Below are 56,679 nucleotides of genomic sequence, written 5' to 3'. Positions count from 1 at the left end.
AGAACTCGGTCGCCAGACGCGCAGCGCCTTCCTGTGGGTGACGCATCACAATCGCGTCCACATAAGTGCTGATAACGGAGATGGTATCCGCCAGCGTCTCGCCTTTTTTGCCCAGCGACGTGTTAGCGCTGTCGGAGAAGCCCACCACGCTGGCGCCGAGGCGGTGCATCGAGGTTTCAAACGACAGGCGGGTGCGTGTGGATGCCTCGAAGAAGCAGCTGGCGATCACTTTATGCTTCAGTAGCTCCGGCTGTGGATTGGCTTTTAATTTCGCCGCCGTCGCCAGGACCAGATTGAGGTCATCGCGGCTGAGGTCGTTTATGGAAATGATGTGTTTTTGGTATAGCGGGTTAGCCATGTTTATCTCCTGACGCCTGGGCAAAAAAAAAGCCCCTCAATGAGGGGCCTGGAATAGGTGAGCAACGGGAAGAAAAACGGCAGTCCAGCGTCTGTTTTCAGACGCGGTAAGACAGAATGTCGTACACACTGAACCATACTTCCTCCCGGCAAATTGTCCGCGATTATACTCAGCTATGTTATGGGATCAAGCGATTAATGCACATTTTATTCATCGCAAACGGTTCTCATGAATAAGAATTCATTTTTAATAAATAATTAATTTGCTTGTGAACAAGCCCGGTGCGCTGTACGACCCGTGGCGCGACCCAGACGATACTGCTGCCCGCGATCACACCTAAAATTTCCGGCAGGGCGTGATAATCCAGGATTCTGGCAACGGCGCGGCCATAACCGGCCACCGTGTGGATAAGGATAAATTCGCTATTGTGTTCCACGCTGACCACCATCTCGGATATCGATCGCGCAGCGTCAGGAGCGGGGCGCAATTGCGGATTTACGGAATAAATTTTTTGTCCCTTTGTATTTCTTATTTTTATGACGCCGAGCAGTTTCAACAGACGTGAAACGGTCGACTGGCTGATGCCTTCGAAGCCGTGGTTTTGCAGATCGCGACGTATTTCCTCCTGGGATAAGTAACTTTTTTCTGTAATCAGGCGCTGACATACCGCCAGTTGCTGCTGTTCTTTGGCGGAGCAATCATTGTATTCCTTCATATATGCACCTTGCTTTGTCATTGATATCAATGGACTAGCGAAATTCATCCTGTTTGTCACATTGATAACGAATCAACCGGTCGGTTTTGCAGGAAAGTGAGAAGCCAGTCAAAAAAGAAAGCGTATTGGCTGCGTTCGTTTGCCGGATGGCGGCGCTAAAGCGCCTTATCCGGCCTACAAAATGCGCAACCTGTTGGCCTGTGCCGGATGGCGGCGCTAAAGCGTCTTATCCGGCCTACGGAATACGCAACCTGTTGGCCTGTGTCGGATGGCGGCGCTAAAGCGTCTTAATCCGGCCTACGGAATACGCAACCTGTTGGCCTGTGCCGGATGGCGGCGCTAAAGCGTCTTATCCGGCCTACGAAATGCGTAACTTGTAGGCCGGATAAGCGAAGCGCCATCCGGCGGGAGTTACAGCATTGCGCCAACGCTCAAAACAGCCATATTCAGTAGCGTCAGGATCAGCAGCAGCGGCGCGACCCACTTCAGATACCGCACATACGGCACGCGCGCAATCGCCAGACCTCCCATTACGACCGCCGACGTCGGCGTAATCAGGTTCACAATCCCGGACGCCGATTGATACGCCGTCACCACCAGATCCCGTTGCACATGGGCGAAGTCCGCTAACGGCGCCATGATCGGCATGGTCAACACCGCCAGACCAGAGGAAGAGGGCACCAGGAATGAGAGCAATACTTCCAGCCAGTAAGTGACATTGATAAAAATGGTGGTGGACAAGCCAGATACCAGATTTTCCGCGCTGTGCAAAATGGTATGCGTAATCATGCCATTATCCATCACCACCACAATGCCGCGTGCAATACCGATAATCAGCGCTACGCCAAGCAGATCCCGCGCGCCGTCGATAAACGTACTGGTGAACGCCTCTTCGCTCATCCGGGCGATAACGCCGACGATAATCGCGGACGCCAGGAAAACGCCGGAAATTTCCGCCATCCACCAGCCGAGAACCGCGACGCCGTAAATCATCACGGCAAAGGCGGCGGCGAAAATCAGCAAGATCCATTTACGGGTTGCGGTGAACTCCAGCAGCGTGCTGGAACGGTTGCCAAGAAAGTGAGCGCGGTTCTCCTCCATCTTATCCGCCACGATAGATAACTCCGGGTTGCTGCGCACTTTGCGGGCATAGCGCATCACCCAGACCACGCAAATAACATAGCCAACGACCAGCAGAATGATGCGTAACAGCATACCCTGAGTGAACGGGATTCCGGCAGCGTTGGCGGCAATCACCGTGGCAAAAGGGTTGATGGTCGAACCGAGTGTGCCAATACCTGCGCCGAGCAGCACGGTGGCGGCCGCGACCAGCGGATCGAATCGAGCGGCCATCATCACCGGAACCAGCAGCGTGTAGAAGGGGAGTGACTCTTCCGCCATCCCGTAAATCGTCCCGCCTGCGGCAAAGAGTCCCATCAGTATGGGGATCATCCACTCCTCTTTGCCGTTGAGCCGTACCGTGACGCGTTCAATACCCGCATCAATTGCACCGGTTTTGTTCACCACGCCGAGAAAGCCGCCGATGATTAGTACAAACAGCGCCACATCGATTGCGCCTGCGGTATAGGTTTCGTGGTTGTAGAGGCCGTCAATGGGAGCCAACAGTACGGCGGTAATCCCTTGCGGATGCGACTCGGCAGGAGCATAGGTGCCCGCGACCGGAACCTCTTTACCCAACGTGGGGTTCATCGCCATCTGGTATTTGCCCGCCGGGACAATCCAGGTCATCACAGCGACCAGTGCGATAAGAATAAACAGGATGGTATACGCGCTGGGAAATTTAAATTTGCCCATGGTGTTCTCTCCAGATAACACGGGCATGCGTCGTCAGGCGGCACATGCCCGGAGGGGTTAGTCGCCGAGCGTCGCCACCATGACCGCTTTAATGGTGTGCATACGGTTTTCTGCTTCGTCAAACACGATGGAGTGGGCTGACTCGAACACCTCTTCCGTCACCTCCAGTCCTTTCAGGCCATAGGCGGCCTCGATTTCGCGGCCCACTTTGGTGTGCTCGTTGTGGAAGGCGGGCAGGCAGTGCATAAACTTCACGTTGGGGTTGCCGGTGGCGTTGATGACCTGCTGGTTGATCTGGTATGGCTTCATCAGGCTGACGCGCTCCGCCCACGCCTCTTTTGGTTCGCCCATCGACACCCAGACATCGGTATAGAGGAAATCCACGTCATAAACGCCTTCCTCCACGTCCTCGGTTAGCGTAATGCGCGCGCCGGTGACGCTGGCGATGTCACGGCACTGCGTCACCAGTGCGTCGTCCGGCCAGAAGGATTTCGGCGCGACCAGGCGGATGTCCATCCCCATTTTTGCCGCGCCGACCATCAGCGAATTGCCCATGTTATTGCGGGCGTCGCCGAGGTAAGCGAAGCTGAGTTCAGGCAGCGTTTTGCCCGGCGCATGTTCCAGCATGGTCATCAGGTCGGCGAGGATCTGCGTAGGGTGAAATTCATCGGTCAGGCCGTTCCACACCGGTACGCCCGCGTACTGCCCCAGTTCTTCAACGATCTGCTGACCAAAACCGCGATACTCAATGCCGTCATACATCCGGCCCAGCACGCGGGCGGTATCTTTCATGGATTCTTTATGCCCAATCTGCGAGCCGCTTGGCCCGAGATAGGTCACCTGTGCGCCCTGATCGAATGCGCCGACCTCAAACGCGCAGCGGGTGCGGGTGGAGGTTTTTTCGAAAATTAGCGCGATGTTTTTACCGACCAGCGTTTGCTTCTCGCGCCCGGCTTTTTTTGCCGCTTTCAGCTCGATGGCCAGATCGATCAGGTACTGGATCTCCGTCGGAGTGAAGTCGAGTAGTTTAAGAAAGTTGCGATTTTTCAGTGAAGTAGCCATTACAGTGTCCTTGTTAAAATGAATTACCTGATGGCGCTGCGCTTATCAGGCCTACGGTTATGCGCGTGCTGTAGGCCGGATAAGGCACCGCCGCCATCCGGCAGAAATCGCCTTATGCGTCGTAATCGACGGTTTCGGGTCGAATCAGGGTGCCTTTGTCACCGCTGAGAATGGCCGGGCCGTCGGCCAGTGAACCGATGCCGGCAATCCCCTGGCAGTGGCTGACAAACTCGGCGCAGGCGGTGACTTTCGGCCCCATCGAACCGGCATCGAACTGCATTTCGCTGAGCAGTTCCGGCGTTACCTGAGCCAGCGGGCGTTGGGTTGGCTTGCCCCAGTCGAGGTACACCGCGTCGGCATCGGTCAGGATCAGCAGCGCGTCCGCGTGGATTTGACTGGCGAGCAGAGCGGCAGAGAGGTCTTTGTCGATCACCGCTTCAATGCCATGAAAACCATCGGCTTTTTCCACTACCGGCACGCCGCCGCCGCCGTTGCAGATCACGAGATGGTCGCGGGCGATCAGGGCGCGGATCGCGTCGCTCTCAACGATGCGTTTGGGCTGTGGCGAAGGCACTACGCGGCGAAACGCTTTTCCGTCGGCTTTGAAAATCCAGCCTTTTTCCGCCTGTAGCACGTTGGCCTGGTCGCCGTCATAAACCGGGCCGATATATTTGGTTGGGTTGCGGAATGCCGGATCGTCGGCGTCCACCTCCACCTGAGTGAGCAGGACGCTGATTTCACGCTGCGGAAGCTGGTTTTTCAGCGACTGTTGCAGCATGTAGCCGATCATCCCCTGGCTTTCCGCGCCGAGAATATCGAGCGGGTAGGGGGTGACGCGGTCATAGGCGCTGTTCTGTAACGCCAGCAGGCCAACCTGCGGGCCGTTGCCGTGTACTAGCACCACGCGCCACTGTTGCGTCAGTTGGGCGATGGTTTTTGCCGCCAGATCGATGTTTTTGCGCTGGATATCCGCTTCCAGCGGTTCGCCGCGTTTGAGCAGCGCATTGCCGCCCAGTGCGACAACCAGAGTGGGTTTGTTGTCCATAATCGCTTCCTTAAATGCCGTCGCGTTCCAGCGGGCAGCTCATGCAGCGCGCGCCGCCGCGTCCGCGTCCCAGTTCATCGCCAGGAATGGGCAGAACGGTGATGCCCGCTTTGTCGTATTTTTCGTTGGTCCAGATGTTGCGTTCGTAGCCGACCACCACACCGGGGCGCAGGGTGAGAACGTTATTGGCGTCATTCCACTGCTCACGTTCGGCTTCGAAGGCATCGCCGCCAGTGGTGATCAAACGCACCTGATCAATGCCGAGGGCTTTTTCGATGGCGTGTACCAGCGTGCTTTCCTGGGTACGCTTCAGCCCGCCGCGCCCGTCCGGTGTTAAGGTCCAGCACTGGACGTCCGGGCGAACCACTTCCGGGTAGACGGAGAAGGTGTCGATGTCGATATGGGTCATGACGGTATCGAGGTGCATGCAGGAACGGTGTTTTGGCAACTCAACGGCGATGACGCGCTCGGCCTGGCGATATTTAAACAGCGACTGGGCGAGGAACTCGATCCCCTGCGGGGTGGTGCGTTCAGACATGCCAATCAGCACGGCGCCGCGACCAATAACCAGCACGTCCCCGCCTTCTAACGTGGCATGGTCGTAATTAATGTTTTCGTCGCCGAAATATTTAATAAATTCGCCATCTGCAAATTGTGGATGCCAGCGATAAATCGCCCGCAGATTATTGGTTTCACGCTGGCGCGCTGTTTTTGCCATTGGGTTGATCGACACGCCGTTATATATCCAGCATGAGGTGTCGCGGGTAAATAAGTGATTGGGTAATGGCTTCATAATAAAGTCATTAATATCGTGTGTATCAACCACCATATTTTTAATCGAGGCGGGGATTTCGCCATATGTCAGCCCACCGCTTAAATGGCGCGCTAATTCCCGGTGCGGCATATCCGCCAGCCAGGCGCGAATATCCGCCGCGAACGTCGGGCCCAGGCGATAGTCGGAGATTTGTGTTTCCAGCAGCCAGGTCTTGGCTTCGATAACATCCAGTGTTTGCGTCAGCAGGTCGGTTAGCAGCAACACCTCTATGCCTTGTTGGCGTAACGTATTAGCGAAAATATCGTGCTCTTCGCCTGCGCGTTCCACCGACAGAACGTCATCAAAAAGCAGCTCCTGGCAATTTGACGGCGTCAGTCTTTTCAGACTGAGATTAGGGCGGTGCAACATCACACTACGTAATTGACCGATTTCAGAACCGACATAATGTTTTTCCATCACGATACCTTTTACTCAATTTTCAGGAATAAAGAAGTGGTGGCTGCAAATAATTAAATTGTTTGCAGTCATTACTGTTCAGCTAATTTTCGGAAATCATCATTGATTCTAATTCGGTCTGATAATGTGATGTGTTTCACATCGGAAGGGATATTTAATTTTTCTTATTTAATATATGAGCGAGGTCAGAGAAATTGAAAAATAAAGAGAGTAATAACTGAATTACTACGCAATAAAATGTCTTGTTATTCTTTCTTGTTAATTATTTGTAGATAATCTAAATTTATTATTTAATTCTATCATGTTGATTTTATAGTGTTTTATTTTTGTCTGTGCATAGGTATGCGGGAGGGTTATTTTATTATTTTTACCTTAACGTAAATCATAAAATAACTATGGTGATAAATGCAGGTTATGCAGGGAAAAGGAAGTGTGATCAACAAGGTGTTTTTCTAATAAACCCTTTTATAACAGCATATTACGGTTTTTACTGTAACGTGGAGGGGGAAAGTTATGCAAAGGATATGCATAATCTTCGATGACGATTAACAGTCGGACAACATCTTCAGCGATAAACATGCGCTGACGCAAAACATCGTGAAATAGAAGTGGTATGGCAGCGGTTTTTTTCGTATAACCATAAAAATGAAACGTTGTTTTATTTAAGGAGTCTATGATGATCGTTGGCAATATCCACAATCTGCAACCCTGGCTGCCGGACGCGCTGCGTCAGGCCATTGAACATATTAAAGCGCATGTGACGGATGAAACGGCAAAGGGCAAGCATGATATCGACGGCAATCGCCTGTTTTATCTGGTTTCGGAAGACATGACCGAGCCGTTTGAAAAGCGTCGTGCGGAGTATCACGCGCGCTATCTCGATATTCAGATCGTATTAAAGGGGCAGGAAGGAATGACCTTCAGCACCCAGCCTGCGGGCGCGCCGGAAACTGACTGGCTGGCGGATAAAGACATCGCGTTTTTGCCTGAAGGGGCAGAGGAGAAAACGGTGATCCTTAATGAAGGCGATTTCGTGGTCTTTTACCCGGGGGAAGTCCATAAGCCGCTGTGCGCCGTAGGGGCGCCAGCTCAGGTACGCAAAGCGGTCGTTAAGCTGCTGGTCGAGTAAGTTGTATTGCCGGGTGGCGACGCAAAACGTCTTACCCGGCCTACGGGAGCACGATCTGTAGGCCGGATAAGACGTAATCGTTATTTCGCCAGCGTTGCTACCATCACCGCTTTGATGGTGTGCATCCGGTTTTCCGCCTGATCAAACACGATGCTGGCCGGAGATTCAAACACCGCATCGGTCACTTCCATCCCGCCGTGCAAACCGAACTCTTCGGCCATTTTCTTGCCAAGCGTGGTCTGATCATCGTGGAATGCGGGCAGGCAGTGCAGAAACTTCACCTGAGGATTACCGGTCTGCGCCATCATCGCGCTGTTTACCTGATACTGACGCAGCAGTGCGATACGCTCCGCCCATTTCTCTTTTGCTTCACCCATCGACACCCATACGTCGGTATAGATAAAGTCCGCGCCTTTCACGCCCGCTGCGATATCTTCAGTCAGCGTAATGTCGCCGCCGTTCTTTTGCGCCAGCGCTTTGCACTCTGCGACCAGGCTCGCTTCCGGCCAGCAGGCCTGCGGAGCCACCAGACGTAAATCCAGCCCTGTCAGCGCGGCGGCTTCCAGCATGGAATTTCCCATGTTGTTACGCGCATCGCCAGCGTAAACCAGGGTCATCTCATTGAAGGCTTTGCCCGGCAGATGTTCCTGCATGGTCAGCAAATCCGCCAGCAGCTGCGTGGGGTGAAACTCGTTGGTCAACCCGTTCCACACGGGAACGCCTGCATATTCCGCCAGCGTTTCGACCACTTCCTGGCCGTGGCCGCGGTACTGAATACCGTCATACATGCGTCCCAGCACGCGGGCGGTGTCTTTAATTGACTCTTTATGCCCAATCTGGCTGCCGCTTGACCCAAGGTACGTTACGCGAGCGCCCTGATCGTATGCGGCAACTTCGAAAGAGCATCGGGTACGGGTCGAGTCTTTTTCGAAGATGAGCGCGATGTTTTTGCCGGTCAGTCTGGCGACTTCTACGCCGTTTTTCTTGTCGGCTTTCAGTTTGGCGGCGAGTTGCAGCAGAGCGGTGAGTTCAGCGGAGGTGAAATCGAGTAATTTCAAAAAATGTTTCTGATAAAACGTAGACATGGTTCCCTCACATGGCAAAGGCCATTTGTTGAATTAAAATTCAATTTATATGGATGATTATGCATTTGCAACCCCATTTAACAAATCTTTCCTGGAAAGGTGGAGGCAATGACAGCGGTGTGTGACAATAAGAGTATCGGCAGGACATTTATGAGGAACGAACCATGGCAAACCCGGAACTACTGGAAGAACAGCGTGAAGAGACGCGTCTGATTATTGAAGAATTACTTGAAGATGGCAGCGATCCAGATGCGCTGTACACTATCGAGCATCACTTTTCCGCTGACGACTTCGAAACGCTGGAAAAAGCAGCCGTAGAAGCGTTCAAACTCGGTTATGAAGTGACCGAGCCGGAAGAGCTGGAAGTGGAAGAAGGCGATACGGTGATTTGTTGCGATATCCTCAGCGAATGTGCGCTGAATGCCGATCTGATTGATGCTCAGGTTGAACAACTGATGAACCTGGCTGAGAAATTTGACGTGGAATATGACGGCTGGGGTACGTACTTCGAAGATCCGAACGGCGAAGAGGGTGAAGACGGCGACGATGAAGATTACGTCGACGAAGACGATGACGGCGTACGCCACTAACTCAGAAGCAGAATGTTTGCATAAATTGCCGGATATGGCGTCGCCTTATCCGGCCAGTGGGTGACTTACAGCGTTTTCAGCATGCGGACTTCGCAGTCAACATGCCCGGTGCAGCCCAGCGGTTCGCTGATATGCTCAAATCCCAGATGTTCATACAGGCCAATCGCTTCGCGTAAGGATGCGGTGGTTTCCAGGTAGCAGCGTTTAAATCCCTGCTCACGCGCGTGCTCCAGCGCCATCAGCGCCAGTTTCTTCGCCAGCCCCTGGCCGCGTACCGTCGGCAAAAAGTACATTTTTTGCAGTTCACAGATATCCGGTTCGCTACAGCCTAACGGCGCCACGCCGCCGCCGCCCACCACCTGACCGTTCTGCTCGACGACCCAATAGGCCGCGCCTGGCTGACTGTAAACCTGGAACAATTCATCCAGATTAGGATCGGCAACCGTATAGCCTTTATCAGCGGTCAGGCCGTATTCAGCGGAAACCTGGCGGATGACGCGGGCGATAGCGGCGTTATCGTCAGCGGTAAGACGACGCAACGCTGCCGGGACAGAGGTAATGACACTCATAGCGAACTCATGACAGAAACGTGGAACATATGCAGTTAATAACACTGCGGGGAGGGGGAGTGCAAGCGAGGATAATTCAATAAAAAGCCTCTTAGCGAGTGCGTCAGAGGCTTTTATCGTCCGTGGTGCCGGATGCGCTGAAGATGCCTGTAGGCCGGATAAGCGTAGCGCCATCCGGCAAACAGTCAGGTACGATCTTTACAGCGCGGCGATAACTGCCTGCTGCTCAATCAGCTTCGCTTTCGCTTCCGCGTAGTTTTCCAGCTTCTCACGCTCTTTGGCGATCACCGCTTCCGGTGCGCGGGCGACAAAACCTTCGTTCGCCAGCTTGCCTTCAATGCGGCCAATTTCAGCTTCGACCTTCGCCACTTCTTTCGCCAGACGCGCCAGCTCGGCTTCTTTGTCAATCAGCCCCGCCATCGGAATCAGCAGCTCGGCGCCATCGATAATCTTCGTCACGGAAACCGGACCTTTGTCATCGGCTGGCAGCACGGTGATGCTTTCCAGACGCGCCAGGTTCAGCAGGAAGCTGCGGTTGTCGTTCACGCGGCGAATCGCTTCTTCGCTGCAACCACGCAGCAGCAGTTCCAGTGGTTTGCCCGGCGCGATGTTCATTTCCGCACGGATGTTACGTACAGCAACGATCGCCTGCTTCAGCCATTCGGTATCGGCCAGCGCGGCTTCATCCACCTGGGAGGCATCGTACTGCGGGAACGGTTGCAGCATGATGGTGTCGGCGGTAATGCCGGAAATCACTTTCACACGCTGCCAGATGGTCTCGGTGATGAACGGGATGATCGGATGCGCCAGGCGCAGCAGACCTTCCAGCACGGTGACCAGTGTGTTGCGGGTGCCGCGCAGTTCTGCTTCAGAGCCGCCGTTCATGACCGGCTTGGTCAGCTCCAGATACCAGTCGCAGAACTGGTTCCAGGTGAACTCGTACAGAATGCCCGCTGCGATATCGAAGCGGAAGCTGTCCAGCGCTTCGCGGTACGCTTTGATGGTCTGATTGAATTCCGCCAGGATCCAGCGGTCTGCCAGTGACAGGGTCATCTCGCCGCCGTTGAAGCCGCAATCCTGATCTTCGGTATTCATCAGCACAAAGCGGCTGGCGTTCCACAGCTTGTTACAGAAGTTACGGTAGCCTTCCAGACGCTTCATATCCCAGTTGATGTCGCGGCCGGTAGAGGCCAGCGCCGCCAGGGTGAAACGCAGGGCGTCAGTACCGTGCGGCTCAATGCCGTCCGGGAATTGTTTCTCGGTACGTTTGGCGATCTTCTCAGCCAACTGCGGCTGCATCATGTTGCCGGTACGTTTTTCCAGCAGATCCGGCAGGGAAATGCCGTCAACCATATCCAGCGGGTCGATAACGTTACCCTTGGATTTGGACATCTTCTGGCCTTCGTCATCGCGAATCAGACCGGTCATGTAGACGGTCTTGAACGGTACCTGCGGCTTGCCGTTTTCATCTTTGATGAAGTGCATGGTCATCATGATCATGCGGGCAATCCAGAAGAAGATGATGTCGAAACCGGAGACCATCACGCTGGTCGGGTGGAACTGACGCAGCGCGTCGGTGTTTTCCGGCCAGCCGAGAGTAGAGAAAGTCCACAGTGCGGAAGAGAACCAGGTGTCCAGTACGTCGTCGTCCTGACGCAGCGCAACGTCGGCGCTCAGGTTGTTTTCCTGACGCACTTCGTCTTCGCTACGGCCAACGTAGACGTTGCCCGCGTCGTCGTACCATGCCGGGATGCGGTGGCCCCACCACAGCTGACGGGAGATACACCAGTCCTGAATGTCACGCATCCAGGAGAAGTACATGTTTTCGTACTGTTTTGGCACGAACTGGATATCGCCGTTTTCTACCGCTTCCACCGCCGGTTTTGCCAGCACATCAGCGCGTACGTACCACTGGTCGGTCAGCATTGGTTCGATAACCACGCCACCACGGTCGCCGTAAGGAACGGTCAGGTCGTGCGGTTTAATCTCTTCCAGCAGGCCGAGGGCATCGATAGCGGCAACCACCGCTTTACGTGCGGCAAAGCGCTCCAGCTTCTGGAACTCAGCCGGGATTTCGTTGGAGTAAACGTCGGACTCTTCGCCTTTGGTGTCATACACTTCCGCGCTTTCACGGATATCGCCGTCAAAGGTCAGAATATTGATCATCGGAAGCTGATGACGACGGCCCACCTCATAGTCGTTAAAGTCGTGCGCCGGGGTGATCTTCACGCAGCCGGTGCCTTTTTCCATGTCGGCATGCTCGTCGCCCACGATCGGAATACGACGATTCACCAGCGGCAGCACCACGAATTTGCCAATCAGATCTTTATAACGCGGATCTTCCGGGTTGACGGCTACGCCGGTATCGCCCAGCAGGGTTTCCGGGCGGGTGGTGGCGACCACCAGGTAATCTTTACCGTCTGCGGTTTTCGCACCGTCAGCCAGCGGATAGCGGATGTGCCACATAGAGCCTTTGGACTCGCGGTTTTCCACTTCCAGGTCAGAGATAGCGGTGCGCAGTTTCGGGTCCCAGTTGACCAGGCGCTTGCCACGGTAAATCAGATCTTCTTTGTACAGGCGGACAAACACTTCTTTCACGGCATTGGAAAGACCTTCGTCCATGGTGAAGCGTTCGCGCTCCCAGTCCACGGAGTTGCCCAGACGGCGCATCTGACGGGTAATGGTGCCGCCGGATTCCGCTTTCCACTGCCAGATTTTGTCGATGAAGGCATCGCGGCCATAGTCGTGGCGGGTTTTACCCTCTTCTGCGGCAATCTTGCGCTCAACCACCATCTGGGTAGCGATCCCTGCGTGGTCAGTACCGACCTGCCACAGGGTGTTTTTACCCTGCATGCGCTGATAGCGGATCAGGGTATCCATGATGGTTTGCTGGAAGGCGTGACCCATATGCAAACTGCCGGTGACGTTTGGCGGCGGGATCATGATGCAGAAGCTTTCCTGGCTTTCATCGCCATTCGGCTTAAAGTAGCCCTGCTGCTCCCAGTGCTCGTAAAGCGGCTGTTCGATATCTTGTGGGTTATATGTCTTTTCCATTATTTCCAGGTTGCCGTATTCAGGTTAAAACCAGCCACGCGGTAGGCTTTGTAGCGTTCGCGCGCCAGTTGTTTCAAAGTTTCTTCGTAAGGGACAAAGTCTATCACTTCTGTGAAAGCGGTGGCAAAATCTGCAAAGCCAGTACGCAGGCTGATCAGAATATCACGCGGGCTGCTGTTGCGTTTTTGCGGCCAGGCGATTTCCACCGGCGCGCCGCCGCGTGGACCTTCTCCCGCCAGATTATGCGGGACAAAACTCTCCGGCGGTCTTGCCCACAGCGCTTCATCCAGACGGATGGCCTGTTTTTCGTCTTCACAGGCAATCAGCACGCGTTTACCACTGCGCCAACGTTCTGCGGCAATGTCGCACACCAGTTGTTCAACGGCGCTCAGGCCATCAACGGTGGTGTCATTGTCCAGAATATAGAACGTTGCATTCTTCATATATGGGGCTTCTTGTGGTGAATTTAAATGCGAAGCCGGATGGCGCTACGCTTATCCGGCCTACGGTTAAATACTCCATGTAGGCCGGATAAGGCGCATATGCGTCGCCATCCGGCAATCATGCAAACTTACTCTTCGCCGTTAAAACCCGCGCGATTGAGCAGGAACTGCGACAGCAACGCCACCGGACGACCGGTTGCGCCTTTCGCTTTACCGGAACGCCATGCGGTGCCGGCGATGTCCAGGTGCGCCCAGTTGTACTTACGGGTAAAGCGCGACAGGAAGCAACCGGCGGTGATAGCACCACCAGGACGGCCGCCGATGTTCGCCATATCCGCAAAGTTAGACTCCAGCTGTTCCTGGAACTCATCGCCCAACGGCAAGCGCCATGCGCGGTCGCCCGCCTGTTCGGACGCACTAATCAGTTCATGCGCCAGCGGATTGTGGTTCGACATCAGACCGGTGATGTGATGGCCCAGCGCAATCACGCAGGCGCCCGTCAGGGTCGCGACGTCAATCACCGCTTCCGGCTCAAAACGCTCAACGTAGGTTAACACGTCGCACAGTACCAGGCGGCCTTCGGCATCGGTGTTCAGCACTTCGACCGTCTGGCCGGACATGGTGGTCAGCACGTCGCCCGGACGATACGCTCGCCCGCCAGGCATGTTTTCGCAGCCTGCCAGCACGCCGATGACGTTAATCGGCAACTGAAGTTCCGCGACCATGCGCATCACGCCGTACACTGCCGCCGCGCCGCACATATCGTACTTCATCTCGTCCATGCCTTCGGCAGGCTTGATGGAGATGCCGCCGGAGTCAAAGGTCAGCCCTTTGCCGACCAGCACAACCGGACGCGCGTCTTCGGACGGGTTGCCTTTGTATTCGATAACCGACATCAGCGATTCGTTCTGCGAACCGTGACCGACCGCCAGATAAGAGTGCATACCCAGCTCTTTCATCTGCTGTTCGCCGATGACGCGGGTGATGACGTTCTTGCTGTAGCTGTCGGCCAACTGGCGCGCCTGAGAGGCCAGGTAGGCGGCATTACAGATATTCGGCGGCATATTGCCGAGATCTTTCGCTGCTTTAATCCCGGCGGCAATCGCCAGACCGTGCTGGATCGCACGCTCGCCGCTGGTCAGCTCACGGCGGGTCGGCACGTTGAAGACCATTTTACGCAGCGGGCGACGCGGCTCGCTCTTGTTGGTCTTCAGTTGATCAAAGCTGTACAGCGTCTCTTTGGCCGTTTCGACAGCCTGACGCACTTTCCAGTAGTTGTTGCGGCCTTTGACGTGCAGTTCGGTCAGGAAGCAGACCGCTTCCATTGAGCCGGTGTCATTCAGCGTATTGATGGTTTTCTGAATGACCTGCTTGTACTGGCGCTCATCGAGCTCGCGCTCTTTACCACAACCAATGAGGAGGATTCGCTCGGAAAGAACGTTAGGAACATGGTGCAGCAACAGGGTCTGCCCCGGTTTTCCTTCCAGTTCACCACGACGCAGCAGGGCGCTGATGTACCCGTCGCTGATTTTATCGAGCTGTTCTGCAATCGGAGAAAGGCGGCGTGGTTCAAAGACGCCCACGACGATGCAGGCACTCCGCTGTTTCTCCGGGCTACCGCTTTTTACACTGAACTCCATGCACTACGCTCCTGAATCTTAAAGACAACGGCGGCGGCTACAGTTAGAATTGCAAGCTTTCGTAACTCATGTCCGCAGTTGCGGTGACTTCGTGTTAATCTTAACGTTATTACGGCATTGGCACGTCAGAACGCGTTCTGAGTGGCGAATCCGCTGAGTATAATAATTTTAGCGACGATTTCGACGACTCAAGAGAATAAATGACGTTTAAGCCATGAAACAAGCTAAATTCCTGCAAAAGACGAGTTTTTACGGGCGTATTTAAAGTGATAATCATAAGATATCTGGTGCGGGAGACGCTCAAAAGCCAACTGGCGATTCTTTTCATCCTGCTTTTGATCTTCTTTTGTCAAAAGCTAGTGAGGATCCTCGGGGCGGCGGTTGACGGTGACATTCCGGCAAATCTGGTGCTCTCGCTACTGGGGCTGGGCGTGCCGGAAATGGCGCAGCTCATCCTGCCATTAAGCCTGTTCCTCGGGCTGTTGATGACGCTGGGCAAACTGTATACCGAAAGTGAAATAACGGTCATGCACGCCTGTGGTCTGAGCCGGGCTGTGCTGGTGAAAGCCGCGATGGTGCTGGCGCTGTTTACCGGCGTTGTCGCCGCTGTCAACGTCATGTGGGCGGGGCCCTGGTCATCCAGACACCAAGATGAGGTACTGGCGGAAGCAAAAGCCAATCCCGGCATGGCCGCGCTGGCGCAAGGGCAGTTCCAGCAGGCGACCAATGGCAGCGCCGTGCTGTTTATTGAAAGCGTTGACGGCAGCGATTTTAAAGATGTGTTCCTTGCGCAAATCCGCCCGAAAGGCAACGCCCGTCCTTCTGTGGTGGTGGCCGATTCTGGACATCTGACGCAATTGCGCGACGGCTCCCAGGTTGTGACGTTGAACAAAGGGACGCGCTTTGAAGGTACTGCCCTGCTGCGTGACTTCCGCATCACCGATTTCCAGAACTATCAGGCGATTATTGGTCATCAGGCCGTTGCGCTGGACCCGAACGATACCGATCAGATGGATATGCGCACGCTGTGGCAGACCGATACCAATCGCGCCCGTGCGGAACTGCACTGGCGTATTACGCTGGTATTCACCGTATTTATGATGGCGCTGATGGTTGTACCGCTGAGCGTGGTTAACCCGCGACAGGGGCGCGTGCTGTCGATGCTGCCGGCTATGCTGCTGTATCTGCTGTTCTTCCTCCTGCAAACCTCCCTGAAATCAAACGGCGGTAAGGGCAAACTGGACCCGGTTATCTGGATGTGGGCGGTCAACCTGATCTATCTGGCGTTGGCGGTTGGTCTGAACCTTTGGGATACGGTGCCGGTACGCCGCCTGCGCGCCCGTCTTCTGCGTAAAGGAGCGGTATAATGCAGCCGTTTGGTGTACTTGACCGCTATATCGGTAAAACCATTTTCACCACCATCATGATGACGTTGTTCATGCTGGTGTCGCTCTCCGGCATCATCAAGTTTGTTGACCAGCTTAAAAAAGCCGGGCAGGGGAGCTACGATGCGCTGGGCGCGGGGATGTATACCCTGCTCAGCGTGCCGAAAGATGTGCAGATTTTCTTCCCGATGGCGGCGTTGCTTGGCGCGCTGCTGGGGCTGGGGATGCTGGCGCAGCGCAGTGAACTGGTGGTGATGCAGGCTTCGGGTTTCACCCGGATGCAGGTGGCGCTGTCGGTGATGAAAACCGCCATTCCACTGGTGCTGTTGACAATGGCCATCGGGGAATGGGTCGCTCCACAGGGCGAGCAGATGGCGCGTAACTACCGTGCGCAGGCAATGTACGGCGGTTCGTTGCTCTCTACTCAGCAAGGCCTGTGGGCGAAAGATGGCAACAATTTCGTCTATATCGAGCGGGTGAAGGGCGACGAAGAGCTGGCGGGCATTAGCATCTACGCCTTTAACGATCAGCGTCGCTTACAGTCAGTGCGTTATGCCGCGTCTGCGAAGTTCGACGCAGACAACAAGGTCTGGCGTCTGTCGCAGGTGGACGAGTCTGACCTGAAAGACCCGAAACAGATCACCGGTTCGCAGACCGTGAGCGGCACCTGGAAAACCAACCTCACGCCGGACAAACTGGGCGTGGTGGCGCTGGACCCGGATGCGCTCTCCATCAGCGGCTTGCATAACTATGTGAAGTATCTGAAGTCGAGCGGCCAGGACGCCGGACGTTATCAGCTCAATATGTGGAGTAAAATCTTCCAGCCGCTTTCCGTGGCGGTAATGATGTTGATGGCGCTGTCGTTCATTTTTGGCCCGCTGCGTAGCGTGCCAATGGGTGTGCGTGTGGTGACCGGGATCAGCTTTGGTTTCGTCTTCTACGTTCTGGACCAGATTTTCGGCCCGCTGACGCTGGTTTATGGCATTCCGCCGATTATCGGCGCGCTGCTGCCAAGCGCCTCGTTCTTCCTGATTAGCCTCTGGCTGATGATGCGTAAGTCGTAAAATCGATCTCTCTCATTGTTGGCCAGATACAGCGCAGCGCCATCAGGCGCTGCGCTTAGCAAACCAGGATTCCTTCTGCTAGCGTTTTCTACCGCCCATCAGGCTACCTAACATCCCCCGGATAATTTGGTTCGTTACCTGACGCGCTGCGCTTTTGGCGACGCTCTGCACCACGCCATCACGTTTGCCGCCGCGTGGCCCGGTGCTGCCAAACAATATCTCTTTCAGCCCGCCAAGAATTCCGTCATCAACGGCGACTTCTTTGCCTTTTGCTGGCGGATTGTTTTGCTGCTCGGTGGTGGCCTGAACGCCTTTTTGTAGCATTTCATACGCCGATTCGCGATCGACTTCGTCTTCATATTTGCCGTACAGCGAGGAGTGATTGATAAGCCCGTTACGCTCATCGTCCGTCACCGGCCCCATGCGTGAGCACGGCGCGATGACCATCGCTCGTTCAACCACTGACGGGCTGCCTTTGGCATCCAGGAAGGAGATTAGCGCCTCGCCGGTGCCCAGTTCCTGAATCGCTTTCTCGGTATCAAACGCCGGATTCGCCCGCATGGTTTGCGCGGCGGCTTTCACCGCTTTCTGATCTTTGGGGGTGAAAGCGCGCAGGGCGTGCTGTACGCGGTTGCCTAACTGACCGAGCACGTTGTCCGGGATATCGGAAGGGTTCTGTGAGACGAACCAGACGCTCACGCCTTTGGAGCGAATCAGGCGGATAACCTGTTCGATTTTATCCAGCAGCACCTGCGGAGCGTCATTGAACAACAGGTGAGCTTCGTCGAAGAAGAACACCAGCTTCGGTTTTTCCAGATCGCCCGCTTCCGGCAGTTGCTCATACAGTTCGGAGAGCATCCACAGCAGGCTGGCGGCATACAGTTTGGGCATCTGGTAGAGTTTTTCGGCGCTGAGGATGTTGATAATGCCTTTGCCGTTGGCATCGGTACGCATCCAGTCTTTGATGTCCAGCATCGGTTCGCCGAAGAAGTGCGCCGCGCCTTGCTGTTCCAGCGACAGCAACCCGCGCTGGATCGCCCCGACCGATGCGCTGCTGATATTGCCATACTGGTTCTGGAAGGATTTGGCATTATCACCGATATACTGCGTGATCGCCCGCAGATCTTTAAAGTCCAGCAGCAACAACCCCTGGTCATCGGCGATGCGGAAGATAATATCCAGCACGCCGGACTGCACATCGTTCAGGTTCAGCAGGCGAGCCAGCAATAGCGGCCCAAGATCGGAGACGGTCGCCCGTAGTGGATGACCTTTTTCGCCAAAAATATCCCACAGCACCACCGGATTCGCGTGCGGTTGCCAGTCGGTGATGCCGATATTTTTCAGCCGTGCGAGCAGTTTTTCAGAAGGTTCGCCTTCCTGCGCGACGCCGGTTAAGTCACCTTTCACATCCGCCATAAATACCGGAACGCCGATGTCTGATAGGGACTCAGCCAGTTTTTGCAGGGTAACCGTTTTGCCGGTTCCGGTTGCGCCGGTAATCAGCCCGTGACGGTTGGTCATGCCCGGCAACAGGAACAGTTCGCTTTCCAGCGTGCGGGCAATTAACAGGGGTGCACTCATGAGATTTTCTCCATTTATCCTGCCTGGAGTATAGGCAACTGCGGCGTACTCTTCACCGCTAAATTGCGGAGATTGCGAGAAGAATTCCAAAAGGGGGAACAAAACCGGGCAGCGAATGCCGCCCGGTGAAGGCAATCAAAAGTCGGCTTGCAGTACCACACGGTAGCGAGCTTTACCGTCACGAACGTGCTGGATGGCCTCGTTGATTTGCGACATCGGGAACAGCTCGGTCGTCGGCGAGACCTTGCTGCGCCCGGCAAATTTCATCAACTTGCGCAGTTCATACGGCGTACCGGTTGCCGAACCGGAGATGCTGCGATCGCCTGCAATCAGGGTAAACGCCGGAACCGGTAGCGGCTTCAGCACCGCGCCAACGGTGTGGAAGTTGCCGCCATAGGCCAGCGCTTCGAAGTAAGGCTGCCAGTCGAGATCGACATTGACGGTGTTGATGATGAGATCAAATTGACCTGCCAGCGCTTTCAACGCCTCTGGATCGCGGCTGTTGACCACTTTATCGGCGCCCATCGCCAGCACTTCCTGTTCTTTGGCCGGGCTGGAGCTGAATGCGGTAACCTCGCAGCCCATCGCGTGCAGCAGCTTAATGGCGATATGGCCGAGGCCGCCGATACCGATCACCCCAACGCGACTGGTGGCGGTAACGTGGTGCATCAGCAGCGGTTTGAAGACGGTGATGCCGCCGCACAGCAGAGGGCCTGCGGATTCAATATCGATGCTTTCTGGAAGCGGGATCACCCATTGCCAGTCTGCTCGCAGCTTCTCGGCAAAGCCGCCGCGATTGAGGATGGTTGGCACCGATCCTTCCAGACAGTTAATCTGATTGCCGCTGATACAGGCATCGCAGTGCCCGCAGCTGCGCGCCGTCCAGCCAATCCCGACGCGTTGACCTACCTTCAGACCTTTATCCTGCGCGGCGCTGCCGAGTGCCACGACGCGGCCAATCACCTCATGCCCGGCAACCAGCGGATATTGAGAGAAGCCCCATTCGTTGTCGATCATCGACAGATCGGAGTGGCAGATACCGCAGTAATCTACCTGTACCTCAACATCTTCCGGCTTGAGTTCACCCGCATCATATTCATAGAGTTCAAGTTCGCTGCCCGCCTTTTTTGCGGCATAGCTTTTTATAATAGACATCGTGTTTCCCTCAGTGTGGTGTTGAACTGGAAGTGTAGAGCATGGGAAACGGAGTCGCTTCGCAGAAGGAGGGGTTAAGGAGGTGCCCGCCGTAGGGTTGTGCTGATTTTTTCAACACTTAGCGAGCCGGGCATATGCTACCGCTTGCATGGTGGCGTGTGACAGGTATAATCCACAACGTTTTCCGCATACCTCTTCAGTGCCGAAGTGGCGAAATCGGTAGACGCAGTTGATTCAAAATCAACCGTAGAAATACGTGCCGGTTCGAGTCCGGCCTTCGGCACCAAGTCACTAAATTCCTTACAATACAGCTAGTTAGACAATAAAATCTGTCTCTTTTGCCTGTAAGAAATGCTCTGTTATGTCCCTTGAAAAAGCCGCTGTGGTTGATAGTGGTAATTGGGATGTTAACTCATAGCGGCGTGTAGTTCCAAGCGTCAAACACGTACTGACTCAACTTGAAAGCTATGACGTAGCCACCGTCTCTAAACAATCCCAAAAACTTTTAGTGAAGCGCATTTTAGCCCGATGCCCCCGTTCTGTCGCCGTCGCGAGACGCCGCAGGGGATAAACAGGTTTATGGTGGTCACGGTACTTGCAGACCATATGCAAGCTCTGCCAGCGGTTCGGCCTCGCTCCCTTTGGGTACATGGTCATCCTGATAAGCCTCACTAACTGACATAACCCTGATGAAGTCGCCAGAGGCTCCGCTTGTTGTCTTACCACCAACGGGGCTAATGGTTGCTGCTGCGCCTATGTCACTAAGCTATTTACACGGCCAAGCCTTATGCACTGCTTTCGCTATGAGAGTTATAGCTGGTTTCTGTCGGGCTTCCGGGTGAACATCTAAGTAATTGAATACAACATCATACACTTGCCCCATCTTTACACCCTCTGGCAAACAGAACGGAGCAAGGTCATTTACGGCCATAATATAGCCTGAGTACATCCCGGCCTCTGTACCACTTATCGCGTTTGCTTCTTGATTTTGCTTAAAAATAGAGTTGTACGCTTTCCCGTGCTCGTAAAGGTCATTGCCAGTAGTAAGTGCACATGTGCTGAAAGTAATGCTACTAAGTAACGCAGCGAGAATTAATCTGCCCATAAAATGTATCGCCTCCGGTTTGGTTCAATCCCGCTCTATTTCAAATAATTACTAGCGCTGCGGTGTCCTCTTGTTAATGTAACATGAGGGATTTTCTTTAAGGATTGATTTTAGGGTATGCCCGGCTTGAAAAATTGCACGCTTATGGTTGCCCCTCCCTCAACGATTAAGGCTTCAACTTCCCCCGTGCGCCTCTCCCAGCCGAAGGCTGGGCGGGCTGTATATCGATTTGCCTTCCTCTGTGGCGTTTATGACCCTGTTTCGCGTTCTGACCGTGAGGCTGTGGGTTAGGGTTACTCTTCTCTTTAAACGCTAAATCACTCCTGAATCTCCACTGTTAAAGCACTTTGCGTTGATGCTTGGCGCTTCTCTTGGCTGTCGTTATTGTTTTGGCTTTGGTGTCATCAATCGTTCGATTCTTGCTACCTGTCTGAGTGATTACCATCTGGTGTCATCAATTTAGGGTTTGACTAAATGCAACCACCAATGCAATGATGCTACCGTTTTGTGATACCAGACGGGTGAGGTGAACCATGAGGACTTTTATCTACTGCCGCGTTTCAACATGCGAGCAGGATACGCAGAATCAGGTGCTGGCTATTGAGCGTGCCGGGTACAAGGTGCCTGAGAGCAGGGTAATCAGCGAGGACATTTCCGGCAGCGTTCAGGCTATGCAGCGCCCTAAGTTTCGGGCGATGGTTGAGCACAAGCTGGAAGCGGGAGATCAGCTTGTCGTGCTGAAACTGGACAGGCTGGGGCGTGACAACATCGACGTACAGCAGACCATCGACATGCTGTTAGAACGCGGCGTGAAGGTGGTGTCCCTTGACCTGCCAGCGCGTGATCTGACTTCATCTGAGGGCAAGTTAATCCGCCAGATGTTTGGAGCCTTTGCTGAGTTCGAGCGAAACCGTATCCGTGAGAGGACGCTGGACGGGCTGGAGAAGGCGAAAGCCAATGGCGTTAAGCTGGGGCGCAAGGAAGCCACCGACACCACTCAAAAGGTGCAGGAGCTGCGGAGTGAGGGGCTGTCTCAATCGAAGGTAGCGAAGCGTCTCGGAGTTAGTGTGAGCACCGTTAAACGCCACTGGAACAAGGGCGAGGGGTGATGACCTACAAGCGAATGAGGTGCCAGCACTGGCCGTTACTAGGCTGTGGGTGATGGATGACCTACAGCTTTTGTATTGATTTCAGAGAGTTGTGTTATCCTTAATGTCGTAATGCTATGATTTATAATGTATTTTCGTATTACTTGCGGCTCTCGATGTGAAGAGGTGGCGGGGCTTTAGCCGTGCCAGACGATGAACATCGAGATCAGATTGTGAAAGTGATTTTCACTGAACAATTCAAGGGATGGGGCAGGGGAAGGGATCAAAGGCTGCTTTGTCCAATCACTAAGCTAGATTAGAAGATGGTCAACACGTAAGTAGTATCTTTAAAGTTGCATTTTAAATACATGTACAAAAAAGGGTTCTTCCCCTACATCCCCATCTCCTAATCAGTGTATCGCTTCACGCTCACCACTGGCTACGCTTCTCGCGTCCGCTAGTCCGCTTTCATTCGCCTTCGGCTCATTCATCGGCCTGCGTCCGCTGCTGATGCTCGGCCCTCCACGCAACCGTGCTTGCCGGGCGGTCAACGCGGCGGGGTTGTGTAGTGGGACGGTACTCTGTATCGGTATTATTTCTGTATTCAATCTTATCCTGATATCGGTACGGTATTCTTCATAACATCTTCAATTCATTTCTGTAGCATTCAATCATCTTCCTTGTTCGTTTCCTTTCAGGTCTTAGCCGTTGGTCATTGGTCTTACTGCCTGCTGTGCTACTGCCAGCTATGGCACGCCGTCACGGTCTACTGTCTGTTACCTGTCCTACTGCGTTCACTGTCTGCCGCCTGTCATCCTGTCGGATTCCATCCGTTGACGTTCCGCGCTCGCTTGTTTCGGCTGCGCCGCGCTCGCTCTGCGTATCTAGCGATACTTATCACTATAGTCACTTTCATAATTATCTATTGATATCAGTAACTTATGTTTTCTGTTTTAAAAGCTACTAATAAGGAGATATAGAGCATTACTTACCCGCTTTTGACCGACAAAAATCGCGTTGTTAAGTATTGCCAGCCCAGGCTCAATAAGGCTTAGCGAGGTGGTGGCTAAAAAATGAGCTAATGAAGGTATCTACTAAGGAGAAAGAATAACTCCCGAAGCGCGACAAACTCTCCGATTTTGAAAGTGACTATTAAGGCAGATAAAGATACTGACACTGTTGCCGACATGAAAACCTCTATAAGGGCAGAGAGTCTGCCGCACCTGTACCACCGCCCCAACCTGAGCTAATACCTACCCCTATTTTCTGGAGATTTCACCATGCCAACAAACCTACGCCGCCTGCTTGCGCAGGCTGCCGACGCTGACCCGCTCAATACTGCGGACGCAGATGTACAGCAAATGATCGCTGACGGGGTTGTTATTCGACGTTCCAAGATATGCCCCGTAAAGCGTAAGCCCGTTAAGGCGGCATACAACACAAAGACCGAAGAGTTTTATTACAATGCAGATGGCTCCGCGATGACCTTGCGGGAGTGGCGAACGCTGCACGGTGTTCAACCGAAGAAACAAAAACAGCGCTCTGACGCTGGGTTGCGGCAAGTCATCCAGCCCGGCGACGCGATTCACTGCCGACGCGCTGAGATTGAGCAATGGCTAAATAAAAAGCCTGCTCGTTATGTTGAACCACTGCCGCCAGATTTCCCCGGCGTTCGCGTAGACGATGCCGCATTGAAACCGCGCGAGCACGCCGTGCCGGAATCAACAACCGGACAGAATGCTTTTCTCAAAGCCTGCCGCGAGTTCCTGATTTGCGATGAGAAGACCATGCGCCGCATTAACAGGGGCATGAGTAAACTGGAAGCGATGCGTAACGCAGATTTTAAACGCTACGGAGACTCAGGGGAGTTTCGTCAATTTTGGTGTGGAGAGTCGAAGCCTACCGAAGATAGATTTAATAGTACAAATCATCATTGTGACCCGAACGGCTTGGCTGCTTCGCCGTCTGTGCCGCCACTGAATACTACGCCGTATGAGTTCCGCCCGCTGGCTCGCTGTGACCGAAACGCACGCGTTAGCCTGCTGCCACCTGATGGGCTGGAGTGGAGGCCGGGGCAATTGTCTGTTGCTGATGCGATCTTTTCCCGTGGCAGTGATGTGCTTGCCGTTCTGCCTACTGGGTATGGCAAAAGCGCTGCCTTCACTTACCCATTGATTTATGAATCCCGCGCTGGCGTTGGCCTGTCTGTTATCGTTGTTCCTACTAATACCCTTAAGCGTCAGATTCTCCGCCAGTTGCGGGAGGCTGGCGTTCACGCTGTGGCATTTGGTGACAAGCTACCGAGGCACCGCAATGCGCAACAACTGGCGGGGCTGGCTGCCGGGGCGTTCCGGGTTGCAGTCGTTTCGCCTGAACATCTGGTTCCGTCGAGTCAGGTTCTCGCGGCGCTGATGGCTTATGGCGTTGATCGTTTTATTATCGATGAGGCACACACGGTCAAAGACTGGGATTTCCGCCCAGCTTACGACGCAATGCAGCACACACTACTGAATGCCTTTCCTTCGGCTCAACGCTGCGTGTTTACGGCTACGCTGCTACGCGAAAATGAGCGCAGTTTAATGGAGTCGCTTGGCTGCCGTGGCGATTACGTAACATTCCGCGCTGATGTTGCTCGCGAGAATATCCAGTTGACGCCAGTCAGACAGTGCCGCGAACGTTTCCGAGCGGCTATTGGTCTGGTCGAGGCTCTGCCGAAAGAAGAGAAGACGCTTATTCTCGTCAATGACCTTAAAACGTTGCGGGCGTACCTGAAACTCTTGGGCGACCGGGCGCGGCCATATCACTCGAAGACGATGCACCTGAGCAACGAGGAACGCCACGCAAACGCTGAGTGGTTTGCCTCTACGCCGGGCGCGATTCTAATTGCTACTAAAGCCTTCGGGCTGGGTGCTGATGTTCCTGATATCCGTAACGTTGTCGTGACATACGTCCCCGATGATTTGCCTGATCTCGTTCAGATGATTGGACGAGCCGGGCGCGATGGGGAACCTGCCCGCGCTTTTCTGCTGTGGTCATCGCTGGCGCTGGATGTTGCGCCTGATGAGCTTGCTTACTTCTACCGCCCTGAAAACTGCAACTGGCAGTACATCGCTAAATACCTCTGAGTCGAAAGGCTCTCCCTGATTCTCTGGAGTTAATCATATGCCTGTTACCGAACATGCGCAGCGTCGTGCTGCGCGTGCGGATGCGCTCATCACCGCACAACTAGCTTTCGCCCTGAATGGGTACAACTGGGATGAACTGGCCGAACCTCATCGCAAGACCCTTAATCGTGAGGCCATCATTCGCGAGGTATCTACACCGCTGGAGCGATATTGCCTGCTGAATGATTGCGAGCCGTGGGAGTGTCTGGCCGCTGTACTGAACCGCATGAAAAGGCCGGATGGCTCGCGTCGCTGGAAAGCCGTCCGGTTGTCCGACCGGATTTTCAATGGCCGGGTGCATCCGGTACGCAAGACTCCTGATGAAGTTTACGCCGCCATTGCCCGCCGTTTGTTTCTGCCGAAGCCCGTGCATCAAGAAGTGATTCAGCACATCCGTGCGCTAGGCCTGTTACCAGTTGGAGATAACTACCAATGACGAAATCTGAATTTGAAGCCGGAGCATGGGAACTAAAAACCCTGCTGCTGGGTGCGTTGACGCGCAGGCTTAAGGAGGACGAGGCGGGAGAGTCACGCATGGCTGCTGCCGAGTTGTCATCCTGCGTGAACTTCCTCAAGCAGAACGCCGCCGACTCGCCTGATACAACCTTTAACAACGTGTTCCCGGAGGATGACGACCAATGACCCCTGAACAGTTCCGGCAATGGTTCGCCACGCTGCCGGAGAAATATCAACGTGTAGTCCGCTTCATGTACGACAACGCCCGCAAGTCGGGCACACACACCGCGTCAAGCCTTGCGCTGATTCACACGTTGGTTACTGACCAGATCAAATTTGATTCGGAGTTTAATTTATGACTTTGAGTATTACCGATATCCAGCGCATTAACGCGCTGGCTCATAAGCACCTAAAGAACAATGAAGAGATTGCAGCGGAGACAGGTCATACCCTGACCGATATTGATGCAGTAATCCGTGGCGTCTATGTCGATGACTTGGCCGAACATTGGAAAGACGATGCTGATATTAATCTGGCGGAGTACAACGCCATCCGCAGCCGCTATAAGCCCGGCAAGCTGCACCGCGATACAGAGTTTATGATTGCCCGCGATATGCTGATTCGCCCTGAGACGGTGCTGGCTATCGCCCATTCCCGCTTTAGCAACGCCCACACGCACCCGGTACAGAAACCCTTGAAGGTGAAGCCAGCGAAGCCGAAAGTAGTGCGCAAGTTAGTGCCTACTGATTTAGATGAAATCCACAAGTTAGAGCGCTTCGGTTGGCCTGCTGCGGAGATCGCCGGGAAGCTGGGCGTCCCTGTTGAGGTCGTCGCGCATGTGCAACGCTGCCTGAGAAATCGTTGGTCGTACCCGGATACTCTGGAGTCTGTTAACTCCAAATTCAGCGAGGCTGAATGATGGCAGAGAACGAACCGCTGCACCCCGCCGTTAACCCTGATCTCTACGTGAACCTTGACGAACAACGCGAAGGATACGCTCCGATTGAATCACGGGGTTGGGATGTGCTGACGCAGAACCTGACCGGGAAAGGTCGAACTGACCCCAGCCAAACACTTAACCAGAATCCGAAACAACGCCCGCGCGGCTCCGTTGGTGAGCGTCGTTGGCTTCGTAAACGTGGATTACTTTAACGAGGAATTACCATGAGCAAAACTATCGTATTGCTGCCGCCCCGCAAGAATACAGACTGGGCTGCACAATTAAAGCTGATTTCTGAATCGCTTGAGGTGAGTCAGGCAGACCTCGCCCACGCCTATCAGGTTGATCGTCGGGATATGGGTAAAGCGTATCACGGTGTGCGCAAACTGCCGGAACGTTGTGTGCCTGTTCATATGCTGTTGTTAGCGCAGGTACACGACCTTAGAGCATTATCAGGAGAGTAATTTATGTCTGACCAGAATGTTAATCCGTACCTTTCCGGTGCTGATGCTGCATCGCAGCAATCGCCATACATGGCTGCACCTGTTGGAGCTGACAATGGCGCATCCCGCTTTAGTTCTGCGCCTGCTGATGCTGATTTCCTCCGTACCCAGCCCGTTAACGGCAATGATGGTGGTCAATGGCATAATGGCAATATCGCAAATCAGCAAGACCAGAACGCTGACAGCTCTGGGGCGCAAGTGGGCGACACACTGCAATTACAGGATGGCACCACTGTTGAGTTGACTCCTGAACTTCATGGGCTGATGGGGCAGTTTCACCAGTCTGTCGAAAGCCAGCTAGGTCAGGGTACAGTTGGCGCGATGTTGCAGTACGCTGGCAAGCTCGACGCCGGGACGCAATCAACCCTTGAACGGATGGTCATGTCTGGCGATCCCGCGCAGATGTCGCGTGCGGTTCAGTATCTGCAAGAGCGTATGGCTGGCGGTTCCATTACCGGTTACGTCCCGAACGGCCAGACTGCCGCGCAACCTGTCGGAATGTCACATGCTGAGTTTATAGCAGCGTATGACCAGCTTTCGCAGTGGGCGCAGCAATCAGGGTATGGCCCCGGCCATCGCCAGTACGATGAACAATACCGTGCTCTGGTTGCGCAGCGCTCCGCTGGCAAACGCGCTGGCCGCTAACGCCCAACGGTGGAATGCGCCCTGCAATACTGAGTGCGCACCAACCCGGTACTACCACACCAATCTATGCGCATGAGTCCCCGCAAGCCGCATTCTGCGCGGCATCTGAAAGCCTATTTTTAATTAACCGAGGTTCGTAATGAGCACCTGTAATTTCCATGCCGTGGAGCGTGTCGCTGACGTGCGCCCAGTTTTCGCCTTGCCGCTGGGTAGATGCGACCACATTTACCCTGAGCGTGTGCAGCACGTTTTCAATCCAGACGAAGCGGTTTATATCGTTGCCCGGTCTGCCACATCCGGCACCCGCACATCTGGCGTTAGCCGTGGGCTTTCCCCTGTGCTGCCGCCGAAGATGGCCGAGCGGATGCGCGAACGTAAACGGCACGAGAAGAACCGAGCCAGACCCCGCAAGGTGATCACTGAGGCGATACGCGCTGACATTATCGATCGCTCTGCAAAAGGCCAAAAGAATCGTTACATTGCAAGCAAGGTTGGCGTGTCTGAAACCTCTGTGCGGAAGGTGTTGAACATGGCGCGTATGAGTGCGCACTAATGCAAGGTAGTACGTTCGCCTTACTTCACGCGCACTAACCCCTGAGAACCGCGCCAGCTCTGGCCTCACAACGCCCATTTCGGGGCACCTCATCCCTTTAATCGATACCGTTCTGAATCCTGCCTCGGCGGGAGGATTCCGCACGTCTGTGCCATGACGATGGCGCGGGCTTCATCAACCTACGTAGGAGTTTTGTTATGGCTGATACTTCGTACAGTCCCGATCTGTTTCGCCCACATTATGGCGGGGTGGAATCCGACAATGATATTCACATCGAGGCTTATGACCGGGATGTCCAGACCCGTTTAGAGTCCAAATCCGTATTTCTGGCCGAGGGACTGTCTACATACAGGCCGCTGAAAGCCAGCAACCAATACCGCATTGATCGCCTGAGTGGTGATCTTGAGGTGAAGGGCAGAACCGCAGGGCAATCGCTGGAGCCTACCGCCGTTAAGTCGGACAAGTTGGTTATCTCTGTGGATACGCTGAGCTATATCCGCATCCCGATTGACTATCAGGACGACTGGACAGCTCCCGCATTTCGCGCAGAGCTGAGCCGCAATATGGGTACTGCTCACGCTAAATTCTACGACGAAGCGCACACCATCCAGCTAATCAAAGCGACTGACTTTGTACCACCGCCGACACTGCAACCAACGTTTAACCCGCTTACGGATAATATTGTCTCGCTCGACCTGACCACGGGGAGCGAAGAGGATGCAGCTAACGAACTGGTTCACGCTATCAAAGCTGCTGTTAATCGATTCCTGACTGAGAAAGATATTCCGGTGGCGGAGCTGTGCCTTCTCATCGACCCGGCTTGGTTCAGCATCCTGATGGAACATAAGAAGCTGATGAACGTCCGTTACAGCCGGGATAGTGGCAACGATTACGCATGGCGTCGAGTTGGCTATGTCGCTGGGGTACGAGTCATTGAGCTGAACAGTTACCCGCAGGAAGCCATTACTGGGCATGAGCTGGGCGCTGATTATGACGTTACCGCAGAGGAAGCGCTGACGAGGGCTACGCTGTTCCGACCTGCGTCTGTACTTGTGACAGTCGAAGCGCAGAGCGTTATCAATCGCCAGTGGGATGATGAACGCGAAATGACAATGGTGATGGACTCATATCGCCTGTTCAATGTTGGGCTGCGCCGCCCGGACTGCGTTATCAATTTCCGACAAGCTGCATAACTGGAGGGGCTGAGTCATGGTTAGTGATGCTTACGCCCCTGAGCTGTTGCGATCCCTTTTCCTGTATGACCCGGTTACAGGTCGCTTGTGCCATAAAGCTAACCGACGCCGGGTTAAGGCTGGCTCCTATGCTGACTCCACCCGGCGAGCTGATGGCTATCATCAAGTTGCCCTGCGGCTCGATGGTAAACAGTATCAGCTTAAAGCCCATCGCGTGGCGTGGATTCTTGCGCATGGCGCTATTCCTCACGGTAAGCAGATCGATCACATCAACGGTATCCGTGACGACAACCGCCTATGCAATCTGCGTTTGGTTACGCAGCGGGAAAACGACCAGAACCGACGCAAGACAAGGGGATATAGCTGGAATAAGGGCTGTAGCAAATGGGAGGCTTACATACGCGTTGATGGTGTACTCCGTCACCTTGGCTTATTTACTACCGAAGCGGCGGCGCGTGCTGCCTATCTAAAAGCTAAAGCCAGATACCATCCCTCAACGCCAGCCGATTTGTTGCAGGCTGCCTAATCCTCGGAGGTTCCATATATGGCTGATGAAAAGCCGATTAGAGCGCTGGCAGATGATGACCCACGCCGCCAGCGGTACGCTGAACTGTTGGCGCAGGCTAGCCGCATGACTATTCCCCGGCTGCATCCGGGCGATGCTAACAGTGTGATGAGTCAGCTTGCAACGATGCTTGGCGCACCTGTCCCGATAGTCGGTGCTATGACTGAGCACGCCGCTGCATGGCGTGCCTGTCTGCTTGAGCAAGGACTTGGCGAGCTTCTGGATGGCTTGAGTAAACAGGTGCTGACCATCTTCTTTCTGCTCTGCTGGAGAGACAGCGCCTTGCGATTGGCGGGTAAGCAAAAGGAACGGTTTGCAGCGGCCAGCGAGGGTTTGACCATTGAGCAATACCGAGCAATGCACCCGGCTTACAGAGAGGATAAAGAAGATGATAACCACGATTAAATTAAGGTGGCGGTACATCGAGCCGCCGCCAATGACTGGCGCACTCGCTGACCTGAAACAGTGGGTAATGGATACCGGAGAGCCTGAGCTGGAAGCTGAATTTCGTAAGCTGCTGGGGCTAATGCGCCGCAACGGTATCAGTGACGAACGCGTTAATGCGATGGCTGATGAGCTTTATGTTCTGGTTTGCCAACGCCAGTGCGAAGAATACGAAGCCTGCAAGCGGGCTGCCTCTGACAATGGAGACTTTGAATCATGGTTACACGGACAGACCAACTACTAAGAAAAGCAATGCGGGGCTATCTGGAACACCTCGGCAATATGCCGCTGGCGGAACGGATTACAAATGCTGCTGCATTCGAAGATGTGTATCGCTTCCTGTTGAATGGTTCCGGGCGGCTGGAGTTGCGCCGCGCTGATGTGGCCGCTGTCCGTGTCTTCCTGTGGAATTATCAATACCGACGCTGTGCGGTGACAGGTAAGCCGCTGCGCCTTGCGTCTGCCGTGTTGGATCACTGCCACCGAACCGGGCGCGTGCGTGCTGTGGTGCATCGCTCTGCTAACGCTGCTGAGGGTGGGCGATATGTTGGGCGTACTTGTGGCGTGAATATTATAAATTTGAAAGCTATGTTGGATATCTATCGTAAGAATTATTTAGGAATAAATCTTACGTATCCAACATAGAGTAAGAATAAAAGGGTAGGCCATGAAACCTACCCTGTATGGTTATCTGTTATTTATTTTTTCTAAAAGATGTACAACTGATTTGCCAACGGCAAATGACAGATTAACAGGAACCGCATTCCCTATTTGTTTATATTTCGCTGACATTGGGCCTTCAAATACCCAGTCATCGGGGAAGGTCTGTATTCTTGCGTACTCACGCACTGTTAATGGTCGTGTTTCTTCCGGGTGGCAACGCTCTGTTTGTTTCTGCGCTGGGGCACATGTTAAAGTTAGGCTTGGCTCATCCCACGATAAGCGACGAGCCATACCAGTTTTGCCACCGCCTAAGTAAAAACTCTTGAGCATGTATTCTTTTTGAATATCCTCTGGAAGATCTCTCCAGTAGCCACCAGGAGGAACCATGCTTAGAATCTCGGCTTTTCTTTTAGGATACTTTTGTCCCTCTGACTCTGGTACGTCGCTATCGTACAGCTCTCCCTTTTTTAAAGCATCTTTAAGTGTTAATATTTTATTGTAAGAAGAAGGCCATTCATAATCGATGCCATTAGCAAGATCATTCCTTACAGCCACTATAATCAAACGCTCGCGTTTTTGTGGTACTTTGTAGAAAATAGCCTTAAGTACCCTTGGCTCAAATAAAGTGTAGCCCAAGTCAGTGATAATACTTTTTATTGTATCTAAAGTCCGCCCATCATCATGATTAAGCAATCCTCGTACGTTCTCGGCTAAAAGAACCTTCGGATTAATTTCTTTAACTGCTCTGGCAAACTCAAAGAAAAGGGTACCTCGTGTATCTTCAAAGCCAAGTTTTTTGCCAGCATAAGAGAATGCTTGGCAAGGGAAACCGCCAGCCAGTACGTCAACGGTATTCCTATAAGGGGTGAAGTCAACTTTGCTCACATCGCCTTCAACCACATTCCATTCAGGTCTATTTTTTCGTAACGTCTTACAAGCATGGGAATCAATTTCATTTAGTAAAACAGATTTCAAACCTGCTTTTTCCAAACCTAAAGCCATACCCCCTGCGCCAGCAAATAATTCTAATACAGTATAAATGTTATTACAGGTTTTAGACTCGTCAGACCACTGGCTTTTGAATAAAAACTGAGCCTGTTCAAAATGTTTAAGTTGATCTTTTCTATAAAAACGATAGTTGTTCTCGTCATTTCGCTGAGAAACTAATTTTCCAGCAGTGTCCCAACGCCTTAAAGTTTCTTTTGACACACCCAAAATGTCTGCAACTTCTGAAAGTGAAAACTCTTCCTTTAACATACTTAGTAACCATGCCAACATTAGTCATGGTTACTACTGTATGGGTTTACATGGGCGTTGTCAAACGTTGATCATGGTTATCAGCCATAAGCGAGACCAAAATACTTAATAAAGCTATCTTTATCAGGGATGGAGAAGCCTTTCTGTCCGAGACGTTCGTTCAAAACATACTCAATTGCGTGAGGAAGAGCACTATAAAGTTCTTGCAGAGCATCCGGTCTGCCCGTGACAAGCTCATAGAAGCTCGCGCCATCAATGATTCGGATGTTAGGATTCGAAAGGCACAGAGTACCGCTGCCTTTATCAGAGGGGGTAAAAGGGATATCAAACCTAACAGGCTTGCGAGGGATTATATTAACAAAGTAAGCGCAGTAATCCTTAAATCGGCTATATTTAGGTGATACCAGTTCATCTAAGCCTTTATACTTATCAGCTAAGTCCCCGCCAGTAACCGTTGAGTATTTATTCTTCACCTCTGCAATGATTTTTCTCTCTTCGTTGAGGAGATCAACGATACCCCCGATTCCCATGTCCTGCCATCCATCAACATGGCCGAGGATTTTTTGGTGAAACGTACCAACATGATTCTGAATGGTCTTCTGACGTTGCCGTGCAAGTTCGGAGTTTCGCCACTCTTCATGGGATGAGAAACCCGGAGCTTCAAAAAGCGCACCAAAAGGGTCAATCACATTGCTGTTAAAAGTCTTCTCAGCGGCGTCTTTTTTCTTTTTAGCTTTAAGTAATAAGGTTTCAACTTCGTTAAAAAGATCTTCATCACTGATATATTCAAGTAATGCCATGGCTTTCTCTCCATCATTCTTTATAATTCAATGACTTGTTTGCGTAGTAACCTTTGGGAACTATTGCTGTTATGGCTAATTACGCAGCAGCTCTTAAAAAAATCATTGGAGCAAGTCTCCCCATCATAACGACTACGGACATAGATGAGAACGATCAATAAGCATTTTAATGATAGAAAGGGCGGATGTCGGCTGCGGCGGGCTTTGAATGGCTTGCGCTAAGGATTCGATCAATATCAATATGTTACAGGGATAGGGGAGTTACCCCCTAAATTTCGAGATAAGCCACTTGTTCTATATACCGAGCCAATTCAATTGGAGACGCAGAATTTTTTGAATATGTTTTGAAGCTCTCCGTGCTACCTCGCTCATGGCCAACGAGCAGGGCAATACGATCCTCTGGAACTTGAGCACGGTCGAGCTGTTGCACAAACGCATGGCGGAGTGAGTGAAACACTTTCCTCTCTGCGGCAAGTTCGCCAAGAGCTTTACGCTTTGCCCGTGTGAACTGCTGCGTATGCCACGTTGAGCGCTTCCCATCCGCTCGGTCTGTAATTGACGCGTGATAGAACAGAAAACCGCTATGTGTGGTTTTGAGCAATGATTTCACGAGGAGGATTAGCTTGCTGTGTACTGGGACGATTCGTGCCGCGCTCTTGGTCTTCCCCTCGGTGATCTCAAAGCACAAAACGCCCTCGATGGTTTTAATACTGCTCTCACGCAGCGTACATATTTCATTGATCCGCATACCGCTGTATGCCCCAATAGCCGTTACCGCTTTCATCTCATCATCGAGCAAATCATAGACCTTTGCTAACTCGCCCGGTGCGAAGACTTCATAGCTGACCTTGCTGCTTTTTGCTTCGAGTGCATGACCACGCCAAGGGTTATCCTGTGGCGCATCGTGATAGCGATTGCGTGCCAAATCCCATATCTGCGCCAGTGCACTGATATAGTTCTGGATGGTTTGGGGCGCTCGCTCAGTTTTGAGTTTATCTAACCAGCCTGTAACTATGGTTCGGTTAATATCTCGCAACTGAACATCTTTCTTTTTCAGGTGGGTTAACAGCACCTCTACGGCTTTATTGGTCTTGGATAGCGTGGTTAGCTTTCGCTTCTCGCTGTATTGAAGCAGGTACAAATCACGCATTTTTAGCAAGGAAGGGCAAGCCTGAATCGATGCACCAAACGATGCGGGGGCTTCCTTGGCGTACACACTGACACGGCGTAGCTCATCAATGATTTGATCGACGGATGAGCCTCCTTGTGGCTTTAGCAGATTCCGTAAGCGAGTCCATTCCAGAGCAATAGCATCGCGAAACAAACGCGCTTGCCGTATGTCTCGTGTCCCTGTGCTTTTCATAAAGTAGCGTTTCCCTTGGAACAGGTGGCGCATGTAGCTGGGGATAGCTATCCGCACGAGGTAATTCCCGCAGGGATCTAAAACTAGATAACGATCTCTCTTGAAACTCATACAAACCCCGGTTATGTTGTCGGGGCTTTTTCATGGCTAAACAGTCTGTGAAATGTGCCGGGGTTATGAGCTTTAGTCTAGCTAGTTCAACGAGTTAACGATGATTGTTGAAGCAAGCTAAGCCGCCTAAACCCGTGCCGGTTCGAGTCCGGCCTTCGCACTTATCCCCTTAACACCTCTCTCATGTACCATTCTACAAGCCCTTACGGCACGTCAATCGGCTTGTCGGCGGAACACAGAACAGCCTGTCGACAATCCTGCCTCCATTCATCATCTTCGACATCTGTATGTGCATAGTCTCGTCTGGTCCAATCGTTCCTTTATCAAAACTTTTATGATGGGCCACATTGTTTGCGTGTCTGTTGGATAGCGAATCCTACCTCGTCAGCAGAGAGTCATGTTCTTCATCAAAACCACTGGCAACGTTGTGTTCGACGGTCTCTTTTTATTCTCAAACTACGTGAACTTTGCTGCTTATCTACTCTCCCCAAATTCATGCCAAAAAATGTGAACCTCATCCCTGAAGCAAATCGTAATCTCTGAAATCGATCTGTGTCGTAAACTTTACTTTACACTTTTAGTGATGTTAGTCACAAAATTAAGCGCGGAGGGTGATCGCAATCTCACAATATCCTGGTATACAAAATCGACAATGTGAGCGGAAAAGAGGCTGGAAAGTTAAGTTTTCACTGCTTTCTCTCTTTTACCGCGTCTGGAGGGAAACTGCAATTCAAAAGATAAAAAATAACTTGTTGAAATTGAGTCAGTAAAAAAATGCTATGTGATTTAAATCACGCGTATTTACAGATTTTATGATTTACGCCAATGGCGAATATTGACGGAGCTATTTTCTTCATGAATTAAATCTTGCATAGTGCCCTCACATTATTTCTCCCCCTGAATCAGGAGGCGGATAGTTATATTCCATCAAACTTTATTGATGGGCCAGGTATGCTTTACTTCACATTAATACGAACATGACCACTGTTAACTGGAGAAACAAAATGAATTATCCGGCAGAACCCTTCCGTATTAAAAGCGTTGAAACTGTATCTATGATCTCGCGTGATGAGCGCATCCAAAAAATGCAGGAAGCGGGCTACAATACCTTCCTGTTGAACTCGAAAGATATCTATATCGACCTGCTGACGGACAGTGGTACGAACGCCATGAGTGATAAGCAGTGGGCCGGGATGATGATTGGTGATGAGGCCTACGCAGGCAGTGAAAACTTTTATCATCTGGAAAGAACGGTTCAGGAGCTGTTTGGCTTTAAACATATTGTTCCTACGCACCAGGGGCGCGGGGCGGAAAACCTGCTATCGCAGCTGGCGATTAAACCGGGGCAATATGTTGCAGGGAATATGTATTTCACCACCACGCGTTATCATCAGGAAAAAAATGGCGCCACCTTTGTGGATATCGTCCGTGATGAGGCGCACGATGCCGGTCTGAATATCGCCTTTAAAGGCGATATCGATCTTAAAAAGCTGCAAAAACTGATTGACGAAAAGGGCGCCGAAAATATTGCCTATATCTGTCTGGCGGTGACGGTGAACCTTGCGGGCGGTCAGCCGGTCTCGATGACGAATATGCGTGCCGTCAGGGAGTTGACGCAGGCGCATGGCATTAAAGTCTTCTACGATGCAACCCGCTGCGTAGAGAACGCCTATTTCATCAAAGAGCAGGAAAAAGGCTTTGAGAACAAGAGCATCAAAGAGATCGTCCATGAAATGTTCAGCTACGCCGATGGGTGTACCATGAGCGGGAAAAAAGACTGCCTGGTGAATATCGGCGGGTTCCTGTGCATGAACGATGATGAGATGTTCTCGGCGGCTAAAGAGCTGGTGGTGGTATATGAAGGGATGCCATCCTACGGCGGTCTGGCCGGGCGCGACATGGAAGCAATGGCCATTGGTCTGCGTGAATCCATGCAGTTTGAGTACATTGAGCACCGTGTGAAGCAGGTTCGTTATCTGGGCGATAAGCTGAAGGCGGCAGGTGTGCCGATTGTTGAACCGGTAGGCGGCCATGCGGTATTCCTCGATGCTCGTCGCTTCTGCGAACACCTGACCCAGGATCAGTTCCCGGCGCAGAGTCTGGCGGCAAGCATCTATATGGAAACGGGCGTGCGCAGCATGGAGCGTGGCATCATCTCCGCAGGGCGTAATAAAGAGACGGGCGATCACCACCGGCCAAAACTGGAAACGGTACGCCTGACTATTCCACGCCGCGTTTATACTTATGCGCATATGGATGTGGTGGCCGATGGCATTATTAAACTCTATAAGCATAAAGAGGATATTCGCGGGCTGAAGTTTATTTATGAGCCTAAGCAGTTGCGCTTCTTTACTGCACGTTTTGATTATATTTAATGATATTGATAGCCCCATTTTTAAATGGGGCTTTTTGTTTTTTATTATCCGAAGATGTACAAATGACAGCCGTAATTATAATTAATAGTCAACAGGAACATTTATCATGGATATTAATGCCATTGAACGACAGAGTTCCCCCGGACTTATTAGCGGGACGATGCTTGTCATCGCAACGGTAGTCGGCGGGGGAATGTTCTCCCTGCCTATTGCGATGGCGGGAGTCTGGTTTCCCGGCGCCTCTGTTATTCTGATCGTTATTGCCATCATGATGTTATTAACCGGCCTGATGCTGGTTGAAGTGAACCTTCACTATGGTGCCGGAGCCAGTTTTAACACCTTTACTCAGGATCTATTAGGGCGAAAGTGGAATATCGTGGTTGGCATCGCCTTTGGTTTTGTACTCTATATTTTAACCTATGCGTATATCTCCGGGTCATCGGCGGTGATGGCGCAGACGGTGTTTAAATATAGCGGTTTTCGTTTCCCGGCAAACATCTCCGTTATTGTCGTCAGTATGCTGGTTGGCGTAATCGCCTGGTACAGCTCGCTGCTGGTCGGGCGGATCACCACCATTCTGATCGTCGGTAAGTTTGTGGCGTTCTTTGCCACGTTCTCCGGGCTAATCGGCCATATTGAGGTGGCGAAACTGGTCGATAGCGTCGCCATCGCACTGCCGAATACGCAATATCTTCCCTATATTCTGATGACGCTGCCGTTCTGCATTATCTCCTTTGGTTTTCACGGCAATGTGCCGAGTCTGGTGAAACTGTATGGCACCCACGGCGTGTCCCATATTACGCGCTCCATCGTGATTGGCACCCTGTTTGCCGTGCTGCTCTATATCTTCTGGCTGGCGGTGACGATGGGCAATATCAGCCGCGCCGAGTTTTCGCCGATCATTGCCAAAGGCGGCAATATTGATGTGTTTGTGGAAGCCATCAGTGGGCTGTTTACCAGTCGCTATATGGATTTAATCCTGACCTTTTTCGGTAACTTTGCCGTTGCCAGTTCGCTGCTGGCCGCTACGCTGGGTCTGTTTGATTATATTGCCGATCTGTTCCACTTCCCGGATAACGGCATCGGCAGACTGAAAACCGCGCTGGTGACCTATTTCCCGCCCGCTGCCGTCTGTTTCTTTTTCCCGAATGGTTTTGTCCACGCGATTGGCTATGCGGGACTGGCGTTTACCATCTGGAGCGTGATCCTGCCGCCATTTCTGGTGAAAGCGTCCCGTAAGCGTTTTGCCACGGCGCGTTATACCGCCCCCTGTAACAATACGGTGCTGAATCTGGTAATTGTCGGCGGAGGGATTGTGTATCTGACGGTGGTGCTGGATGTGTTTGGTTTGCTGCCGACGTTCCGTTAGCGGGAGGCGCTATGTTTCTGACATTACTCAGGTTACAGCATCCGCTGGTTTATCGTTACGCCTGGCTGAGGGTGTGGGTGGTGGTGTTAAGAAAATGCGGACTGCGCAAGAATAAAACTCACAAAAGCAATCAGGCCTGTCGCTGACAGGCCTGCCTGGATTTACACCCGGAAGTAGCGTGGTGGAATCAACGTTGAGAATGCGTCGATCTTCTTCACCATCTTTTTCCAGAACAACATAACAACAATCCTCTGTTTAAAATGCAGGCGCTATTTTAGTCAGCGCAGGCATTGCGTAAAAGATCGCCGCATCGTTCTTATCGTGTGCGTGGTGTAAAGCTTTTTGTTCACTCTGCAAAATGTGGAGGAGTAACACGATCGGCAACCCTGCCGCCGGGTTGACAAGCGTTAAAATAGTACGGGCAATCCCAGCCCGCGTTTCACTTCCCGTAGCGTTGTCTGTGTGACCTCATGCGCCCGTTCACTGCCTTGTTGCAGTATCTGCATCAGCATGCCTTTATCCTGAATATAGGTTGCCCGCCGCTCGCGCATTGGGGCAATCAACTCCTGCAAACAGGTTTCCAGTTCGTTTTTACAGGTGCGATCGCCAAGCCCGCCCTGCTGATAATGCGCTTTCATCGCCGCGACTTTCGTTTTGTCCGGGTGAAAGGCATCCAGCCAGGTGAACACGACATTTCCTTCGATCTGACCCGGATCGCTGACGTTAAGGTGGTGAGGATCGGTGTACATGGCGCTAACCGCTTTGTGGATCGTCTCTTCACTGGCGGAGAGTTGCAGGGTATTGCCGAGAGATTTTGACATTTTAGCGCCGCCATCGATGCCGGGCAGGCGGCCGGTGTCGCTCAGAATCGCCTGACAGTGACGTAGCAGTGGGGCAGGCAGCAGGCTGTTCATCTTGTGTACGATTTCGTTAGTCTGCTCGATCATCGGCAACTGATCGTCTCCTACGGGCACATATTCCGCTTTAAACGCGGTGATATCCGCCGCCTGGCTGATGGGGTAGACCATAAATCCGACCGGTAACGAGCGGGTAAAGCCTTTCTGCGCAATTTCATTTTTCACCGTCGGATTACGCTCTACGCGGGCGACAGTGACGACATTCATATACAGCATGGTCAGTTCCGCCAGTGCAGGTAAGGCGGATTGCAGGCAGAGCGTGGTGAGTTCAGGGTCGATTCCGGCAGCCAGATAATCCGCCAGCACTTCCGGGATGTTGTCGCGGATCTTTTGCGGGTTCGTACCGTTATCGGTCAGCCCTTGCAGGTCGGCAATCAGCACAAATTGTTGATGGGTATGCTGCAAAGCAACGCGCTGGCGCAGTGAGCCAACGTAGTGCCCGAGGTGCAGGGTGCCCGTAGGGCGATCGCCGGTCAGAATGGTGGGTTTTGTGTTCATCAAAGACTCCTTTACGTGAAAAAACCGAAAGACGTCTCTGGAACGCAATAGCCGCCTTTCGGCGGCTATTAATACGGGGATAAAACAGAACCGTGCCGCCTTTAGTCAGGCAGCCACCAGCGGTTATGGCGTTGGGGAATCGCAGTCTGTTTGTTCATAAAAATGACCGTATCACGGTTAAGCGCAGGGGTAAACCTGCTATGTCAGGGTTGTTAATGGGCAACCTGTTCACTCTGCTTGCCATCAGCGCTCTTCAGCATTCTCTTTTTTGCGTAAACTGCCGCTGCTTAACAAGTTGAATCATGCTGATGACGGCGCCGAAAAATAAGGCCGCAGCGCCGCAAAGCGTTGCGCTGGCGATCGCCTCCGTGCCGCTGCCTAACAGGCTGGTTAACAGTGGGCCGACGATCTGACCGATGCCGTAGGTGAGTGTGACAAGACCCAACAGATTGATATTCCCCGGCACGCTCAGCTGCCGCGCCAGCGGCATCACCAGCGAGGTTGTCCCCATGAACGTCGCGCCAAAACCAATGCTGCTGATAATAAGAAGCGGCAGTGCGTCGCTGGCGAGCGTGAGTATGACGCAGACTCCCTGAATCAGCAGATTCGCCGTCAGGCATTGTAATACGCCCCAGCGCTTTGCCGCCCACAGCCAGCCAAAACAACCGGGAACGATCGCCAGTCCCACCAGTGACCAAAGATGGGCGGTGAGTAGCGGCGAGCCCGCGTTTTTCGCCATTAGCGGCAGATAGGTGGCGACGATGATGTAGCCAAATCCGGCGAAGCCATATAGCAGCGCCAGTTGCCACCAGCGCATCAGCGGATGATGCGTCGGCGCCGGAGGAGCGGGCGGCAACGCGTGGGCGCGGGCAGGGATAAGGAACGCCAGGAGCAGCAGTAACACGGCGGAGATAACGGCAGCGCCTGACCACAGCGCATGGGAAGAAAGCGCATAGCGTAAACCGGCGATAACATACTCGTTGCCCAGCAAGATACCGGCGCCAACGCCGGAGAAAAGCGACGCAATCACAAACGGGTGACGGGTATGTTGCAGGACGATCATCGAGCCAAAAATCATCATTCCGGCGCTGGCGACCCCGGCCAGAAAACGGATCAGCATCACGATGGCAGGTTGCGTAAATATCGCCATCGCAAGGATTAATCCCCCGGTTGCTACCGCCGATGTCAACAGCATTGGCCGTAAGCGAGAGGGGAGGTGAAAGGCGCCGAAGGAGAACAACAGGCTGCCCGCCAGATACCCCGCGTAGTTGGCGCTGGCAATCCAGGAAAGCGCCGCGAAGGTAAACTGACCTTCAGACAGCAGGACCGGTAGCATCGGGGTATACAGAAAACGTCCGATCCCCATTCCCAGCGTCAGTACCATTAAGCCGAAGAGTGCCGTACTGATGGCATGACGGTTTGAATCGGCATTGCCCTGAACCATACTTGCTCTCACTTAGCGCGTTAATTTGTGTTTGTTATATTACATGTGTAAATGATAATAAAAAGTAAAAAATAGAGGCGTGTGAGGGCCCGGCAAGGCATATGCGTTGGGAAATTCAGCAGGCGTCGATCGTTTTTACGCAGTGCCAGCCATCATCCACGCAGCGATAGATGGATTCGGTATGACCGGGGATAATCCACTGCGTTTCTTCGCCGGGGGGGCAGTGCAGGTAAATACATAACCCGCAGCCGCCGCGTAGCTGGCGCGGAATATCCGCCACCCGAAAGGTCATTCCCGCAGCCTGAAGCGCTTTGCGGGTCTGAATGACGCCCACCGTCGAATGAAATAAAAACAGATATTCCGTCATCCGCGTTTTCTCTGGCGTTGACCAATCAGCGCCGCACCAATGGCCCCGGCAAACTGCGCGTCAGGATGGGTGTAAACCGGCATCGCAACGTGTCTTTCCAGCATACGCGCGAATGCCGCACAGTGGCTGACGCCGCCGGTAAACAGCAAAGGTCCCCCGGCAGACAGTCGGCCGATAAAATTGGCGCTACGTCTGGCCATCGCGTTGATCACGCCGGAAAGAATGGCTTCTGGCGCAACGCCCGCAGAGCGCAGGCTGATCACTTCAGACTCGGCAAAAACCGTGCACATGCTGGTGATAGCATGAGGCTCAATGCCGTCGGTGATCGTATCCAGTTGATCCACGCTGGCGCCGAGGGTGCGCGAAATCACCTCCAGAAAACGCCCGGTTCCGGCGGCACATTTATCATTCATCAGAAAGTCGGTGAGATTACCGTCGTTATCCAGCTGAATAACCTTGCTGTCCTGGCCGCCAATGTCGATGACCGTGCGGGTTTCAGGAGCCAGAAAGCGTGCCCCCAGCCCGTGACAGGAGATTTCTGTCACCTGTTTATCGGCAAAATCAACCAACTGGCGTCCGTAGCCGGTTAGCGTCAGAAACGGGCGCGTGTCCAGCCCTGCGTTTAGCGTTTCCCACGCCTCGTGGATAGCATCGGCGGGGCGAAACGGCGTGGGGCAGAGGAAACGGCGTGTGATAACGCCCTCCGCCAGCAAAACGCCTTTTGTCGCCGTGGAGCCGGAATCAATGCCAATCGAATACGTCACGGGCGCTCCTTACAGCATTTCGATAAAGGCCGCGACGCGGGTGCTGAGTTGCCCGATATCCGAAGTGGAGTAGTCCGTTTCGATGGCGATATAAGGGATGTTGTGCTGTTGGCGTACGTGGCGCTTAATCGCCATAGACTCAACGGCATAGGTATGACAGGCCTGCAAAATCACATCCACGACACCGTCCGCCTGATACTCCTCTACCATCTGGCTGAGCAACGTCAGCCGCTGGTCGTTGGGCGAAATGCAGGAACAGCCAATTGCGAGGTATTTGTCGGTCAGCGCGTCATAGACATCGCCCGTCTCTTCAACGCACTGTTCGGTGGCTTTTGCCCCCGTGCAGTTTTCAAATCCGACGACCCAACCGCCGTTTTCTTCAATGGCGCGTACCACTTTTTCTGCCGCGCCGCCAATCGGGCAGCCGGTGATCAGAATGCGCGGGCGGGCGTCCAGCCGCTTGCCGTCCTGCCACTCCTGGCGCACGCGGTCAGCCATGCCGTTGAGCTCGTCGATAAGCGCTTCTTTATCAAAACGAAACGTCGCGCCGTACACCACTTTCAGGATATCGCTGCCGCTAAGAGCAGGAGGATTAAGCTGGCCGACGCGGTAGAAATTGGCCAGCGCGCGGCGTTCGCGGTTTTTCAATACGATTGCGTCGCGCAGGGCGGTTTCGCTGATGGGGCGGCCAAAACGCGTTTCCACAGCCTGTTGCAGACGCAGGATCTCTGCTTTCCATAACGCACGGGAGGCGGCGTCATTGGCGCTGTTGGGCAGTTGCATGACGTGTACTGTCTTAAATTCGGCCATGTATTCGTACATTTTCTTTTTGCCGTCGCAGGTGGTTTCGCCCACCACCAGATCGGAAAAATAAAAGTAGGGGCATTTGTCCGTTTTGCCGAAGCCGTAGCTGCTTTTGATCAGAGGACACAGGTTGCGCGGCAGATCCTTTTCGGCTTCTTCGATGGTTTCGTCCGACGTTGAACACAGGGAAACGACAACCGCGCCCGCCGCCATCGGGATCTCCTGCGGCATAAACGTGCAGTAGGTGCCGACCAGCGGGATCCCCTGTTCTTTAAGATCCATAACGGTGAGAAAGCCTTTCTGACGGGCGTCGGAGAACTGGTTAAAAATGGCGGGTAGATCGGTGATAAGCGACATGGTTTTCCTTCCCCGTAACACGGGAGACAATGAAAAGACCACGCATTATAACCCTGTAAAAACCAGGTGTTTATTGATCTGCTTAAAAGTTGGGTAACGTCAGCAGGGATGGTATTTGTGACAGCAGATACAACACCAGCCCGATGGAGCCGCCGACCAGCGTGCCGTTGACGCGGATAAACTGCAAATCTTTGCCGATGTTCAGCTCTATCTGGCGTGACATATCGCGGGCATCCCAGCTTTTTACCGTGTCGCTGATGTGGCGCGTCAGAAACGCGGCGAATTCCGGCGCGACCCGGTGCGCAGCCTGTTCCAGATGGCCGTTGAGCGAAGCGCGAAGGGCATCATCCGCCACCAGCGTTTCGCCGAACCATTGCCCGGCATGGGCGATCCGCTGCTTCACGCGGGAACCCTCTGCGTTAATATCTGCCTTCAGCCACTGGCGTAAATCAGCCCAGAGTTCACCAAGATAATGGTTAAACGCCTCATCTTCTTTCAGGTACGCTTTGATGCTTTCCGCCCGGGAGGCCATCTCTGGATCGTTTTTGAGTTTGTCGATCAGCTTAAAGGTGGCGCGATCGAAGGCGTGGCGGATCTGGTGCGCCTGGTCGTGGCTGATATCATCCAGCAGCGAATTCACCGCATCGGAAACCAGTTCTGCGCTGTGTTCCCCCAGCCATTCGGTCGGTAAAATTTTTGCTTTTAGCGGATGTTCCGTCTCCAGCCAGCGCACGATTTGCTGCGCGATAAACGCGCGTGAGCTGTCGCGCTGAAGCAGGGCGATCAACTGCGCGATCAGGGTGTCCAGCAGTACCTGATGACGATCGTTTTTGGTCATGCTCTCCAGCATTAACGCGCTGGTGCCAGAGAAGTCCACTTTATCGATCGCTTTGTGTACCGCCCGCTTGAGCAGGCGTTGAATACGGGCGTCGTCCGTCAGTTCGAGAAAACCGCTCATGATTTGCAGCAAATGCATCCCAACCCGCCGGGCGTTATCCGGCTGACTGAACCAGTTGCCGATCAGCAAGGCCGGTTCATGACGGCGAATGAGCGCGACCAGCGACTGGGTATCAAGAAATTTCTCCTGCACGAACTGGCCAAGATTTTCGCCGATTCGATCCTTATTACGCGGGATAATGGCGGTATGCTGCGCGATAAACGGGATCGGCACCCGACGAAACAGCGCCACGACGGCGAACCAGTCCGCCAGTGCGCCCACCATTGCCGCTTCCGCAATGGCTTTAATGCCGAGTACCCAAAAATTTGGCGGCAGGAAAAGCGTCGTGATGAACGTGGCGGCGGCAATCAGCAGCAGCGAGAGCGCCAGTTGTTTGGCGCGTTTGAGTTCAGCAATTTTATTCATAGCGTTAAGGATAGAGCCAGACGGGGGGATCGTGCAAAAGATCATGCGGTGAAGGCCTTCTGGCGTAGCGCCATCAGGCGTGAGTTTATTTCTCAGTTGCCAGTTCTGTTACCTCATACTGACGCACGCGCTGTAATAGCCCTTTCAATGTGAACACCGCCGCAATTCCTGCCACCACCGCCAACAGATGAAACGGAATCTTGCCGCCGTTAAACCACAACCCGCGTCCGACTTCGATAGCGACGGCCATGACTGTCAGGATGACGATATTCAGCGACGCTGAGACGGTACCTTTAGGCAGAGTGTTGGAAAACAGCGTAAAGCGGAACAACGTCGAGAAAATCATCCCGATCCCGAAAGCGTACAGACTGGTGCCCAGCACTGACCACAGCCAGACATGAGGCCACAACAGATTTCCTGCGATCAGGATGGCCAGACCGACAAGCTGTATCGGCGGCGCGCGCCAGATAAAACGCGGATCGCCGGGATCTTTCACAACCCGAGCGACCATCATATTGGCGATGATTACCGCGCCAAACACCGGCACCTGCGCCCAGGCGAACTGAGCGGTGGTCATGCCGCCCGCGTCGATTAAGATTACTGGCGAGACCGCCACCCAACTCATTAGCGGGATGTAGCTCAGCGAAAGCGTTGCGGCGCCGAAGAGGAAAATCCGGTTGTGAAATACGTGGCGAAAATCACGGAGGACAGCGGGAATGCTAAACGGCGCCGCGCCGCGTTGTACCGTCTCTGGCATCGCCAGCGCCAGGCCGCACAGGGCGATCAGCCCCATCAGCGCAATAATGCCGAACAGGGCTTTCCAGTGAACAAAGTGCATTAGCGCAGCGCCTGAGAGCGGGCCGATAACCGGCGCAACCAGGACTATTGAGGTGATGATCGCCATCAGTTTTATGGCTTTGGTCTGGCCGAAGGCTTCCTGCACGGTAACGTAACCGACCGTGGCGATAAAACAGATGCTGGTGCCCTGAATGAAACGCGCGACCAGAAACTGTGTCATTGACGTTGTAAGGAGTGTGGCGGCGCAGGCAACGGTGAAAATAAGCGCGCCCGTAATCAGCACCGGTCGGCGGCCAATCCGGTCGGAAAGCGGGCCGAGCAACCACTGCAATGCCATCCCTCCGGCCAGATAGAGACTGACGGATGCCGGAGCCAGACTGACATCGGCATTGAAATCATGCACGACATGGATGATGCCCGGCTGAATCAAATCCGTCGACAGGTAGGCGGCAAAGTCGTACAGAATCAGCGCCATCGGGAAAAATAGCGTTGTCGCGCGCCGGGAGAAGAATTGACGTATCCGTTGCATATAAATCGCACTCCATGTCGGAGAAAACCCTGAACGGGTACAGTGAAATATTTCTGCGTGGCGTATTCAGAAAAAATGTATGCCTTGCAGAAAGGTGAATTTATCGTTGATAGCGCCTCGCAGCAACGCATAATACCGAATGTTGTTGGCATCCTGACAAGGTAAGGTGACGCCGGATAGTGAGATCATGCAACATCGGCGTATTGCCTTGCTGGAGTTGATACAAAAACATATCCGCCAGCGCATCACTGGCCCGGTAAACGCCGTTCTGCCGGGCGGGCTTATTCCATCGCCACTTTCACCGCCTCTCCAAGTTTTTGCATCACTTCACGATGTTTCTCGTTCGGCGGTAACGCACAGTTGATGCGCACGCAGTTGCGATACTTCCCGGAGGCGGAAAACAGTGACCCCGGCGCGACCTGGATTTTCAGGCGGCATAGCTGTCTGGCGACGCAGACCATATCGATATGCTCCGGCAGCTCGACCCATAGCATAAAGCCGCCTTTTGGTCGGGTGACGCAGATCCCGCAGGGAAAATATTCGCGTACCCAGCAGGTATAGATCTCCATGTTGCGCTGGTAGATCTGGCGCATTCGCCGGACATGACGGTGATAGTGGCCTTCGCGGACGAAGGTGGCCGCCGCCAGCTGCGTGGCGGGAACGTTGGTGCCGATGACGGCGTATTTCATATGCAGCAGCCGATCGTGGTAACGACCCGGAGCGACCCAGCCCACGCGCAGACCCGGCGCGACGGATTTGGTAAACGAACTGCACAATAGCACCCGACCATCGATATCCCAGGAGTGGATGGTGCGGGGGCGCGGGTAATCCGTCGCCAGCTCGCCATACACGTCATCTTCAAAAATCACAATATCGTGGCGCTGCGCGAGGCTGAGCACTGCCCGTTTGCGTGCGTCCGGCATAATAAACCCGAGGGGATTATTGCAGTTTGGTACGAGGATAACCCCTTTAATCGGCCACTGATCCAGCGCCAGTTCCAGCGCTTCAATACTGATACCGGTATCTGGGTCGGTCGGGATTTCAATGACTTTTATTCCTAAGCCGCGCAGGAGCTGCATGGTGCCGTAATAGGCGGGGGATTCGACGGCGACAATATCGCCCGCCTGGCAGACGGTCAGCAGCGCCAGCGACAAACCGCTCTGGCTACCGTTGGTGATAACGATATCATCAGCGCTGACGACTGAACCGCTGTCAAGCATCAGGCGGGCGATCTGTTCCCGCAGTTCGCGGTATCCGGCCAGTTCATCGTAGCCCAGCACCGCCCCCAGGTTATGTTGCGCCACGCGGCTTAGCTCGCGCCAGAGCGGTTTCAGGCTGGGTTGGTGGATATCGGGGACGCCGCTGCTGAAAGGAATGATTGATTTGTCGTTGTGCCCTTCCAGCATGTCCAGCACCTGATCCCACTGGGTGATCTCTACCGGTCGTTGTACCGGGCGTGACATCAGCGGCACTGGCGGTTGCGCCTTGCGCGGGGCGACAAAGTAGCCGGAACGCGGCTGTGGAGTGATGAGCTGCAACGTCTCCAGCGTCTGATATGCCTGCTGTACGGTACTGATGCTCACCCCATGCTCCTGACTCAGGCTACGTACCGAGGGCAATTTTTCCCCGTGGCGATACAGCCCTTGCTCAATACGCTCGGCCAGCAGATTAGCCAGATGTTGGTAACGCGTCATGCTGTATCCCTCACTCTTGCCATACAGATGGAAAAACCAGTACAGAACGGTGGTCGAAATCGCGTTCAGATACCGTTTTAGCCAATCTGTATGGCAAAGAAAAGTATTTTTTGAATCTGTATTGTGGTGGTGAAGATCCGGGAAGATAAAGCCTCTGACCAGGTGGGGAGGTGGAGTATGGAATTTCACGAGAATCGCGCAAAACAGCCGTTTATTGGTTTTGTTCAGGTCTGGCAGGCAATAAAAAGATGGCGACTGCGGGCGCAGACGCAGCGCGTATTGCAACGCATGAACGATGAACAGTTAAAGGATGTGGGGCTGCGACGGGATCAGATTGAGTGATCCACCGTAACATCACAGAGGCTGGGCTGTATTCAGTCCGGCCTTTTTTACATTCACGTAATTTATCAATTGATGCTTCCTTATCAGCTGTTTCTTGATACTTATCCTGATAAGTATTATTTTCCCATCTGCTAAGAGGGGAAAGAGAGATGACTGAAGATGAGCTGTTTGCCCGCCGTCCGATGGGGATGCGCATGGCAATGGTGGTACGCCAGTGGCGTGCAATTATTGATGCTGCCATCACCGATACCGGCCTGACGCAGTCAAGCTGGACGGTGCTGATGCAACTGCATCAGTTGGGTGATAACGTCTCGGTCAGCGAACTGGCGGAGGTGCAGGGCATTGAGCTGCCGCCGCTGATGCGCACCCTCACGCAACTGGAAAAACAGGGCTATCTGGTGCGTTCAACATCGCCATATGACAAACGCATCCGCCTGCTGATGCTGACAGCGCAAGGCCGTTCAAGGCTGGAAGAACTGAACCGGGTGATTGAGACCTATCAGCAACGCGTCACCCGTACTATCCCGGAAGCGGAACTTGCCGCCTTCAGCGCCACATTAAATCAAATCGCCTGCAATCTGCGGTTAATCCGCGAAGAAGATAATTAACTCTAAAAAACTATGATGACCCCAGAACAAAAATTTGCCCGTTGGGTAAGGGTGAGTATTGCCGCTTTCCTTGCAATATTCGCCTGGTTTATTGTTGCCGATATCTGGATCCCGCTGACGCCGGATTCCACCGTGATGCGTGTGGTGACGCCGGTCTCCTCGCGCGTCTCCGGCTATGTCTCTCACGTCTACGTACGCAACAATAGCCAGGTGAAAAAGGGCGACCTGTTGTATGAACTGGACCCAACGCCGTTTATCAATAAAGTTGAGGCCGCACAGATTGCCTTTGAGCAGGCGAAGCTGAGCAACCAACAGCTGGATGCGCAGATCGCCTCTGCGCGCGCCAACCTGCGCACCGCGCAATACACTGCCCGCAACGATAAGCTCACGTTTGACCGCTATCAGCGGCTGAGCGCGATGCAGAATGTTTCGCAGTCGGATCTGGATAAAGTGCGCACCACCTGGCAGACCAGCGAGCAGTCGGTGGCTGCGCTGAATGCCAGTATCCAGAACCTGCTGATCCAGCGCGGTGAACGCGACGACAGTCGCAATGTGACGCTGCAAAAATACCGCAATGCGCTGGAAGAGGCACAGCTGAACCTGGGCTGGACGAAGGTGCGGGCGGAAACCGACGGGACGGTGAGCAATCTCCAGCTCAACCCTGGGCTTTACGCCACTGCCGCTACGCCTTTGATGGCGCTGGTCAGTAACCAGACCGATATTGTGGCCGATTTTCGTGAGAAAAGTCTGCGTCACACCCGCGTAAATACCGATGCCGCAGTGGTGTTTGACGCCATGCCGGGCAAAGTGTTTCCTGCGCATGTGACCAGCAGCGACGCCGGGATTCTGGCCGGGCAGGAAGCGGTTAACGGACAGCTGTCGCAGCCGGAACAGTCAACGCGCTGGGTGCGCGATGCCCAGCGTATGCGCATTCACGTTGCGTTGGATACCCCGCTGGAGAAACCCCTGCCGACCGGCGCTCGCGCTACGGTGCAGTTGTATAACAGCGAGGGGATGTTTGCCCGCACCTTTGCAGGGGCGCAGATCCACCTGGTAAGCTGGCTTCACTATGTCTATTAACACCCTGGCCCACGTCTTTACGCCGCACGGGAATATTGTCTACACCGCCAATGATTTTCGCCAGACCGTGCGTATTTCCGTTGCCGGGACGATAGCGTTGAGTATCTCGACCTTTTACAACGTGCAGTATGGCGTCTTTTTTGTGGTTTATCCGCTGATGCTGTTGTCGCTGGTGCCGGTGTTTAACCGCCATGTGGCTCGTCAGTTTGTATTCAGCGCAGCGGTGAACTGCGTTGAAATGGTGTTGATTGTCGGCTATCTCTCGCAGTGGCCAGTAATTATGACGCTGGTGGTGTTTGGCCTGTACGTGATGCGCTTTCGTTTTATGAGCAAGGGGCCGCTGTTTTTGCTCGGTTCGATGGGCGTGGTGTGCCAGAGCACGATGCTCAACTTTATGAGTTACCCTGGCACCAACTGGCATACGCTGATGTTCTCCAATATGGAGGCCTGCGTGATGGCGGTAGCCCTGAGCGCGCTGCTGCACTATCTGATCCCGGATGTCGAACTGCGTCAGCCGCCGCCGCGTATTGAGAAAGATGATGCCCGTATTCGCCATGAGTCGCTGCTTTCCGGCACCGTGGCGACGATGATCTTTGTGATTTTCCAGATCTGCGATTTGAGCGATTCGCTGTCGGCGCTGATGGCGGGAATTTTGATTTTGTTTCCGATGCACTATCGTGGCGCGGTGATCAGCTCTATCTGGCGCGTCGTCGGCGTGGTGCTGGCCTGCCTGTATATTCTGCTGGTGCAACTGCTTATTTATGACTTCAGCAACCATATGCTGCTGATGATGCCGCTAATCGGTCTCGGGCTGGCCTTCAGCGCTCGTCTGCATGTGATGGAAAAGGTCGGTGCGGGCGTCGGTTTTGCCAGTATCACCACCATCGGCATTATGTTCGGCCAGAACCTGCACCCGGACAGCGATCTGGTGTTCAGCGATCTGTACCGCATCACTTCAGTCACCGTCGCGCTGGTAGCGACGCTGACGATGGTGTTTCTGGTCCACCGCATCCTCAACTGCTTTGCAGCGACACGGTTTGTGATTACTGAGTGAGTGGGGGGAGTGAGCGCCGGATGGCGGCTTCGCCTTATCCGGCCTACGTAGTTGATTTCCAGGCCCGGTAAGCGCAGCGCCACCGGGCATCCGGGCGGTTATTTCTGCCTGGCAGGCTTCGCCGAAATTATGTCGATAAACTCCTGCACCTGCTGTTGCTTATGCGCGGACAGTTTGCACACCCGACGCAGCGACTGCAATAATGCCGGTTCTTCAGGCTCCGGCTGCTTTGCCGTCAGCACGATGAAGCCTGCCATCACCTTGATATCCATCTTACTACCGGTGGTAAAACCGGCGGCTTCCAGCCACCGGCCTTTCAGGGTAATGGCGGGAATACGGGTGTAATCCGGGTAGCGGTTCGCATAACTGACGGTGGCAACGCGGTTATTTGCCAGGGAGACTTCTGGAACGGTGAATTCTGCAATAGAATGCGGGGTAGTCATGATGGCTATTTCCTGTGAATAGTGATTGTGATTAGCGAGGCGCTCGTGTTGCTGCACGGGCGCCTTGCGAAAAATACCTGTACATATCATCAGGGAATAGACGGAAAGTCCAGCTGAAAATGAATGAAAATAAGGGCGTGGATAAAGAGAAAGATTATTTCTGGTGATGGGAATAAAGCGGCTATTTAGCCGCTTTATTGGTTTCTGCGGGTGGGTTAATTTATGGCGGCGTCGGTGAGGGCGTCGGCCAGGTGGAACTGGGTTTGTTGGGCGGATTTGAATGCTAAAGTTAAGGTTTCAAGAATCCCCATGAATATATTGACTGTTTTAACGATTCTCTTTTGCTCTTTTAATGGAGGTACAGGGAATAGAAATTTGCTTATTTCGCCAAGATATAAACAAGGTTGTGCTCCACCGCGTTTGTGCGAGTGAATCATAGATTGTAATAACTGGGAGTCCATAGCTATTTTTAAGAAATTTGACTCAATAATTAATGGTTTTATTATTGCAACACTACGTACGAGTGCAAATTCACAGTCGCCAGTAATTAATGATGATCTTCCTATTGTTCCGCCAACCGAAACAATTAATAGGTCACCTTTCTCAGGTAAGCATCTTTCACGGGATTTTATATAGCTAGACTCTGAAATATAGTCACAGTTTTCATAGTCTAAAAAACCATCGCGAATATTTTTGGCTGAAAGTAATTTATAACCTTCAGCAATGCGTGGTGGAGTTTTATGATCACCATCGGTAATCTTCGATGCAACATGATCTAATCTAGACCATTCCCACCCCTCTGGCAGTTCAAACGGTTTTTCCTCATCACTAATCGGTAGCAACGGTTTTTGCTTTTTCATTTTCCCATCTTTCACCAGTTGCGCTTTTTCCTGCGCAATACGTTTGAGCAGTTCAGAGGCCGGTTCGTCGTTCGGATCCTGCGGCACCAGTTTACCCATCACCGCCAGTTGCAGAATGGTCTGCTTTAAGGCGTCAATGCTGGCTTTGGTGGTAAACAGAGTATCGAAATGTTCGCTGATACGTGCCCAGTTTTCGGCCAGTTCATCGGCGTTCTGGCTGTCGGTTAGCGTGGTTAGCAGAGTTTCAACCAGCTGTTGATGGGCGTCCAGACTGGTCAGGGAGTGCTGTTCTAGGTGTGTACAAAGGCCTAGAAGTTCATATGTTTTCTTTGCGATTTTTCTTTGTTCTTCGAGTGGTGGTACAGCAAGAACAATAGGATATATTTTTCTTCCTGAAATTACTGGTTGTGCGGTTGCACTTTCATCCTCTTTCAAATTTGTCGCTTTCAGTAGTATTTCAACATAGTCTAAATCAAAGTTACTTTCTGAAAAATGAGTGATAAAGGCATTATCAGTTACCCAAGCATGATTAGGTGTTATATGAATTGAACCACAATAATAACCAACTCTTCCGATGACTAATGTTCTCTTCGCAACATTGTATGAATCATGGTAGCCATTGATTCCATTACCTCCGTATACAGGATATTCTCCAAGAGTATTCATTTGGTTGGAGGTTAGTGCATCTCCAGATGACACTTTGAATATATTACCAAATCTTGTCCACTCCCACCCCTCCGGCAGCTCAAACGGTTTCTCTTCATCGCTAATCTTCGGCAGCGGTTTCTGCTTTTTAATCTTCCCCTGCTTCACCAGCTCGGCTTTTTCCGCCGCAATGCGTTTTAGCAGCACCGACGCCGGTTCGTCGTTCGGATCCTGCGGCACCAGCTTGCCGCGCACCGCCAGCTCCAGAATCAGCTCGCGCAGCTTCTTGATGCCATACAGGTCAATCTTACCCGAGCTGCCGCGCCCCGCCGTAGAGCGGGTTTGCAGCGCCGTGGTCCAGGTGTCGATATGGTCGACAATCAGTTTTTCCACCGACATTAGTTGGCCTCCTTACCGGAGAGCGCCGCGCCGAGAATATCGCGCAGCTGGTGGCGCAGGGCCTGGATTTCTTCCTGCTGCTTGGCGTACTGTGTGAGCAGTTCGTCCGGGTCGTGGCTGACGGTTTCCGCCTGGTGCGGGTTCTTGATATCGAGGTTAAAGTTGCGGGCAATCACCTCGTCGATGCTGACTTTCCACGCCTGTTCGTTCTCGACGCGGCTGGCGAAGCCGTCGGCCTCGTTGCCCCACCAGTCGATCTCGGCCTGGAACTCCTCAAACTTCATCGGTTTGGTTTTGCTGTAGTTCTTCACCCCCGCCGGGTACGGGTGCTCGTAGAACCAGATGTCTTGGGTCGGCTGGCCTTTAGTAAAGAACAGCAGGTTGGTTTTGATCCCGGTGTACGGGTTAAACACGCCGTTCGGCAGACGCACGATGGTGTGCAGGTTGCACTCCTCGGTGAGCAGCTTTTTGATCTTGGTTTTCACGCCTTCGCCAAACAGCGTACCGTCCGGCAGCACCACCGCTGCGCGGCCGTTTTTCGCCAGCACTTCAACGATCAATTGCAGGAACAGATCCGCCGTTTCGCGGGTCTGCATCTCTGCCGGGAAGTTCTTCTCAATGCCGTCTTCTTCGGTGCCGCCGAACGGCGGGTTGGTGACAATCACATCCAGCTGTTCATCCCACGACGACAGCGGCTTGTTGAGGGTGTTATCATGGCGAATTTGCACCGGCACTTCGATGCCGTGCAGCAGCATATTGGTGGTCGCCAGCAGGTGCGGGAGCTGCTTTTTTTCCACGCCGTGGATCTGCTGTTGCAGCGTCTGGTGATCGGCCACGCTCTTTACGTAGTTGTTTTTTACGTGATCGAACGCGCAGGCGAGGAAGCCGCCGGTGCCGCAGGCCGGGTCCATAATTGACTCGCCGAGCTTCGGATCAACGCGATCGACCATAAAGCGGGTGACGGCGCGCGGGGTATAAAACTCACCGGCATTGCCCGCCGATTGCAGATCTTTGAGGATCTGTTCGTAAATGTCGCCGAACAGGTGACGTTCGCTGGCGCTGGTGAAGTCGATTTCGTTCAGCTTGTTGATCACCTGACGCAGCAGGGTGCCGTTTTTCATGTAGTTATAGGCATCTCTGAACGCCTGTCTGACAACAAAGCCGCGGGGGTTTTTATCGATGGGCGCGGTGAGGTTTTTCAGCGCCGGGAACAGGTCATCGTTGACGAATTCCAGCAGGGAATCGCCGGTAATGCCCTCGGCGTTCGCCGCCCAGGTGCGCCACAGGTAGCGCTGCGGGATTGGATACTGATAGTTATCCTGCTCCAGTTCGAGCGCCTCTTCCTGGGCGTCAAAGATTTTCAGAAACAGCAGCCAGGAGAGCTGGCCGAGGCGCTGCGCATCGCCATCCACGCCGGCGTCTTTGCGCATAATGTCCTGTAAGGATTTGATAACCGAGCTGATTGACATGATGTGTTCCATGTTTCATTAACAATAAGGCCTTCTGCTACGCGGTGGCAGCAGAAGGCGCAAAAGGGGAGTGGTTACGCGGAGCGGGGCGGTAAGTGGTAGATTTCGCTCTCCAGCTCGCTGATGGCCTGATTATACCCGTTACGGTCGCCGAATCCGCTTTTAATGATCTCCGGCAGCGTACCCATGCTGTCGAACGGCTTGAGCTTCAGTACCTGAATACTCTCTATTTCCTGCACGCCCGCGTCGGCGTATTTATCCAGCAGCGTATTCAGTACCGCCTGCGCGGCATCGGAGTATTTGGTGAAGTAGTTGCGCTTACGCACGTTCTCCGCCCGTTCTTTGCGGGTTAACGGCGGCTGACCATACACCACGTGGCACAGCATGTCGAACGGGTCGAGGTCTTTACCCACTTCTTCCGCCAGCACTTCCCAGATGATGCCTTGTTGTTCCAGCTCCTTGATGATGGCCTCTTTGCGCTCAGCGTCCAGCCATTTGCGGGTGAAATCATCCAGCGAGGCGTACTCTTTGAGCAGCGTTTTGCGGGTGTAGTCTTTAAAGGATTCGGTGACCAGCTTGCCGTCGGCATCGTAATACTGCACGCGCTGGGCGATCACGCCGACGGCCACGCCGTTGACGTGGAACTTCCGCACTTTGTTCTTGTCGTCTTCCGGCAGCGGGCCGACATCATCTGAACCGGTGACGGTATACGGCGCGGGATCTTCGTTGGCACCGATGATGTCGTCTTCGGCTTCTTCCTCGTGCTCGTCGAACTGCTCTTCAAAATCAGACTCCGGGTCGGCGATATCTTCCGGCGTGGTGTCCATCACCTTTTCCGGGATGCCGTCGAAGCGCTCGTCGGCGAACAGTTCGGTGGCCTTTTTGAAATCGAGAATGGTGAACCACAGCTTGCCATAGCGTTCATCGATGCGGGTGCCGCGGCCGATGATCTGCTTGAATTTGGTCATCGACTGAATGTTTTGGTCCAGCACCACTAGTTTGCAGGTTTTGGCATCCACGCCGGTGGTCATCAGTTCGGAGGTAGTGGCGATAACCGGATAGGCTTTTTTGGGGTTAATAAAGTTATCCAGCTGGGCTTTGCCGATGTCGTCATCGCCGGTGATTTTCATCACGTACTTGTCGTTCTTTTTCACCTGTTCTGGGTTGAGATTGACCAGCGCGCGGCGCATCCGCTCCGCGTGATCGATGTCGTTACAGAAGATGATGGTTTTATCCATCGGGTTGGTGCGTTTGAGGTAATCGGTAATGGTTTTGGCCACCAGTTCGGTGCGCTCATCAATCACCATCGTGCGATCAAAATCTTTCTGGTTGTAGATGCGGTCGTCAATCAGCTCGCCGTTTTTATCCGCCTGGCCTTTGGTCGGGCGCCAGCCCAGGAGGTCGACGTCGATATCGACGCGCACCACTTTATAAGGGGCAAGGAAGCCGTCCTCGATGCCTTCTTTGAGCGAGTAGATATACACCGGGTCGCCGAAGTAATCGGTGCTGGAGACTTCATGAGTCTCTTTCGGCGTGGCGGTTAAGCCAATCTGCGTGGCGGCGCTGAAATAGTCGAGGATTTCGCGCCAGGCACTGTCTTCCGAAGCGCTGCCGCGATGGCATTCGTCGATCACAATCAGGTCGAAGAAATCCGGGGCTACCTGTTTAAAGGCTTTTTGATCTTCTTCCGGGCCGGTGATGGCCTGGTACAGCGCGAGATGGATTTCAA

At 53.3% G+C, this 56,679-nt stretch carries 57 protein-coding genes, 1 tRNA gene and 1 pseudogene (2 of these 59 cut by a window edge); 29 read left to right on the top strand and 30 right to left on the bottom strand.

What is annotated here, in order from left to right; all coding sequences use genetic code 11:
* On the bottom strand, nt 1-358 hold the beginning of the coding sequence (pyrB, locus tag OGX80_RS02330; protein WP_012134340.1) for an aspartate carbamoyltransferase. The gene continues 578 nt to the left of window position 1, outside the view; 358 of the gene's 936 nt are visible here — the first part of the coding sequence; the start codon lies at nt 356-358; the stop codon falls past the left edge of the window.
* Between the two features lie 2 nt (nt 359-360).
* On the bottom strand, nt 361-495 hold the full coding sequence (gene pyrL, locus OGX80_RS02325; RefSeq protein ID WP_024130768.1) for a pyr operon leader peptide: 135 nt from the start codon (nt 493-495) through the stop codon (nt 361-363).
* Between pyrL and OGX80_RS02320 the strand changes: the two genes are divergently transcribed.
* Nucleotides 475-594: a hypothetical protein gene (locus OGX80_RS02320; protein ID WP_077956855.1), complete on the top strand. Its 120-nt coding sequence runs from the start codon at nt 475-477 to the stop codon at nt 592-594. The genes pyrL and OGX80_RS02320 overlap by 21 nt on opposite strands.
* On the opposite strand, the gene OGX80_RS02315 is transcribed toward OGX80_RS02320, so the two are convergent.
* From OGX80_RS02315 to arcA, 5 genes are all read right to left on the bottom strand, one after another.
* Nucleotides 585-1,073, bottom strand: coding sequence for an arginine repressor (locus tag OGX80_RS02315; RefSeq protein WP_024130767.1), 489 nt, complete (start codon nt 1,071-1,073; stop codon nt 585-587). The genes OGX80_RS02320 and OGX80_RS02315 overlap by 10 nt on opposite strands.
* A gap of 411 nt (nt 1,074-1,484) precedes the next feature.
* Nucleotides 1,485-2,888, bottom strand: a complete 1,404-nt coding sequence (locus tag OGX80_RS02310; protein WP_024130766.1) for a YfcC family protein — start codon at nt 2,886-2,888, stop codon at nt 1,485-1,487.
* Between the two features lie 57 nt (nt 2,889-2,945).
* Nucleotides 2,946-3,950, bottom strand: coding sequence for an ornithine carbamoyltransferase (argF, locus tag OGX80_RS02305; protein ID WP_110494746.1), 1,005 nt, complete (start codon nt 3,948-3,950; stop codon nt 2,946-2,948).
* Between the two features lie 112 nt (nt 3,951-4,062).
* Nucleotides 4,063-4,995 (bottom strand): carbamate kinase, encoded by a 933-nt coding sequence (gene arcC, locus OGX80_RS02300; protein WP_115182052.1) that lies wholly within the window; start codon nt 4,993-4,995, stop codon nt 4,063-4,065.
* Between the two features lie 10 nt (nt 4,996-5,005).
* The gene (gene arcA / locus OGX80_RS02295) at nt 5,006-6,226 is read right to left on the bottom strand and encodes an arginine deiminase (protein WP_115182051.1); all 1,221 of its coding nucleotides are present in this window, start codon (nt 6,224-6,226) and stop codon (nt 5,006-5,008) included.
* A gap of 676 nt (nt 6,227-6,902) precedes the next feature.
* Between arcA and OGX80_RS02290 the strand changes: the two genes are divergently transcribed.
* Nucleotides 6,903-7,355: a YhcH/YjgK/YiaL family protein gene (locus OGX80_RS02290; RefSeq protein ID WP_047459346.1), complete on the top strand. Its 453-nt coding sequence runs from the start codon at nt 6,903-6,905 to the stop codon at nt 7,353-7,355.
* A gap of 80 nt (nt 7,356-7,435) precedes the next feature.
* Here the strand turns inward: OGX80_RS02290 and argF (OGX80_RS02285) are convergent, their stop codons facing one another.
* Nucleotides 7,436-8,440, bottom strand: coding sequence for an ornithine carbamoyltransferase (gene argF / locus OGX80_RS02285; RefSeq protein WP_058668484.1), 1,005 nt, complete (start codon nt 8,438-8,440; stop codon nt 7,436-7,438).
* A gap of 164 nt (nt 8,441-8,604) precedes the next feature.
* On the opposite strand from argF (OGX80_RS02285), the gene rraB reads away from it, so the two are divergent.
* Nucleotides 8,605-9,030, top strand: coding sequence for a ribonuclease E inhibitor RraB (gene rraB / locus OGX80_RS02280; RefSeq protein WP_047459344.1), 426 nt, complete (start codon nt 8,605-8,607; stop codon nt 9,028-9,030).
* A gap of 65 nt (nt 9,031-9,095) precedes the next feature.
* Here the strand turns inward: rraB and OGX80_RS02275 are convergent, their stop codons facing one another.
* From OGX80_RS02275 to pepA, 4 genes are all read right to left on the bottom strand, one after another.
* Nucleotides 9,096-9,599: a GNAT family N-acetyltransferase gene (locus tag OGX80_RS02275; RefSeq protein WP_115182050.1), complete on the bottom strand. Its 504-nt coding sequence runs from the start codon at nt 9,597-9,599 to the stop codon at nt 9,096-9,098.
* Between the two features lie 198 nt (nt 9,600-9,797).
* Complete coding sequence (locus OGX80_RS02270) at nt 9,798-12,653, bottom strand: valine--tRNA ligase (protein WP_012134320.1); 2,856 nt, start codon at nt 12,651-12,653, stop codon at nt 9,798-9,800.
* Complete coding sequence (gene holC, locus OGX80_RS02265) at nt 12,653-13,096, bottom strand: DNA polymerase III subunit chi (RefSeq protein WP_071257400.1); 444 nt, start codon at nt 13,094-13,096, stop codon at nt 12,653-12,655. The genes OGX80_RS02270 and holC overlap by 1 nt, the downstream gene beginning before the upstream one ends.
* A gap of 128 nt (nt 13,097-13,224) precedes the next feature.
* Complete coding sequence (gene pepA, locus OGX80_RS02260; RefSeq protein WP_047459338.1) at nt 13,225-14,736, bottom strand: leucyl aminopeptidase; 1,512 nt, start codon at nt 14,734-14,736, stop codon at nt 13,225-13,227.
* A 153-nt stretch (nt 14,737-14,889) separates the two neighbouring features.
* On the opposite strand from pepA, the gene ytgA reads away from it, so the two are divergent.
* From ytgA to lptG, 3 genes are all read left to right on the top strand, one after another.
* Nucleotides 14,890-14,940, top strand: coding sequence for a protein YtgA (gene ytgA / locus OGX80_RS02255; RefSeq protein ID WP_211180521.1), 51 nt, complete (start codon nt 14,890-14,892; stop codon nt 14,938-14,940).
* 62 nt (nt 14,941-15,002) lie between these two features.
* Nucleotides 15,003-16,103, top strand: coding sequence for an LPS export ABC transporter permease LptF (gene lptF / locus OGX80_RS02250; protein WP_012134315.1), 1,101 nt, complete (start codon nt 15,003-15,005; stop codon nt 16,101-16,103).
* Nucleotides 16,103-17,185 (top strand): LPS export ABC transporter permease LptG, encoded by a 1,083-nt coding sequence (lptG, locus tag OGX80_RS02245; protein WP_012134314.1) that lies wholly within the window; start codon nt 16,103-16,105, stop codon nt 17,183-17,185. Before lptF ends, lptG begins: the two co-directional genes overlap by 1 nt.
* 78 nt (nt 17,186-17,263) lie before the next feature.
* Here lptG and OGX80_RS02240 read toward each other — a convergent pair whose 3' ends face one another.
* Entirely contained in the window at nt 17,264-18,766 is a 1,503-nt protein-coding gene (locus OGX80_RS02240; RefSeq protein WP_115182049.1) for a helicase HerA-like C-terminal domain-containing protein, read from the bottom strand.
* Nucleotides 18,767-18,901: 135 nt separating this feature from the next.
* Nucleotides 18,902-19,921, bottom strand: coding sequence for an NADPH-dependent aldehyde reductase Ahr (gene ahr, locus OGX80_RS02235; protein ID WP_049009364.1), 1,020 nt, complete (start codon nt 19,919-19,921; stop codon nt 18,902-18,904).
* A gap of 201 nt (nt 19,922-20,122) precedes the next feature.
* On the opposite strand from ahr, the gene OGX80_RS02230 reads away from it, so the two are divergent.
* Nucleotides 20,123-20,207: transfer RNA gene (locus tag OGX80_RS02230), tRNA-Leu, on the top strand.
* 480 nt (nt 20,208-20,687) lie between these two features.
* Here OGX80_RS02230 and OGX80_RS22350 read toward each other — a convergent pair.
* Entirely contained in the window at nt 20,688-21,026 is a 339-nt protein-coding gene (locus tag OGX80_RS22350; protein ID WP_015387047.1) for a Rap1a/Tai family immunity protein, read from the bottom strand.
* 533 nt (nt 21,027-21,559) lie between these two features.
* Here OGX80_RS22350 and OGX80_RS02225 point away from each other — a divergent pair.
* The 15 genes from OGX80_RS02225 to OGX80_RS02155 all read left to right on the top strand — a co-directional run bounded on the left by OGX80_RS02225 (nt 21,560) and on the right by OGX80_RS02155 (nt 31,222).
* On the top strand, nt 21,560-22,135 hold the full coding sequence (locus tag OGX80_RS02225) for a recombinase family protein (protein WP_286471086.1): 576 nt from the start codon (nt 21,560-21,562) through the stop codon (nt 22,133-22,135).
* A 1,259-nt stretch (nt 22,136-23,394) separates the two neighbouring features.
* On the top strand, nt 23,395-25,239 hold the full coding sequence (locus OGX80_RS02220; protein ID WP_001547066.1) for a DEAD/DEAH box helicase: 1,845 nt from the start codon (nt 23,395-23,397) through the stop codon (nt 25,237-25,239).
* 37 nt (nt 25,240-25,276) lie between these two features.
* Nucleotides 25,277-25,714 (top strand): hypothetical protein, encoded by a 438-nt coding sequence (locus tag OGX80_RS02215; RefSeq protein WP_233644224.1) that lies wholly within the window; start codon nt 25,277-25,279, stop codon nt 25,712-25,714.
* On the top strand, nt 25,711-25,920 hold the full coding sequence (locus OGX80_RS02210; RefSeq protein WP_000167303.1) for a hypothetical protein: 210 nt from the start codon (nt 25,711-25,713) through the stop codon (nt 25,918-25,920). The genes OGX80_RS02215 and OGX80_RS02210 overlap by 4 nt, the downstream gene beginning before the upstream one ends.
* Entirely contained in the window at nt 25,917-26,093 is a 177-nt protein-coding gene (locus OGX80_RS02205; protein ID WP_000187174.1) for a hypothetical protein, read from the top strand. Before OGX80_RS02210 ends, OGX80_RS02205 begins: the two co-directional genes overlap by 4 nt.
* Nucleotides 26,090-26,653 carry a hypothetical protein gene (locus tag OGX80_RS02200; protein WP_000175823.1) on the top strand — a complete coding sequence of 188 codons (564 nt, stop codon included), beginning with the start codon at nt 26,090-26,092 and terminating at the stop codon, nt 26,651-26,653. Before OGX80_RS02205 ends, OGX80_RS02200 begins: the two co-directional genes overlap by 4 nt.
* Entirely contained in the window at nt 26,653-26,886 is a 234-nt protein-coding gene (locus OGX80_RS02195) for a hypothetical protein (protein WP_001547070.1), read from the top strand. The genes OGX80_RS02200 and OGX80_RS02195 overlap by 1 nt, the downstream gene beginning before the upstream one ends.
* A 12-nt stretch (nt 26,887-26,898) precedes the next feature.
* Entirely contained in the window at nt 26,899-27,138 is a 240-nt protein-coding gene (locus tag OGX80_RS02190; protein ID WP_000047582.1) for a hypothetical protein, read from the top strand.
* Nucleotides 27,139-27,141: 3 nt separating this feature from the next.
* A complete protein-coding gene (locus tag OGX80_RS02185) occupies nt 27,142-27,822 on the top strand; it encodes a hypothetical protein (protein WP_233644225.1) in 681 nt (226 codons plus the stop codon).
* Nucleotides 27,823-27,961: 139 nt separating this feature from the next.
* Complete coding sequence (locus OGX80_RS02180; protein WP_073527502.1) at nt 27,962-28,375, top strand: hypothetical protein; 414 nt, start codon at nt 27,962-27,964, stop codon at nt 28,373-28,375.
* Nucleotides 28,376-28,572: 197 nt separating this feature from the next.
* Nucleotides 28,573-29,568 (top strand): capsid protein, encoded by a 996-nt coding sequence (locus OGX80_RS02175; protein WP_065101984.1) that lies wholly within the window; start codon nt 28,573-28,575, stop codon nt 29,566-29,568.
* Nucleotides 29,569-29,584: 16 nt separating this feature from the next.
* Complete coding sequence (locus OGX80_RS02170) at nt 29,585-30,094, top strand: HNH endonuclease signature motif containing protein (RefSeq protein ID WP_233644226.1); 510 nt, start codon at nt 29,585-29,587, stop codon at nt 30,092-30,094.
* An 18-nt stretch (nt 30,095-30,112) separates the two neighbouring features.
* Nucleotides 30,113-30,538, top strand: coding sequence for a hypothetical protein (locus OGX80_RS02165; RefSeq protein WP_233644227.1), 426 nt, complete (start codon nt 30,113-30,115; stop codon nt 30,536-30,538).
* The gene (locus tag OGX80_RS02160; protein WP_032174609.1) at nt 30,522-30,821 is read left to right on the top strand and encodes a hypothetical protein; all 300 of its coding nucleotides are present in this window, start codon (nt 30,522-30,524) and stop codon (nt 30,819-30,821) included. The genes OGX80_RS02165 and OGX80_RS02160 overlap by 17 nt, the downstream gene beginning before the upstream one ends.
* Entirely contained in the window at nt 30,794-31,222 is a 429-nt protein-coding gene (locus OGX80_RS02155; protein WP_015387035.1) for an endonuclease domain-containing protein, read from the top strand. Before OGX80_RS02160 ends, OGX80_RS02155 begins: the two co-directional genes overlap by 28 nt.
* Nucleotides 31,223-31,264: 42 nt before the next feature.
* Here OGX80_RS02155 and dcm read toward each other — a convergent pair whose 3' ends face one another.
* From dcm to OGX80_RS02140, 3 genes are all read right to left on the bottom strand, one after another.
* Nucleotides 31,265-32,497 carry a DNA (cytosine-5-)-methyltransferase gene (dcm, locus tag OGX80_RS02150; RefSeq protein ID WP_233644228.1) on the bottom strand — a complete coding sequence of 411 codons (1,233 nt, stop codon included), beginning with the start codon at nt 32,495-32,497 and terminating at the stop codon, nt 31,265-31,267.
* Nucleotides 32,498-32,577: 80 nt separating this feature from the next.
* Nucleotides 32,578-33,297 carry an Eco47II family restriction endonuclease gene (locus OGX80_RS02145; RefSeq protein WP_049005212.1) on the bottom strand — a complete coding sequence of 240 codons (720 nt, stop codon included), beginning with the start codon at nt 33,295-33,297 and terminating at the stop codon, nt 32,578-32,580.
* Between the two features lie 268 nt (nt 33,298-33,565).
* Nucleotides 33,566-34,771, bottom strand: a complete 1,206-nt coding sequence (locus OGX80_RS02140) for a site-specific integrase (protein WP_233644229.1) — start codon at nt 34,769-34,771, stop codon at nt 33,566-33,568.
* 1,004 nt (nt 34,772-35,775) lie between these two features.
* On the opposite strand from OGX80_RS02140, the gene OGX80_RS02130 reads away from it, so the two are divergent.
* On the top strand, nt 35,776-37,146 hold the full coding sequence (locus OGX80_RS02130; RefSeq protein ID WP_047459198.1) for a tyrosine phenol-lyase: 1,371 nt from the start codon (nt 35,776-35,778) through the stop codon (nt 37,144-37,146).
* Between the two features lie 106 nt (nt 37,147-37,252).
* On the top strand, nt 37,253-38,515 hold the full coding sequence (locus OGX80_RS02125) for an aromatic amino acid transporter (RefSeq protein WP_012134247.1): 1,263 nt from the start codon (nt 37,253-37,255) through the stop codon (nt 38,513-38,515).
* Nucleotides 38,516-38,922: 407 nt separating this feature from the next.
* On the opposite strand, the gene trpS is transcribed toward OGX80_RS02125, so the two are convergent.
* From trpS to mdtM, 7 genes are all read right to left on the bottom strand, one after another.
* Nucleotides 38,923-39,930: a tryptophan--tRNA ligase gene (gene trpS / locus OGX80_RS02120; protein WP_115182039.1), complete on the bottom strand. Its 1,008-nt coding sequence runs from the start codon at nt 39,928-39,930 to the stop codon at nt 38,923-38,925.
* Nucleotides 39,931-40,183: 253 nt separating this feature from the next.
* Nucleotides 40,184-41,374 (bottom strand): MFS transporter, encoded by a 1,191-nt coding sequence (locus OGX80_RS02115; protein WP_104867815.1) that lies wholly within the window; start codon nt 41,372-41,374, stop codon nt 40,184-40,186.
* A gap of 115 nt (nt 41,375-41,489) precedes the next feature.
* Nucleotides 41,490-41,741 (bottom strand): putative Se/S carrier protein, encoded by a 252-nt coding sequence (locus OGX80_RS02110; protein ID WP_115182038.1) that lies wholly within the window; start codon nt 41,739-41,741, stop codon nt 41,490-41,492.
* A complete protein-coding gene (gene yjiL / locus OGX80_RS02105; RefSeq protein WP_115182037.1) occupies nt 41,738-42,505 on the bottom strand; it encodes a putative 2-hydroxyacyl-CoA dehydratase activator YjiL in 768 nt (255 codons plus the stop codon). The genes OGX80_RS02110 and yjiL overlap by 4 nt, the downstream gene beginning before the upstream one ends.
* A 9-nt stretch (nt 42,506-42,514) precedes the next feature.
* On the bottom strand, nt 42,515-43,666 hold the full coding sequence (locus tag OGX80_RS02100) for a double-cubane-cluster-containing anaerobic reductase (protein WP_115182036.1): 1,152 nt from the start codon (nt 43,664-43,666) through the stop codon (nt 42,515-42,517).
* A gap of 82 nt (nt 43,667-43,748) precedes the next feature.
* Complete coding sequence (locus OGX80_RS02095; protein WP_024130745.1) at nt 43,749-45,029, bottom strand: DUF445 domain-containing protein; 1,281 nt, start codon at nt 45,027-45,029, stop codon at nt 43,749-43,751.
* Between the two features lie 85 nt (nt 45,030-45,114).
* Nucleotides 45,115-46,356: a multidrug efflux MFS transporter MdtM gene (gene mdtM / locus OGX80_RS02090; protein ID WP_049009412.1), complete on the bottom strand. Its 1,242-nt coding sequence runs from the start codon at nt 46,354-46,356 to the stop codon at nt 45,115-45,117.
* A gap of 166 nt (nt 46,357-46,522) precedes the next feature.
* On the opposite strand from mdtM, the pseudogene OGX80_RS02085 reads away from it, so the two are divergent.
* A pseudogene (locus tag OGX80_RS02085) lies at nt 46,523-46,600 on the top strand (Rpn family recombination-promoting nuclease/putative transposase); the annotation flags it as partial.
* Between the two features lie 37 nt (nt 46,601-46,637).
* On the opposite strand, the gene OGX80_RS02080 reads toward OGX80_RS02085, so the two are convergent.
* Complete coding sequence (locus OGX80_RS02080) at nt 46,638-48,050, bottom strand: aminotransferase-like domain-containing protein (protein ID WP_047459146.1); 1,413 nt, start codon at nt 48,048-48,050, stop codon at nt 46,638-46,640.
* A gap of 177 nt (nt 48,051-48,227) precedes the next feature.
* On the opposite strand from OGX80_RS02080, the gene OGX80_RS02075 reads away from it, so the two are divergent.
* From OGX80_RS02075 to OGX80_RS02060, 4 genes are all read left to right on the top strand, one after another.
* Nucleotides 48,228-48,392, top strand: a complete 165-nt coding sequence (locus OGX80_RS02075; protein WP_065422769.1) for a DUF1127 domain-containing protein — start codon at nt 48,228-48,230, stop codon at nt 48,390-48,392.
* Nucleotides 48,393-48,541: 149 nt separating this feature from the next.
* Nucleotides 48,542-49,000, top strand: a complete 459-nt coding sequence (locus OGX80_RS02070; protein WP_110494713.1) for a MarR family transcriptional regulator — start codon at nt 48,542-48,544, stop codon at nt 48,998-49,000.
* A 12-nt stretch (nt 49,001-49,012) separates the two neighbouring features.
* On the top strand, nt 49,013-50,080 hold the full coding sequence (locus OGX80_RS02065) for an HlyD family secretion protein (RefSeq protein WP_115182035.1): 1,068 nt from the start codon (nt 49,013-49,015) through the stop codon (nt 50,078-50,080).
* A complete protein-coding gene (locus tag OGX80_RS02060; protein ID WP_286471083.1) occupies nt 50,070-51,134 on the top strand; it encodes a DUF2955 domain-containing protein in 1,065 nt (354 codons plus the stop codon). Before OGX80_RS02065 ends, OGX80_RS02060 begins: the two co-directional genes overlap by 11 nt.
* Before the next feature lie 98 nt (nt 51,135-51,232).
* Here OGX80_RS02060 and symE read toward each other — a convergent pair whose 3' ends face one another.
* From symE to hsdR, 4 genes are all read right to left on the bottom strand, one after another.
* The gene (gene symE, locus OGX80_RS02055) at nt 51,233-51,577 is read right to left on the bottom strand and encodes an endoribonuclease SymE (RefSeq protein WP_115182033.1); all 345 of its coding nucleotides are present in this window, start codon (nt 51,575-51,577) and stop codon (nt 51,233-51,235) included.
* Nucleotides 51,578-51,792: 215 nt separating this feature from the next.
* Nucleotides 51,793-53,481 carry a restriction endonuclease subunit S gene (locus OGX80_RS02050; protein ID WP_115182032.1) on the bottom strand — a complete coding sequence of 563 codons (1,689 nt, stop codon included), beginning with the start codon at nt 53,479-53,481 and terminating at the stop codon, nt 51,793-51,795.
* Nucleotides 53,481-54,950, bottom strand: coding sequence for an N-6 DNA methylase (locus tag OGX80_RS02045; protein ID WP_115182031.1), 1,470 nt, complete (start codon nt 54,948-54,950; stop codon nt 53,481-53,483). Before OGX80_RS02045 ends, OGX80_RS02050 begins: the two co-directional genes overlap by 1 nt.
* A gap of 74 nt (nt 54,951-55,024) precedes the next feature.
* On the bottom strand, nt 55,025-56,679 hold the 3' portion of the coding sequence (gene hsdR / locus OGX80_RS02040; protein WP_115182030.1) for an EcoAI/FtnUII family type I restriction enzme subunit R. It continues 769 nt past the right edge of the window; the window shows 1,655 of its 2,424 coding nt (coding positions 770-2,424); its start codon lies off the right edge, out of view; the stop codon is at nt 55,025-55,027.

This window comes from Citrobacter sp. CK194 (assembly GCF_030333395.1).
GTDB classification, from domain to species: Bacteria; Pseudomonadota; Gammaproteobacteria; order Enterobacterales; family Enterobacteriaceae; genus Citrobacter_B; species Citrobacter_B koseri.
The sequence above is the reverse complement of the archived record's forward strand: the minus strand, read 5'-3'. Positions and strand labels throughout refer to the sequence as shown.

Bases quoted from the DNA above. Each gene is read 5' to 3' on its own strand.
- OGX80_RS02240 (WP_115182049.1), bottom strand. From the start codon at position 18,766: ATGAGTGCACCCCTGTTAATTGCCCGCACGCTGGAAAGCGAACTGTTC.
- OGX80_RS02275 (WP_115182050.1), bottom strand. From the start codon at position 9,599: ATGAGTGTCATTACCTCTGTCCCGGCAGCGTTGCGTCGTCTTACCGCT.
- OGX80_RS22350 (WP_015387047.1), bottom strand. From the start codon at position 21,026: ATGGGCAGATTAATTCTCGCTGCGTTACTTAGTAGCATTACTTTCAGC.
- OGX80_RS02100 (WP_115182036.1), bottom strand. From the start codon at position 43,666: ATGTCGCTTATCACCGATCTACCCGCCATTTTTAACCAGTTCTCCGAC.
- OGX80_RS02180 (WP_073527502.1), top strand. From the start codon at position 27,962: ATGAGCACCTGTAATTTCCATGCCGTGGAGCGTGTCGCTGACGTGCGC.
- OGX80_RS02205 (WP_000187174.1), top strand. From the start codon at position 25,917: ATGACCCCTGAACAGTTCCGGCAATGGTTCGCCACGCTGCCGGAGAAA.
- OGX80_RS02045 (WP_115182031.1), bottom strand. From the start codon at position 54,950: ATGTCAATCAGCTCGGTTATCAAATCCTTACAGGACATTATGCGCAAA.
- OGX80_RS02170 (WP_233644226.1), top strand. From the start codon at position 29,585: ATGGTTAGTGATGCTTACGCCCCTGAGCTGTTGCGATCCCTTTTCCTG.
- mdtM (WP_049009412.1), bottom strand. From the start codon at position 46,356: ATGCAACGGATACGTCAATTCTTCTCCCGGCGCGCGACAACGCTATTT.
- arcA (WP_115182051.1), bottom strand. From the start codon at position 6,226: ATGGAAAAACATTATGTCGGTTCTGAAATCGGTCAATTACGTAGTGTG.
- symE (WP_115182033.1), bottom strand. From the start codon at position 51,577: ATGACTACCCCGCATTCTATTGCAGAATTCACCGTTCCAGAAGTCTCC.
- lptG (WP_012134314.1), top strand. From the start codon at position 16,103: ATGCAGCCGTTTGGTGTACTTGACCGCTATATCGGTAAAACCATTTTC.
- OGX80_RS02175 (WP_065101984.1), top strand. From the start codon at position 28,573: ATGGCTGATACTTCGTACAGTCCCGATCTGTTTCGCCCACATTATGGC.
- OGX80_RS02320 (WP_077956855.1), top strand. From the start codon at position 475: ATGTCGTACACACTGAACCATACTTCCTCCCGGCAAATTGTCCGCGAT.
- OGX80_RS02160 (WP_032174609.1), top strand. From the start codon at position 30,522: ATGATAACCACGATTAAATTAAGGTGGCGGTACATCGAGCCGCCGCCA.
- holC (WP_071257400.1), bottom strand. From the start codon at position 13,096: ATGAAGAATGCAACGTTCTATATTCTGGACAATGACACCACCGTTGAT.
- OGX80_RS02060 (WP_286471083.1), top strand. From the start codon at position 50,070: ATGTCTATTAACACCCTGGCCCACGTCTTTACGCCGCACGGGAATATT.
- argF (WP_058668484.1), bottom strand. From the start codon at position 8,440: ATGTCTACGTTTTATCAGAAACATTTTTTGAAATTACTCGATTTCACC.
- ahr (WP_049009364.1), bottom strand. From the start codon at position 19,921: ATGTCTATTATAAAAAGCTATGCCGCAAAAAAGGCGGGCAGCGAACTT.
- arcC (WP_115182052.1), bottom strand. From the start codon at position 4,995: ATGGACAACAAACCCACTCTGGTTGTCGCACTGGGCGGCAATGCGCTG.
- OGX80_RS02200 (WP_000175823.1), top strand. From the start codon at position 26,090: ATGACTTTGAGTATTACCGATATCCAGCGCATTAACGCGCTGGCTCAT.
- OGX80_RS02145 (WP_049005212.1), bottom strand. From the start codon at position 33,297: ATGGCATTACTTGAATATATCAGTGATGAAGATCTTTTTAACGAAGTT.
- OGX80_RS02195 (WP_001547070.1), top strand. From the start codon at position 26,653: ATGGCAGAGAACGAACCGCTGCACCCCGCCGTTAACCCTGATCTCTAC.
- OGX80_RS02185 (WP_233644225.1), top strand. From the start codon at position 27,142: ATGTCTGACCAGAATGTTAATCCGTACCTTTCCGGTGCTGATGCTGCA.
- rraB (WP_047459344.1), top strand. From the start codon at position 8,605: ATGGCAAACCCGGAACTACTGGAAGAACAGCGTGAAGAGACGCGTCTG.
- OGX80_RS02155 (WP_015387035.1), top strand. From the start codon at position 30,794: ATGGTTACACGGACAGACCAACTACTAAGAAAAGCAATGCGGGGCTAT.
- OGX80_RS02095 (WP_024130745.1), bottom strand. From the start codon at position 45,029: ATGAATAAAATTGCTGAACTCAAACGCGCCAAACAACTGGCGCTCTCG.
- OGX80_RS02190 (WP_000047582.1), top strand. From the start codon at position 26,899: ATGAGCAAAACTATCGTATTGCTGCCGCCCCGCAAGAATACAGACTGG.
- OGX80_RS02140 (WP_233644229.1), bottom strand. From the start codon at position 34,771: ATGAGTTTCAAGAGAGATCGTTATCTAGTTTTAGATCCCTGCGGGAAT.
- OGX80_RS02075 (WP_065422769.1), top strand. From the start codon at position 48,228: ATGGAATTTCACGAGAATCGCGCAAAACAGCCGTTTATTGGTTTTGTT.
- pepA (WP_047459338.1), bottom strand. From the start codon at position 14,736: ATGGAGTTCAGTGTAAAAAGCGGTAGCCCGGAGAAACAGCGGAGTGCC.
- trpS (WP_115182039.1), bottom strand. From the start codon at position 39,930: ATGAACACAAAACCCACCATTCTGACCGGCGATCGCCCTACGGGCACC.
- OGX80_RS02270 (WP_012134320.1), bottom strand. From the start codon at position 12,653: ATGGAAAAGACATATAACCCACAAGATATCGAACAGCCGCTTTACGAG.
- dcm (WP_233644228.1), bottom strand. From the start codon at position 32,497: ATGTTAAAGGAAGAGTTTTCACTTTCAGAAGTTGCAGACATTTTGGGT.
- OGX80_RS02115 (WP_104867815.1), bottom strand. From the start codon at position 41,374: ATGGTTCAGGGCAATGCCGATTCAAACCGTCATGCCATCAGTACGGCA.
- OGX80_RS02080 (WP_047459146.1), bottom strand. From the start codon at position 48,050: ATGACGCGTTACCAACATCTGGCTAATCTGCTGGCCGAGCGTATTGAG.
- OGX80_RS02050 (WP_115182032.1), bottom strand. From the start codon at position 53,481: ATGTCGGTGGAAAAACTGATTGTCGACCATATCGACACCTGGACCACG.
- OGX80_RS02215 (WP_233644224.1), top strand. From the start codon at position 25,277: ATGCCTGTTACCGAACATGCGCAGCGTCGTGCTGCGCGTGCGGATGCG.
- OGX80_RS02220 (WP_001547066.1), top strand. From the start codon at position 23,395: ATGCCAACAAACCTACGCCGCCTGCTTGCGCAGGCTGCCGACGCTGAC.
- OGX80_RS02310 (WP_024130766.1), bottom strand. From the start codon at position 2,888: ATGGGCAAATTTAAATTTCCCAGCGCGTATACCATCCTGTTTATTCTT.
- argF (WP_110494746.1), bottom strand. From the start codon at position 3,950: ATGGCTACTTCACTGAAAAATCGCAACTTTCTTAAACTACTCGACTTC.
- OGX80_RS02165 (WP_233644227.1), top strand. From the start codon at position 30,113: ATGGCTGATGAAAAGCCGATTAGAGCGCTGGCAGATGATGACCCACGC.
- OGX80_RS02290 (WP_047459346.1), top strand. From the start codon at position 6,903: ATGATCGTTGGCAATATCCACAATCTGCAACCCTGGCTGCCGGACGCG.
- OGX80_RS02130 (WP_047459198.1), top strand. From the start codon at position 35,776: ATGAATTATCCGGCAGAACCCTTCCGTATTAAAAGCGTTGAAACTGTA.
- OGX80_RS02110 (WP_115182038.1), bottom strand. From the start codon at position 41,741: ATGACGGAATATCTGTTTTTATTTCATTCGACGGTGGGCGTCATTCAG.
- OGX80_RS02225 (WP_286471086.1), top strand. From the start codon at position 21,560: ATGAGGACTTTTATCTACTGCCGCGTTTCAACATGCGAGCAGGATACG.
- OGX80_RS02315 (WP_024130767.1), bottom strand. From the start codon at position 1,073: ATGAAGGAATACAATGATTGCTCCGCCAAAGAACAGCAGCAACTGGCG.
- pyrL (WP_024130768.1), bottom strand. From the start codon at position 495: ATGGTTCAGTGTGTACGACATTCTGTCTTACCGCGTCTGAAAACAGAC.
- OGX80_RS02125 (WP_012134247.1), top strand. From the start codon at position 37,253: ATGGATATTAATGCCATTGAACGACAGAGTTCCCCCGGACTTATTAGC.
- OGX80_RS02070 (WP_110494713.1), top strand. From the start codon at position 48,542: ATGACTGAAGATGAGCTGTTTGCCCGCCGTCCGATGGGGATGCGCATG.
- OGX80_RS02210 (WP_000167303.1), top strand. From the start codon at position 25,711: ATGACGAAATCTGAATTTGAAGCCGGAGCATGGGAACTAAAAACCCTG.
- OGX80_RS02065 (WP_115182035.1), top strand. From the start codon at position 49,013: ATGATGACCCCAGAACAAAAATTTGCCCGTTGGGTAAGGGTGAGTATT.